The sequence below is a fragment of the Shimia haliotis genome, assembly GCF_900114415.1.
Lineage (GTDB): Bacteria > Pseudomonadota > Alphaproteobacteria > Rhodobacterales > Rhodobacteraceae > Shimia > Shimia haliotis.
The window spans coordinates 54,695-112,365 of the sequence record NZ_FOSZ01000008.1; the positions used below are offsets into that span (position 1 = coordinate 54,695).

45 protein-coding genes (2 of these 45 running past the window's edge) are annotated in these 57,671 nt (G+C 57.8%); 25 read left to right on the forward strand and 20 right to left on the reverse strand.

From position 1 onward, the window contains the following. The 3 genes in view from BM069_RS16500 to BM069_RS16510 are tightly spaced (each overlapping or abutting the next) and all read right to left on the reverse strand, a layout consistent with a single transcriptional unit that may run on beyond the window. Positions 1-2,369: the 5' portion of a DUF4159 domain-containing protein gene (locus tag BM069_RS16500; RefSeq protein ID WP_093325326.1), read on the reverse strand. Its footprint begins 373 nt before the window's first position; only the first 2,369 of its 2,742 coding nucleotides appear in the window; its start codon is at positions 2,367-2,369; its stop codon lies beyond the left edge, outside the window. Then, positions 2,366-3,238, reverse strand: coding sequence for a DUF58 domain-containing protein (locus BM069_RS16505; protein ID WP_093325327.1), 873 nt, complete (start codon positions 3,236-3,238; stop codon positions 2,366-2,368). The genes BM069_RS16500 and BM069_RS16505 overlap by 4 nt, the downstream gene beginning before the upstream one ends. Beyond that, positions 3,235-4,242, reverse strand: a complete 1,008-nt coding sequence (locus BM069_RS16510) for an AAA family ATPase (protein ID WP_093325329.1) — start codon at positions 4,240-4,242, stop codon at positions 3,235-3,237. The genes BM069_RS16505 and BM069_RS16510 overlap by 4 nt, the downstream gene beginning before the upstream one ends. Positions 4,243-4,310: 68 nt before the next feature. Between BM069_RS16510 and BM069_RS16515 the strand changes: the two genes are divergently transcribed. After that, the gene (locus BM069_RS16515) at positions 4,311-4,895 is read left to right on the forward strand and encodes a DUF1285 domain-containing protein (protein ID WP_244503647.1); all 585 of its coding nucleotides are present in this window, start codon (positions 4,311-4,313) and stop codon (positions 4,893-4,895) included. Between the two features lie 145 nt (positions 4,896-5,040). Next, positions 5,041-5,805, forward strand: a complete 765-nt coding sequence (locus BM069_RS16520) for a hydroxypyruvate isomerase family protein (RefSeq protein ID WP_093325332.1) — start codon at positions 5,041-5,043, stop codon at positions 5,803-5,805. A gap of 26 nt (positions 5,806-5,831) precedes the next feature. Here the strand turns inward: BM069_RS16520 and polA are convergent, their stop codons facing one another. The 4 genes from polA to BM069_RS16535 form a co-directional block, all read right to left on the reverse strand. Then, positions 5,832-8,627: a DNA polymerase I gene (gene polA, locus BM069_RS16525; protein ID WP_093325333.1), complete on the reverse strand. Its 2,796-nt coding sequence runs from the start codon at positions 8,625-8,627 to the stop codon at positions 5,832-5,834. A gap of 94 nt (positions 8,628-8,721) precedes the next feature. After that, the gene (locus tag BM069_RS19690) at positions 8,722-8,931 is read right to left on the reverse strand and encodes a hypothetical protein (protein ID WP_139216229.1); all 210 of its coding nucleotides are present in this window, start codon (positions 8,929-8,931) and stop codon (positions 8,722-8,724) included. A 172-nt stretch (positions 8,932-9,103) separates the two neighbouring features. Then, the gene (locus BM069_RS16530) at positions 9,104-9,721 is read right to left on the reverse strand and encodes an enoyl-CoA hydratase/isomerase family protein (RefSeq protein WP_093325335.1); all 618 of its coding nucleotides are present in this window, start codon (positions 9,719-9,721) and stop codon (positions 9,104-9,106) included. Further along, positions 9,718-10,470, reverse strand: coding sequence for an SDR family oxidoreductase (locus tag BM069_RS16535; RefSeq protein ID WP_093325336.1), 753 nt, complete (start codon positions 10,468-10,470; stop codon positions 9,718-9,720). The genes BM069_RS16530 and BM069_RS16535 overlap by 4 nt, the downstream gene beginning before the upstream one ends. A gap of 128 nt (positions 10,471-10,598) precedes the next feature. On the opposite strand from BM069_RS16535, the gene BM069_RS16540 reads away from it, so the two are divergent. From BM069_RS16540 to lpxK, 6 genes are all read left to right on the forward strand, one after another. Continuing rightward, entirely contained in the window at positions 10,599-12,104 is a 1,506-nt protein-coding gene (locus BM069_RS16540) for a DUF2125 domain-containing protein (protein ID WP_170846769.1), read from the forward strand. A 110-nt stretch (positions 12,105-12,214) separates the two neighbouring features. Then, positions 12,215-13,561, forward strand: a complete 1,347-nt coding sequence (locus BM069_RS16545; RefSeq protein WP_093325339.1) for a TldD/PmbA family protein — start codon at positions 12,215-12,217, stop codon at positions 13,559-13,561. Beyond that, a complete protein-coding gene (locus BM069_RS16550) occupies positions 13,548-14,336 on the forward strand; it encodes a 3'(2'),5'-bisphosphate nucleotidase CysQ (RefSeq protein WP_093325341.1) in 789 nt (262 codons plus the stop codon). The genes BM069_RS16545 and BM069_RS16550 overlap by 14 nt, the downstream gene beginning before the upstream one ends. Positions 14,337-14,435: 99 nt before the next feature. Further along, a complete protein-coding gene (locus BM069_RS16555) occupies positions 14,436-14,678 on the forward strand; it encodes a DUF4170 domain-containing protein (RefSeq protein WP_093325342.1) in 243 nt (80 codons plus the stop codon). Positions 14,679-14,688: 10 nt separating this feature from the next. After that, positions 14,689-15,909, forward strand: coding sequence for a 3-deoxy-D-manno-octulosonic acid transferase (locus BM069_RS16560; protein WP_093325344.1), 1,221 nt, complete (start codon positions 14,689-14,691; stop codon positions 15,907-15,909). Continuing rightward, positions 15,906-16,910: a tetraacyldisaccharide 4'-kinase gene (gene lpxK / locus BM069_RS16565; protein ID WP_093325346.1), complete on the forward strand. Its 1,005-nt coding sequence runs from the start codon at positions 15,906-15,908 to the stop codon at positions 16,908-16,910. Before BM069_RS16560 ends, lpxK begins: the two co-directional genes overlap by 4 nt. Positions 16,911-16,927: 17 nt before the next feature. Here lpxK and BM069_RS16570 read toward each other — a convergent pair whose 3' ends face one another. Together BM069_RS16570 and BM069_RS16575 are read right to left on the reverse strand one after the other, a co-directional pair. After that, complete coding sequence (locus tag BM069_RS16570) at positions 16,928-17,599, reverse strand: DsbA family protein (RefSeq protein ID WP_093325348.1); 672 nt, start codon at positions 17,597-17,599, stop codon at positions 16,928-16,930. Continuing rightward, positions 17,600-18,115, reverse strand: a complete 516-nt coding sequence (locus BM069_RS16575) for a DUF721 domain-containing protein (RefSeq protein WP_093325349.1) — start codon at positions 18,113-18,115, stop codon at positions 17,600-17,602. Positions 18,116-18,202: 87 nt separating this feature from the next. Between BM069_RS16575 and mutY the strand changes: the two genes are divergently transcribed. Next, complete coding sequence (mutY, locus tag BM069_RS16580) at positions 18,203-19,255, forward strand: A/G-specific adenine glycosylase (RefSeq protein WP_093325351.1); 1,053 nt, start codon at positions 18,203-18,205, stop codon at positions 19,253-19,255. Positions 19,256-19,314: 59 nt separating this feature from the next. Beyond that, positions 19,315-20,448 carry an alkane 1-monooxygenase gene (locus BM069_RS16585; RefSeq protein ID WP_093325433.1) on the forward strand — a complete coding sequence of 378 codons (1,134 nt, stop codon included), beginning with the start codon at positions 19,315-19,317 and terminating at the stop codon, positions 20,446-20,448. Here the strand turns inward: BM069_RS16585 and BM069_RS16590 are convergent. The 4 genes from BM069_RS16590 to BM069_RS16605 all read right to left on the reverse strand — a co-directional run bounded on the left by BM069_RS16590 (position 20,445) and on the right by BM069_RS16605 (position 24,408). After that, positions 20,445-21,851: an adenylate/guanylate cyclase domain-containing protein gene (locus BM069_RS16590; RefSeq protein ID WP_093325352.1), complete on the reverse strand. Its 1,407-nt coding sequence runs from the start codon at positions 21,849-21,851 to the stop codon at positions 20,445-20,447. The genes BM069_RS16585 and BM069_RS16590 overlap by 4 nt on opposite strands. Positions 21,852-22,005: 154 nt before the next feature. Next, the gene (locus BM069_RS16595; RefSeq protein ID WP_093325354.1) at positions 22,006-23,121 is read right to left on the reverse strand and encodes a site-specific DNA-methyltransferase; all 1,116 of its coding nucleotides are present in this window, start codon (positions 23,119-23,121) and stop codon (positions 22,006-22,008) included. A gap of 106 nt (positions 23,122-23,227) precedes the next feature. Continuing rightward, complete coding sequence (locus tag BM069_RS16600) at positions 23,228-23,845, reverse strand: ribonuclease HII (RefSeq protein ID WP_093325355.1); 618 nt, start codon at positions 23,843-23,845, stop codon at positions 23,228-23,230. 107 nt (positions 23,846-23,952) lie between these two features. After that, positions 23,953-24,408 carry a hypothetical protein gene (locus tag BM069_RS16605; RefSeq protein ID WP_093325357.1) on the reverse strand — a complete coding sequence of 152 codons (456 nt, stop codon included), beginning with the start codon at positions 24,406-24,408 and terminating at the stop codon, positions 23,953-23,955. A gap of 176 nt (positions 24,409-24,584) precedes the next feature. Between BM069_RS16605 and BM069_RS16610 the strand changes: the two genes are divergently transcribed. From BM069_RS16610 to BM069_RS16625, 4 genes are all read left to right on the forward strand, one after another. Next, positions 24,585-24,887 (forward strand): hypothetical protein, encoded by a 303-nt coding sequence (locus BM069_RS16610; protein ID WP_093325358.1) that lies wholly within the window; start codon positions 24,585-24,587, stop codon positions 24,885-24,887. Position 24,888: 1 nt separating this feature from the next. Next, positions 24,889-25,563 carry a winged helix-turn-helix domain-containing protein gene (locus BM069_RS16615; protein WP_425288690.1) on the forward strand — a complete coding sequence of 225 codons (675 nt, stop codon included), beginning with the start codon at positions 24,889-24,891 and terminating at the stop codon, positions 25,561-25,563. Between the two features lie 106 nt (positions 25,564-25,669). Further along, entirely contained in the window at positions 25,670-27,229 is a 1,560-nt protein-coding gene (locus tag BM069_RS16620; RefSeq protein WP_093325362.1) for a DUF427 domain-containing protein, read from the forward strand. Between the two features lie 87 nt (positions 27,230-27,316). After that, complete coding sequence (locus BM069_RS16625) at positions 27,317-28,333, forward strand: LacI family DNA-binding transcriptional regulator (RefSeq protein ID WP_093325363.1); 1,017 nt, start codon at positions 27,317-27,319, stop codon at positions 28,331-28,333. Here BM069_RS16625 and BM069_RS16630 read toward each other — a convergent pair whose 3' ends face one another. The 5 genes from BM069_RS16630 to BM069_RS16650 all read right to left on the reverse strand — a co-directional run bounded on the left by BM069_RS16630 (position 28,334) and on the right by BM069_RS16650 (position 34,511). After that, entirely contained in the window at positions 28,334-29,254 is a 921-nt protein-coding gene (locus BM069_RS16630) for a hypothetical protein (protein ID WP_093325365.1), read from the reverse strand. It abuts the gene before it with no gap. Beyond that, positions 29,254-30,015, reverse strand: a complete 762-nt coding sequence (locus tag BM069_RS16635) for a sulfotransferase family 2 domain-containing protein (protein ID WP_093325366.1) — start codon at positions 30,013-30,015, stop codon at positions 29,254-29,256. Before BM069_RS16635 ends, BM069_RS16630 begins: the two co-directional genes overlap by 1 nt. Positions 30,016-30,018: 3 nt before the next feature. Beyond that, positions 30,019-31,026: a hypothetical protein gene (locus BM069_RS16640; RefSeq protein ID WP_093325368.1), complete on the reverse strand. Its 1,008-nt coding sequence runs from the start codon at positions 31,024-31,026 to the stop codon at positions 30,019-30,021. A gap of 77 nt (positions 31,027-31,103) precedes the next feature. Continuing rightward, on the reverse strand, positions 31,104-33,362 hold the full coding sequence (locus tag BM069_RS16645; protein WP_093325369.1) for a glycosyltransferase family 2 protein: 2,259 nt from the start codon (positions 33,360-33,362) through the stop codon (positions 31,104-31,106). A gap of 33 nt (positions 33,363-33,395) precedes the next feature. Further along, positions 33,396-34,511: a glycosyltransferase family 2 protein gene (locus tag BM069_RS16650; RefSeq protein WP_170846770.1), complete on the reverse strand. Its 1,116-nt coding sequence runs from the start codon at positions 34,509-34,511 to the stop codon at positions 33,396-33,398. Between the two features lie 743 nt (positions 34,512-35,254). Here BM069_RS16650 and BM069_RS16655 point away from each other — a divergent pair. Both BM069_RS16655 and BM069_RS16660 read left to right on the forward strand, forming a co-directional pair. Next, positions 35,255-36,916, forward strand: a complete 1,662-nt coding sequence (locus BM069_RS16655) for an ABC transporter substrate-binding protein (protein WP_093325372.1) — start codon at positions 35,255-35,257, stop codon at positions 36,914-36,916. 69 nt (positions 36,917-36,985) lie between these two features. Then, positions 36,986-37,468: a DUF2165 family protein gene (locus tag BM069_RS16660; protein WP_093325374.1), complete on the forward strand. Its 483-nt coding sequence runs from the start codon at positions 36,986-36,988 to the stop codon at positions 37,466-37,468. 15 nt (positions 37,469-37,483) lie between these two features. Here BM069_RS16660 and BM069_RS16665 read toward each other — a convergent pair whose 3' ends face one another. Further along, positions 37,484-38,500, reverse strand: coding sequence for a zinc ABC transporter substrate-binding protein (locus tag BM069_RS16665; protein ID WP_093325375.1), 1,017 nt, complete (start codon positions 38,498-38,500; stop codon positions 37,484-37,486). An 88-nt stretch (positions 38,501-38,588) separates the two neighbouring features. On the opposite strand from BM069_RS16665, the gene BM069_RS16670 reads away from it, so the two are divergent. Genes BM069_RS16670 through BM069_RS16680 form a run of 3 tightly spaced genes read left to right on the forward strand, consistent with a single transcriptional unit; the run spans position 38,589 to position 40,613 of the window. Then, positions 38,589-39,065, forward strand: a complete 477-nt coding sequence (locus BM069_RS16670; RefSeq protein WP_093325377.1) for a transcriptional repressor — start codon at positions 38,589-38,591, stop codon at positions 39,063-39,065. Then, positions 39,062-39,817: a metal ABC transporter ATP-binding protein gene (locus BM069_RS16675; RefSeq protein WP_093325435.1), complete on the forward strand. Its 756-nt coding sequence runs from the start codon at positions 39,062-39,064 to the stop codon at positions 39,815-39,817. The genes BM069_RS16670 and BM069_RS16675 overlap by 4 nt, the downstream gene beginning before the upstream one ends. 1 nt (position 39,818) lies before the next feature. Continuing rightward, entirely contained in the window at positions 39,819-40,613 is a 795-nt protein-coding gene (locus BM069_RS16680) for a metal ABC transporter permease (RefSeq protein ID WP_093325378.1), read from the forward strand. Positions 40,614-40,710: 97 nt separating this feature from the next. Here BM069_RS16680 and BM069_RS16685 read toward each other — a convergent pair whose 3' ends face one another. Next, positions 40,711-41,955 (reverse strand): serine hydrolase domain-containing protein, encoded by a 1,245-nt coding sequence (locus tag BM069_RS16685; protein ID WP_244503648.1) that lies wholly within the window; start codon positions 41,953-41,955, stop codon positions 40,711-40,713. A 170-nt stretch (positions 41,956-42,125) separates the two neighbouring features. Between BM069_RS16685 and BM069_RS16690 the strand changes: the two genes are divergently transcribed. The 6 genes from BM069_RS16690 to BM069_RS16715 all read left to right on the forward strand — a co-directional run. Further along, on the forward strand, positions 42,126-45,089 hold the full coding sequence (locus tag BM069_RS16690; protein ID WP_093325380.1) for a calcium-binding protein: 2,964 nt from the start codon (positions 42,126-42,128) through the stop codon (positions 45,087-45,089). A gap of 119 nt (positions 45,090-45,208) precedes the next feature. Beyond that, a complete protein-coding gene (locus BM069_RS16695; protein WP_093325438.1) occupies positions 45,209-46,033 on the forward strand; it encodes a glycosyltransferase in 825 nt (274 codons plus the stop codon). Further along, entirely contained in the window at positions 46,030-47,397 is a 1,368-nt protein-coding gene (locus BM069_RS16700; RefSeq protein ID WP_093325381.1) for an oligosaccharide flippase family protein, read from the forward strand. The genes BM069_RS16695 and BM069_RS16700 overlap by 4 nt, the downstream gene beginning before the upstream one ends. 113 nt (positions 47,398-47,510) lie before the next feature. Next, entirely contained in the window at positions 47,511-53,942 is a 6,432-nt protein-coding gene (locus tag BM069_RS16705) for a type I polyketide synthase (protein WP_280137041.1), read from the forward strand. After that, a complete protein-coding gene (locus tag BM069_RS16710) occupies positions 53,939-54,943 on the forward strand; it encodes a glycosyltransferase (protein ID WP_093325383.1) in 1,005 nt (334 codons plus the stop codon). The genes BM069_RS16705 and BM069_RS16710 overlap by 4 nt, the downstream gene beginning before the upstream one ends. After that, a protein-coding gene (locus tag BM069_RS16715) for a MupA/Atu3671 family FMN-dependent luciferase-like monooxygenase (RefSeq protein ID WP_093325384.1) crosses the window boundary here: on the forward strand, positions 54,940-57,671 show its 5' portion. It continues 1,930 nt past the right edge of the window; the window shows 2,732 of its 4,662 coding nt (coding positions 1-2,732); the start codon lies at positions 54,940-54,942; the stop codon falls past the right edge of the window. The genes BM069_RS16710 and BM069_RS16715 overlap by 4 nt, the downstream gene beginning before the upstream one ends.

The window sequence follows — 57,671 nt, forward strand, 5'->3', positions numbered from 1 at the left end:
AGAGGCGGAATATCCAGCCCCGTCGCCAAGCTTTGCAGTTTGCGTCCGTTCGGACTGCTGGTGCCAAAGCCCGCGACGTCGCCGTCGCGCGTGTCAAACAGGATCATCCCGCCAGACCGCAAATAGGTGTTGAGCTTGGCATAGGCCTCGCGGCTCGGCGTGGGCTGATCCGGTGTTATCGGCCAATAAAGCAAGGGGAAAAACGCCAACTCATCGGATTCCAAATCCACAGAGACAGGGGCTGCCGGCTCCACTGACGTTCTGAAATTCAGCACCATACCAAGGCCGCGCAATCCGGCCAAAGCCGTGTCATCTACCCCGCGATTGCCGGTCACGATATGGCCCAAGACAACTTCCTGCGCGTGATCGGCGAACACCTCCTGCGCCAGTATCTCCTGCGGGAGGGCAAGCCCTGCCAACACCACGGCCGCCACCCGCGCACCCCAAAGCCGCCCGCTGACGGCCAGCGACGCCAGCACGTCCACCGCCAGCAAAATCAGAGCCGCCGCAAGGAAATAGCCCGACAAATCCGTCGTCACCGCCCCGCGCAGCCCCTCAACCGGCACATCCGCAGGCCAGCGCACCGGCTGCAAATCGTCCTCGGCCCGCAACACATTCAGCGCCAACAACCGATCGCCATCCCGATACAATCCCGGTCGCAGATCCATGCTCAGTGGCGCCTCAAGCATCGCCTCCCCCGTCACGCCAGCCAATGTCTGCCCATCTTCCAGACGGCCAAATCCGTCCAAGACTTTCACCGGTTGCCACGTCGTTCCGGCCATCCGCTCCTCAGCATCAGCCCCTGTGGCGCTCAGAACCGCGAGCCGGTCCAGCATCTGCACAAACAGGCCCGACAACGGCAGGGCCGACCACTGCGCATTGGCGGTCACATGCACCAGCACAACCTGCCCCTGCCCGACAGCCTTACGTGTCACCAACGGCGTGCCATCTGACAACTCTGCAATCACCCGATCCGCCAAAGTGGGATCCGGCTGCGCCACAACTTGCGCTGTAACCGTGACCTCATCCGGCACCGACAAGCCATAAAACGGGCTGTCCACATCAAACGGCGCCAGCGATTTGGGCTCACCCCAACTCATCGCCCCACCCACAGACCGGCCACCTGCCCGCAAGCGTACCGGCAACAACGGGTCTTCCTCTGTCCGGCTGACCTCGCTTGCCGCCAATCGCGGCCCCGCAAAGCGCAAAAGCAGCCCCCCCTGATCGAGCCACTCCAGCATCGCCGCAGTCTCGCCCTCTGACAGCACCGCAACATCTGCCAACACAATCACATCCGGGTTTGCTGGCAACACATCCGTCAACGCCCCTTCCAGCACATCAGCTGTTTCAACCAGCGCCTGCCGCAAATAATGCAGCGGCGACAAAAGTTGCAGTCCCTCGCGATCCTCGCGCCCCGCTATCAACGCCACCTCACGCCGGCGCAGGCTGTCATCCGAAAGGCTCACCGCGCCCGCAGACCGCACGCCGGCAATCTCGAACCGTGTGACCCGCGCCCGCAATTCGCTTGGCAAACTCAGGGCGGTCTCCGCCTGCGCAGATCCGGCTTCAAAGGTGATCGGCAACGCCGCCAGAACCCGCTCCGTACCGGCCGGATCAAGCCCGATCGCCTGCACCGTGATCTCCCGCTCCAACGCCGCCTGTGTGCGTTTCGCTGTCAACAGAACCTTGCCATCCTCATAAGTCGGCGGTGCCAAAGCCAGCGCCCCGCGCCCTGTTTGAACCACCCGCACATCGCCGCGGGCTTGCAACGCCGACAGCACAGCCTCACGCCCGCCGCGCTCCAACCCGTCTGACAGCCAGATCGTGTCAAACGCCTGTTCTCCCAAACCCGCGACAAACGTCTCGTGCGTCGCCGCATCCGCCTCCCAGGCCATTGGCAAAACGCCCGCCATGCGGGACGTCCACACATCCGCCTGCGCAAATCGCAACTCTTCGGGCGCGCTCAATCGCTGTACCGCCACCACGCGCCCGTCCCGCGCCGCTTCCTCCAGCAGTGCTTCAACCATCGCCCGCCGCGCATCCCAATCACTCGCCGACGCCCAACTCGCATCCAGCAAAACAAGCAAAGGCCCCTGCCCGTCTTCCCGCTCCTGCGGGTTCAGCAGCGGCCCTGCCAAACCAATGATCACCGCCGCCACCGCCAGCATCCGCAGAACAAGCAACCACCACGGAGTACGGTCCGTAACCGTGTCGTCATCCGTCAACCCAAGCAAAAGCACGACACCGGGAAATAGCCGCTTCACCGGTGCAGGCGGGATCGCCCGCAGGATCAGCCACAGCACCGGCAAAATCACCAAAGCCGCCAACAACCATGGCGTTACAAACCCTATGGCCAAACCACCAATCATCCACGGTTCTCCAACGCCCGATGCAACCACAACAGGGCCGCTTGTGCGCTGTCTCCGGTGTGATGCGTGCCATACCGCCAGCCTGTCACACGACACAGGTCGCGCAACCGCTCCCGACGCTCCGCCAATTTTTCAACATAGCGCTGTCTCAGGTCATCAGCCTTCTTGGTTTCGTGGCTGAGCGTGCCGCCCATGCTCTCAAACACCGCCCGCCCACGATACGGAAAATCTTCTTCCGCAGGGTCCAGCACCTGATAGCAGACGCCTCTGACACCGCGATCCGCCGCCTTGGTCAAAGCCTGCGAGAACGCCTCAAAGTCGCCCATGAAGTCCGACACAAAAAGCGCCCGCGCATGGGGCAACATCGCCTTGGTCTCCGGCGTGCCGTAATCCCCGCCGTCTTCCTGCAAAAACATCTCGGTCAGGCGCAATATCTGCCCCTCACCGCGCCGTGGCGGCAACAGCGTGCCGGTCAATCCGACCCGCTCTCCGCTGCGGATCAGTAAGATCGCCACCGCCAGCGCCAAAAGGCGCGCGCGCTCCCCTTTCCTGACGCCATCCTTGCCACTCGCAAACTGCATCGACGGTGCAGCATCCACCCACAGCATCACCGACTGCGCCACCTGCCATTCCCGTTGACGCACGAACTGGGCATCCGACTTGGCCGACCGCCGCCAATCAATCATCCGCAGACTGTCACCGGGTTGCACTGGTCGGTACTGCCAGAAATCATCACCCATGCCTGCGCGCCGTCGTCCGTGTTCGCCCAACAACACAGTGCCCGCCAAATGCTCCGCCTGCGCCAACAAGGGCGGCAGACGTGCGGCTTCCGCCTCAGCACGCGCACGAAGATGGGCGACTGAACTCACGCAGCCGCTCCGACGCCGTCAAAGCGACGCACAGTCTCGCCTATCAGGCCCGCCAGCGACTCACCGCGCGCCCTTGCGGCAAAGGTCAACGCCATGCGGTGACTTAGAACCGGCCCCGCCATGTCGATCACATCCTGCGCATTCGGCGCCAATCGCCCATGCAGCAACGCCTGCGCCCTGACCGTCATCATCAACGCCTGCGCCGCCCGCGGCCCAGGCCCCCAGCTAACGTGCTCGCGCACCGCCTCGCTCGCACTTGGGTCATCCGGCCGGCAGGCCCGAACCAGATCGAGGATCATCTCCATCACGCTCTCGCCCACCGGCATCCGCCGCAACAAGGTCTGCGCCGCGATCAACTCATCAGCGGCAAACACTTGATGCGCCTCACCCTCTTCGACACCCGTCGTGGCCAGCAAAATTTCACGTTCCGTGTCACGATCCGGATACGGCACATCAATCTGCACAAGGAAACGGTCCAACTGGGCTTCGGGCAAGGGATAGGTGCCTTCCTGCTCGATCGGGTTCTGCGTTGCCAACACATGAAACGGCGCATCCAGTGGCCGGTCCGCGCCCGCCACCGTCACCTGTTTCTCCTGCATCGCCTGCAAAAGCGCCGATTGCGTCCGCGGGCTGGCGCGGTTGATCTCATCCGCCATCAAAAGCTGGCAAAAGATCGGCCCTGGCACGAATCGGAATTCCCGTGTGCCGCCTTTGCCTTTCTCCAGAACCTCAGACCCAAGAATATCCGCCGGCATCAGGTCTGGCGTGAATTGCACGCGGTTGCCATTCAGCCCCATCACGGTCGACAGGGTGTCCACCAATCGCGTCTTGCCCAGCCCCGGAAGCCCAATAAGCAAAGCGTGTCCGCCACAAAGCAGCGCGCCAAGGGTCAGGTCCACGACCCGCTCCTGCCCGACAAACCGTGTCGTGATCGCCTCCTTGGCCGCGGCCAATTTTATGCCCAGCGCTTCGATTTCGGCGACCAGATCGGCGTCTTCGCTCATGACATTTCTCCTGATGGGTCTATATGCTTACGAGAACCTTATCCCGCACGGATGAAATGGCAAAAGCAATGAGCGCACAAATTCCCGTGAAACCGACGATAAATGACCTGACCGCAACCGCAACCGCCGCGGTCAAGGAACGCGGCCCCGCGCCCGTGCATCTCTGGAATCCGCCTTTTTGCGGCGACATCGACATGCGTATCGCCCGCGACGGCACGTGGTTTCACGAAGGCGGCCCGATCACCCGCCCCGCAATGGTCAAACTCTTTAGCTCCATCCTGCGCAAAGACGGCGATGCCTATTTTCTGGTCACACCGGTCGAAAAGGTCGGCATCACGGTCGAGGACGCCCCATTCGTGGCCCAAGACATGGAGGTCACAGGCCAAGGCGACGATCAGCACCTGACCTTCACCACTAACATCGGGGAAACGGCCACCGCCGGCCCCGACAATCCGATCCGCGTCGACACCACGGGGGATGCCCCTGCGCCCTATGTCACCATCCGCGCCAACCTTGAGGCCAAGATTGACCGCAAGACATTCTACCGCATGGTTGATTTGGGTGAGGAACAACAGATCAACGGTACAGCTTGGTTCGGCGTCCGCTCCTCAGGAGTCTTTTTCCCGATGATCCCGACGGCCGATTTGGCTTGAAACTCCAGAGCATTCCGCGGCTTGTGCCCGCGCCGGAAACCAAGAGGATTTTCACCAGCGGCCTTGACAACTATCACGAAATTAACCTGTTGGTAGAAAACCGCTGAGGGCCTGCTTGCCGGCCTCCGCACCAAGGGAGACCGCCGTGCCCAAATTTGCCGCCAACCTGACAATGCTGTTCAAGGAACTGCCGGAACTCGACCGGTTTGACGCCGCCGCAGAGGCCGGATTTGACGCGGTGGAAGTGCTGTTCCCTTACGACATGCAAGCCAACGAAATCCTGTCGGCCTTGGGGCGCAACAACCTGTCGCTAGAGCTGATCAACTGCCCGCCGCCGAACTACACCGGCGGCGCCCGAGGCTTTGCCGCCGTTCCCGAAAGCCGCGACCGCTTCCGTCATGACTTCAAACGCACATTGCGCTACGCCGAGGCGCTCGGGGCGCGTCTGGTGCATATCATGGCCGGACCCGCACGCGGTCCTGAAGCCCGTGAAACCTTCGTCGATAATCTCCGCTGGGCCAGCGATTTCGCGCAAAAGCAAAAGCTCACAATTGAGCCGATCAACGACATCGACATGCCGGGCTATTTTTTGAACGATTTTGACCTCGCCGCCGAAATTCTGGACGAGGTCGCCGCGCCGAACTTGGCGCTTCAGTTTGACACCTATCACGCCCATCGCATCCACGGAGACATCATGGCCTGCTGGGACAAACACGCCCACCAAGTCGGCCATATCCAAGTCGGCGGCATCCCCGACCGCCACGAACCCGCAGGTGGGGACTTCGACTATCCGGCTTTCTTCAAAATGCTGGACGACACTGGCTATGCCGGAGTGGTCAGCGCCGAATACTTCCCGTCCGGCAAAACCACCGAAAGCGGTCTTGGCTGGCTGGGTTTAAGATCGGTCTGACCCTCGACCCGCCAGTCATCATGCCCTCAATGCGCTTCGGCCCAGTTCGCCCCGCGTCCCGCATCCACAATCAATGGCACATCAAGCTTGATCGCAGGCTCGGTTGCCCGCTGCATCACGTCGCGCGCCACCTCGATCGTTTCCTCAACCGCGCTGTCCTCGACCTCAAAGATCAATTCGTCATGCACCTGCAACAGCATCTTGGCGGGCAGGTCCTTGATCGCGTCGGGCATGCGGATCATGGCACGGCGAATGATATCCGCCGCCGTGCCTTGGATCGGCGCATTGATCGCCGCGCGATAGGCAAAACTCGCCCGCGGCCCTTTGGCGTTGATCTCCGGCGTGTGGATTTTCCGGCCAAATAGCGTCTGCACATAGCCATGCTCTTTGGCAAAGGCTTTGGTGTCATCCATGTAGGTCCGGATACCGGGGAAGCGTTCGAAATAGCGGTTGATAAAGTCCTGCGCCTCGCCGCGCGGAATCCGCAAGTTGCGCGCCAGACCGAAACCGGAAATTCCGTAGATCACACCAAAGTTGATCGCCTTGGCGCGGCTCCGCACCTCTGACGTCATCTCCTCCATCGGCACGCCAAAAACCTCGGACGCCGTCATCGCGTGAATGTCATGACCGTCACGGAACGCGGCCTTCAGCGCGTCGATACCGGCCACATGGGCCAGAATACGCAATTCAACCTGAGAATAGTCGAGCGAGATCAGCGTCTTGCCTTCCTCAGCCACAAAGGCTTCGCGAATGCGGCGCCCTTCCTCGGATCGCACCGGAATGTTCTGCAGGTTCGGATCGGTGGACGCCAGACGCCCCGTGTTCGCGCCGGTCTGCACATAGGACGTGTGTACGCGGCCTGTGTCGGCGTTGATGTGCGTCTGCAACGCGTCGGTATAGGTCGACTTCAGTTTGCTCAACTGCCGCCAGTCAAGCACCAACCCCGGCAAAGCGTGCTCGGTCGCCAGATCCTCAAGAATATCAACACCAGTCGCATAGGCCCCGGTTTTGCCCTTCTTGCCGCCGGGCAATTCCAGCTTATCAAACAGGATCTCGCCCAACTGCTTGGGGGAGCCCACGTTAAACGATTGCCCCGCCGCCTCGTGGATTTCTGCTTCCAAACTGGCCATCTTCTGCGCAAAGGCATTGGACATGCGCGAAAGCGTATCGCGGTCCACCTTGACCCCGTGCCGCTCCATCTGTGCCAAAACCGGCACCAAGGGGCGCTCCAGTGTTTCATAAACCGTCGTCACCTGCTTCTGATGCAGCTTCGGCTTGAACATCTTCCACAGGCGCAGCGTGACATCCGCATCCTCGGCGGCGTATTTCACCGCATCCGCAATCGGTACCTTATCAAAGGTGATCGCGCTTTTGCCAGTGCCCAAGAGCGTCTTGATCGGGATCGGCTGATGCCCGAGATACCGCTCGGAAAGCGCGTCCATGCCGTGATTGTGTTCGCCAGCGTGCAGCGCGTAAGACAGCAACATCGTGTCATCAATCGGTGCCACGTTGATGTTGTAGTTGGCAAAAACCTTGCAGTCATATTTCGCGTTCTGGAAAATCTTCAGAACCGAAGGATCCTCCAGCATCGGTTGAAGCGCATCGAGCACCTCCCGCAGCGGCATCTGCCCCTCTTGCGGCTCATCCCCGCCGAACAAGTCGTCGCTCGCGCCCTTCTTGTGGCCGACCGGAATATAACACGCCTCACCCGGCTCCACCGACAAACAAATCCCCGCCAGTTCCGCCACCATTTCATTGAGCGAATTGGTCTCGGTGTCCACCGCCACGTAGCCGCGTTTCATGATCGCCGCGATCCAGCGATCGAGCGCCGCGCGATCTGTCACGCACTCGTATTTCTCGGGATCAATCGGAACAGTTTCTTCTTCAACCACCGCGCTCGCCTGCGCGACAGGTTCGGCAATCACCGGCGCCTCAACACCCAATTTATCCGCAGCCCGTTTCGCAGCCGTGCGCAATTCCATCTCGGCCAGGAAGCCCAACAACGTGTCCGCATCGGGGTCCTGAACTTCAAGATCGTCGATTGTGAAATCCAACTCCATCTTATCGTCCAGCTGCACCAGCCGCTTGGACAACTCGATCTGATCCCGCTTCTCAATCAGAGTCTGACGGCGCTTGGGCTGTTTGATCTCTTCCGCACGATCCAGCAGGCTTTCCAGATCACCATATTCATTGATCAACAACGCCGCCGTCTTGATCCCGATCCCCGGCGCGCCGGGCACGTTGTCCACGCTGTCACCCGCCAGCGCCTGCACATCCACAACCCGCTCCGGCCCAACGCCGAATTTCTCGATCACCCCGTCGCGGTCAATGCGTTTGTTCTTCATCGCATCCAGCATCTCGACGCCCCCGCCGACAAGCTGCATCAGGTCCTTGTCCGAACTGATGATCGTACACCGGCCACCGGCCTCGCGCGCCTGAACGGCCAACGTGGCGATGATGTCATCGGCCTCAAAACCCTCAACCTCTTTGCAGGCGATGTTAAAGGCCTCGGTCGCAGTCCGCGTCAGCGGAAACTGCGGCACCAGATCTTCGGGCGCAGGCGGCCGGTTGGCCTTGTATTCCGAATACATCTCGTTGCGGAATGACTTGCCGGAGTAGTCGAAAATCACCGCCACATGGGTCGGGGCATCTGGGCCGGCATTGTCCTCGATATAGCGCTGCAACATGTTGCAGAACCCCGCCACAGCCCCAATCGGCAGGCCATCAGACTTGCGCGTCAACGGTGGCAACGCGTGATAAGCGCGAAAGATAAAGGCCGATCCGTCGATCAGATGCAGGTGACATCCCTTGCCGAAACTCATGGCGCGCTCCTGTTTTGTTCTGTTGTGCTCCGTTGTGCCATGCCCCAATTCTCACCGCCACCCAGAAAGTGCGGAACAAACTCGCTACGGCCGTTCACACAAGCTTTCCGCCAGCCAGTTGTGGAACGCACAGCCCCGCCAGCCAGCCGTCGTTTTGGTCAAAATAGTCGGCTCCCAGCACCGCTGTAACAGAGACGGTTTTTTGCCATTCCTTCGCCGCTGGAACTTTAGAAATCTCCTGCCGACAAGAGATCGGACTATGAGATTTCGGCGGGCAGTCGTTGTGATGCGATGTCCTGCTCATTCATCAAGCTCTGTGCAAGCGCGCGATGGCACACAGGAATGGAAACCGGCCGATGTGTTCACAAATTGCCGAGCCTGAAAACACACCGACGCGATACCGACATAATACCGACGTTATGCAGCCTGCCAATTCAGCGCGCGATTCCCGATGTTAACAGGCGCTGAAAAACCGGTCATTCAGGACAACACAATGCCTTGATACCCGTTGCGATCTCGGGTTTCGCAGCAAGAGTGTCCGCTGCGATTGTCCGTGCTTCATCCAGCAGATCGTCGCGGTCCACCAACCGGTCAACCAGCCCAAAAGCCAACGCATCCGGAGCGACAACTTTTTGCCCGCCCATCAGGATCAACTTGGCCCGGGCAGGACCAATCAGCGCAGACATGCGTTTGGGATCAGAGGGTTGCGGCAGAAAACCCAGCTTCATCACCGGATAGAAAAACTTGGCTTCCGGCACCGAAATACGGATGTCACACGCCAGCGCCATCCCCATTGCCCCCCCCGCGAGCGTTCCGTTCAAGGCTGCAATGGTCAGGCCCGGAAGCGCGGCAATGGCCCCCGAAAGGCGTTCCCAAACGTCGCTGGTCGCAAGCCCGGCGCGGGCTTCTTCCAGATCAGCTCCTGCGGAGAAAACCTTGCCTGTTCCGGTGATTACCAAGACCCGCGCTTCCTGCGCGGACTCGGCAATTTCGGCCAGTTCGGTCAACATCGCATGGGTCAAAGAATTGGCCTTGTCCGGACGGTTGATGGTAACAACCCACAGCCCTGAAGGTTCCTTGATAAGTTCGATCATATCAAGCCGACCTTGCGGCGGATGTCTTCGTCACGCAGGGAAATCTCGTCGCCAAGCCAGTCATCTGCTTCAGAAGAACACATCCACAAAAGACATTTGGCTGGCCACTCCGGCGGGATATGGTCGGACCATTCCAGCTTCGATACAGGATTGATACCGCTGGCCTTGATTTCACGCTGCATCTGCGTCGCCACAGTGCCAGGGCTCAGACCGATAGCACGGATGCCCTTCTCGCCAGCTTCCTTGTGCACACAGCGCGTCAGCATGTTCGCCGCAGCTTTGGACGCACAGTAGTGGCTCCACGCTTCAACGGGTCCATGCGCTGCACCGGAACTTATGGTCAAAATCGAGCCACCGCCCGCCTTTTCCATCAAGGGCATCACCGCGCGCATGCCGTGATAAACCCCTTTGAGATTGATATCGATTACCTGCCCCCAATCGGCTGGAATAGATTGGTCTATATGGGAAATCGGCTCCACCACACCGGCATTGTTGATCAGGATATCAACTCCGCCAAAGGCCTTCACAGCTGCATTCACAGCCGCCTCAACCTGCGCGTAGTCCGCAACATCGCATGTCACCGCCAATGCCGCATCGCCGATGTCTGCCGCGATCGCCTCGATCGCTGCTGCCCCTCGCGCGGTCAACACAACGTTGGCACCAGCCGCAGCGAACTCTCGCGCCGCGCTTTCACCAATTCCTCGGCTCGCGCCGGTGATCATCACTGTTTTTCCGGAAACATCAGACATTTTGTTCTCCCGCCTTGTACTGACACACAGCTACTTTGCCTGTCGGGAATGGTCCAGCCTTTCGACTTGACGCCGCCACCGGTTCTACGGAGTCTATGGCCAACGTGTTGTTACAAGGATCATCCACAATGTCTTTTCCGCTTTCTCGCAAATTGCTTGCAACCACAGCGAGCCTCGCTCTTTTGTCCGGCCCGGCCTTCGCCGATGTCTCGGCTCAGGACGTTTGGGACAACTGGCGCGCGGCGTTGCAGGAGTACGGCTACGCCCTGACAGCCACAGAGGAAGCTTCCGGCAGCGCTCTGGTGATCAAAGACCTAGTTATGAGCATGGACATTCCAGAGGACGAAGCATCTGTGTCTGTCTCGATGGAAGAACTGACTTTCACGGAAAACGGTGACGGCACGGTGAACATCGCCGTGCCCCAAAACATGCCGCTCAATTTTTCGGTCAGTGACGGCGGCGAGGATGTCGAAGCGAAAGTCACGGTTTCCCATGATGGCATGTCCACCGTTGCCTCTGGCACCAAAGATGAGATGACCTACACTTACGGCGCGTCCTCCATCACCGCGTCGCTGGACACACTCGTTGTCAACGGAGAGACCATCTCCGATATCGACGCATCGGGCGCAATCGGCGGCCTGTCCGGCACCCAAACGCTTGCTATGGGGGACACAATTTCCGGCATGCAACAGATGTCTGCCGACAGTATGTCCCTTATGGTGAAGGGCAATGATCCGGAATCCGGCGACTTGATCGACATGTCGGTTTCCTTTGCCGACATTCAGGCGTCCAGCGACAGCGCATGGCCCAAAGGGGCAATCGCCAGCAGCGACCCCAGCGCGATGTTTGTCGAGGGCATGAAAGTTGTGGGGTCCGTCACAATGCAAAGCATGGCTCTCGCGGCAGCGTTCGAGGATGAGGAAGGTCCCGGCCAGATCAACATGACCACCGGCGCAGGTGGACTCGATCTGGATTTCACGGATGCGATGATTGCCTATGGCGGCAAGATCACAGAGGTCGCGGCGTCGGTGATGGCTCCTGATGTGCCCCTCCCGATTGATGTAACGTTTGGCGAGCTGGGATACGACATGGCTATTCCGCTCAAGGCGTCTGAGGCGGAACAAGACTTCAAACTCGGCCTGAATTTCACTGACATTGGCCTGTCAGACTTCATCTGGAACTTGTTTGACGCCAATTCTGTCCTGCCACGTGATGCCGCGACTCTGGTTCTTGGCCTGTCGGGCAAAGCCACCGTTTTCCAAGATCTCGTGACGTTGGATGAGGACATGGACGAAGCCCCCGGTGAAGTGAATGCCGTGTCTCTCGACGTTCTGGAGCTCAAGGCCGCCGGCGCGGACATCTCTGGCACTGGCAGCTTTACGTTCGACAACTCGGATTTGGCTTCCTTTGACGGCTTCCCCCGCCCCGAAGGGGCAATCGACGTGAAACTGAATGGCATCAATGGCCTGATGGACAAGTTGATCCAGATGGGCCTTCTGCCTGAAGAACAGGCCATGCCCGCGCGCATGATGATGGGCATGTTTACGGTTCCAGTTGGCGACGATCAGCTGACATCACGTATCGAGGTCAATGACCAAGGTCACGTACTCGCGAATGGTCAACGTCTTAAGTAATCGAACGAAACACCACTCAAGAGGCCGCGCCTTCGCGGCCTCTTTTTTGTTGCCGCTTGCACGGATGCGCCGCGCGGTCTAACTCAAATGAAACACCGAACGAGGACAGCATGGCACATTCCCCCGAAGCTCTGACCCAGCATCTCCTTGACGCGGCGCGCGCCGCCGGGGCCGACGCCAGTGACGCGATCGTGGTTTCCGGCACATCCCTTTCAATAGAAGTACGGGATGCAAAGCTCGAACAGGCCGAGCGCTCTGAAGGGCTGGATCTTGGCCTGCGTGTACTGGTGGGACAACGGCAGGCGAATGTTTCCATCTCCGATGCCCGCCCCGCCGCTATCCAGGAAATGGCCGAGCGTGCTGTGGCAATGGCCAAAGAGGCGCCCGAAGATCCCTATGTGGGCCTTGCCACATCAGACCAACTGGCCCGCGATCGGGATGCTCGCAATTTGGAGCTCGCGGACACCGCTTCTGAACCTGATCCTTCCACTCTCCAAACGGACGCCCTGCAAACCGAGGCGGCGGCGCTAGAAGTCGCGGGTATCAGCCAAGTGCAATCCGCCGTCTCAGGTTATTCTGCCACCGACGTGTGGATTGCCGCCTCTAACGGATTTTCCGGCGGGTATCGCCGCACAAGCCGCGGCACCTATTGCACCGCGATCGCTGGCAAAGGCGACAGCATGGAGCGAGACTATGACGGCGACAGCCGCGTCTTCGCAACAGATATGCGCGATCCGGCCGACATTGGCCGCTCTGCCGCCGAACGGGCGGTTGAGCGCCTGAATGCTCGCCAGCCACAAACTGGCGCATATCCGGTCCTCTTTGACGAGCGCATCTCAAGTTCTCTTTTGGGCCACCTTCTTGCGGCGGCCAACGGCGCAACGGTTGCGCGCGGGTCCGGTTGGCTACGGGAGAAACTGGGCGACCAGATCCTGCCCAAAGGGCTTTCCTTAGTGGAAGATCCTCATCGCCCACGAGTCACAGGCTCGCGCTTGTTTGACGCCGAAGGTCTTCCAACGAAACGCCGCGCCATTGTGGACAACGGCGTTCTTACTGGCTGGACACTCGATCTCGGCAATGCCCGCAAACTGGGCCTCACCAGCACCGCCAATGCCGCCCGCGGTGTCTCCGGCCCGCCGTCACCTTCCAACTGGAATGTGGCACTCACACAAGGCGACAAGTCTCGCGACGAATTGTTGAAAGAGATGGGAACCGGCCTTCTTGTTACTTCGCTAATCGGCTCCACGATCAACCCAAACACCGGCGATTATTCTCGCGGCGCGTCGGGGTTCTGGATCGAAAATGGCGAAATCACCCATGCGATCAATGAATGCACCATTGCGGGTAATCTGCTTGATATGATGCGCGGCCTGATACCAGCTAACGACGCCCGTTTGCATCTGTCGCGCCCCGTTCCATCATTGCTTGTCGAAGGGCTCACCCTTGCCGGATCGTGATCTGCAACTTCTGCTGGACGCAGCCAATGAGGCTGGCCGCATCGCCACCAGCTACACAGGAGCAAGTGCGGTTTCGTGGGACAAACCCGACGGTGCTGGCCCCGTGACGGAGGCGGATCTGGCGGTCAACAAAATGCTAGAGGCTACTCTTCTGGGTGAACGACCCGACTACGGCTGGCTGAGCGAAGAAAGCCAAGACAACCCTGATCGCCTTGGGGCAGAGCGCAGCTTCATCATTGATCCCATCGACGGCACCCGAAGCTTTATCGACGGGTCAGACACCTGGGCACATTCTCTCGCGATTGCTGACCGAGGCGAGGTGGTGGCAGCGGTGGTGTTTCTGCCTAAGCGGGAGCGGCTCTATGCCGCCGCCAAGGGACAAGGCGCGACTCTGAATGGCGCACCGATCAAGGCCAGCGCCCAACCGTTGCTCACCGAGGCCAAAGTTCTCGCGGCCCGTCCGGTCATGCACTCTGATCTGTGGCGCGACAAGGCACCGGAGTTTCAACTCGGCTATCGCCCTTCGCTGGCTTATCGCCTCGCATTGGTCGCGCAAGGCCGGTTCGACGCAATGCTGACTTTGCGTCCGACATGGGAATGGGACATCGCTGCCGGTGATTTGATCCTGAGAGAAGCTGGCGCAGTGGTTTCTGACCGCATGTCCGAACCCCTTGTGTTCAACAAAGCAGATCCGCGTCTGAATGGCGTTGTGGCAGGGGGCGCCCCCTTGCAACGCCAGATTTGTGATGCGCTTGCGCCAGTAAGCCCCCTTTGATTTTTGCATCACTGCAAGTGTAAAAACAGGTCTGCCCTTGAGGCCCTGTGCCATCACCTTTAGTTTGCGCCCAACACAGCATCTCAAAGGAGAGCATACATGGCACAGCGCCTGCACCTCGTATTCGGTGGTGAACTGATCGACCCGACCAAGACAGCCTTCAAAGATGTCGACGATATCCACATCGTGGGTATTTTCCCCGACTATCAATCGGCTTATGACGCTTGGAAAGCCGAAGCACAGCGCACGGTGGACAACGCGCACATGCGTTACTTCATTGCGCATTTGCACCGTTTGCGTGACGAGGAAGCCGCTGCTTCTTCGACCGAAGAACTAGGCTGAGGCGATCTGAATGCCGCGCTCGCTCGGACTGGCAGCATATCTGGCCTTTGCCCGCCGCCAACCGCGCAAGCCGGCTTCATTCGACATCCCCCGCCCGAACGGAGAGTTGATCTGGCTTCATTGCTCAGACCCCGCGCGGGCGCGCAGCCTCGCGCAACTGGGCTTGCGTCTATCGCATTTACGCGACGACACCCAAAAGGTGCTGATCACAACATCCGGCGACCAGCCTCCAACGCAAGATTTGCCGGATGGTGCCATCTGGCAGGCTTGCCCGTCGGAAAACCCCGCCGATGCAGAGGCTTTTCTGGATCATTGGCGTCCTGATCTGCTGATTTGGTTGGGGAGCCTTTTACGCCCGGCCCTGACCGTTGCAAGTTTCAACCGTATGCCCTGTATGTTGTTGGAACCTGATGCGCCCGCTTTGGAAAACAAACGTTGGCGCGTCGGGCCGGAGCCGATCCGAGCCACCCTCGCCCATTTTAACGTCATCCTTGCCGACACGCCGGCTATTGCCAGCCGCTTCCGATCAATGCTGCCGGACGATGTCGAAGTGCACGAAGGCGGTCTGCTCACGGAAGAAGCTCCGGCACTGGCCTGTGTGGATTCCGATTTGAACGAATTGCGCCAGGCCCTTGCCGGACGGCCGGTCTGGTTGGCGTCGCACGTACAATCTGATGAGATGCCTGCCATTTTGTCAGCATATCGTGCGGCTTTGCGTCTCTCCCATCGACTGCTTTTGGTGGTGGTGCCCGACACCCACGACGACGCGGACAAGGTTCATGCGCAAGTCACCGCACAGGATTGGCGAGCCGCCTTTTGGGAGGACGGCGAGTTTCCGGAACGCGAAACACAAGTGCTTTTGACTGAAACGCCGTCCGAATTGGGCCTTTGGTACCGCGTCGCACCGGTCAGTTTCATCGGCTCTTCTCTGGTCCCCGGTCATGGGGGGCGCGACCCATTGGAAGCTGCCGCGCTCGGATCAGCCGTGGTTTACGGACCCTCCGTTCGCAACCATCTGGACAGCTATACCCGACTTGCAAACGCAGGCGCGGCCCGCATTGTGCGTGACGCTGACAGCTTGGCCACCGCCCTCATACAACTTGCCGCCCCCGATCAGCTTGCGTCTATGGCGCACGCAGGGTGGCAAGTGATATCCGAGACGGCGGAAGTCACGGACGCTATTATCGCGCATGCACAACGCCTACTGGACGGAGAGGACGTTCCCACATGAAGCCCCCCCTCTTCTGGACCAACCCTCCTACCTCGCCGGGTTGGCGATCGACGCTACTGGCCCCTCTGGGGGGGCTTTATGCTTTTGCCACCAAACGGCGCCTGTCAAACGACGCACACGCCTACCGCGCACCCGTGCCGGTGATTTGTATCGGCAACCTGAACGCAGGCGGAACTGGGAAAACCCCGACTGCAATTGCTCTTGTTCAACACCTGCAAGCGCGGGGCGTGTCGCCTCATGTCGTGTCTCGTGGCTACGGCGGCAGCCTTGAGGGGCCGGTCGAGGTGCATGAACGGACCCACACAGCGGATCAAACCGGAGACGAACCTCTCCTGCTCGCGGCGTTTGCTCCGACATGGGTTGCCAAGGACCGCGCCGCTGGCGTCAAGGCGGCCGCCGAGGCCGGCGCCAAAGTGATTCTGCTGGACGACGGGTTTCAAAACCCCAGTGTACACAAGGACGCCTCAATCGTTGTGGTTGATGCGCAGCGCGGCTTTGGAAATGGCCGCTGTATTCCAGCCGGCCCCTTACGAGAGCCGGTGAAACCCGGTTTAGCGCGAGCAGATATCCTGCTGTCTATTGGAAATACAAAGTCGCAAGACGCATTCTCCAAAACCTGGAGCGACTGCATCTCGATGCCTCAGATCTCTGGTGAACTCAAACCGCTGCCCACGGGCATGGACTGGACGCGCACTCCATTTCTGGCTTTTGCAGGCATTGGTCATCCGGAAAAGTTCTTTGCCACCCTGCGTGATCTAGGCGCAACCATCCTGCATGCCGAAGCTCTGGATGACCACCAACCCCTGTCACCGCAACTTCTGACCCGATTGTCGATGGATGCGCAACGTCTTGGCGCGCAGCTCGTCACCACGGAGAAAGACGCCGTGCGTTTGCCGCAGGATATGCGCCGCGAGGTGTTAACCGTGCCTGTCAGATTGGAACTTGAGGATTGGTCGGAAGTGGATGCGATGCTGGATCGCGTATTGCCCGAGCAGGCGTAACCCGCTCGGGCAAAGGGTCAATTTGCCAGCTTGCCGTCAAGAAGTGCCTTGAGGTCTTTGTAGCTCATGTTGGAGTGCATCTCGCCGTCAATGATCAGCGACGGAGTGGAGCTGATGTTGTCGGCTGCGGCGTTTTTCTGGAACCAACCCACCAGAGCTTTGGCCTTGTCTTCGTCTTCCAGACAGGCTTGCAGCGTTTCATCGTCCAGACCTGCAAGACGACCGGTCTTGCGCAGAGCGCCAGCGATGGCGACCGGGTCGCCCGCGCGGCTCCACTCGGATTGGGTTTCCATAAGAATGTCGGTGATACCAAAGAATTTCTCGGTGCCGCCACAACGAGCGACCATGCTCGCCCACAGGCCAAAGCGATCAAAATACACGTCACGGAATATAAACTTCACTTTTCCTGTGTCCACATAGTCTGCCTTCAGCGGCTTGAGAACTTCACTATGAAAGGTTGCGCAGTGAGGACACGTGAACGAGGCATATTCGACAATCGTGATAGGCGCATCTTCGGCCCCCATCACCATTTCTACGATACCCGATGTATCAACATCCGCACCATCGGAAGACACCGGTTCAATGTTGGTCACACCAGCCACAGGGCTGGTTTGTTGCGCGTTCATCCAATAGGCGCCGCCGGCAATCGCAAGAGCGGCCACTGCCACAATGGGAAAGAGTCGTTTCATTTAGAAACCTTTCTTCGAGTGTTTGTTTTTTCCGAGAACATTTTCGGCGAGACGCGCAAGCGCGTGCCGCAATTCTGTGTCACCAACCGGCGCGGCCACCTCAGCGGCTTCCCGAACCACGTTCGGGTCTTTGGGCGCATCCGCAGGTGTCTTGCGGTGAGAAAACTGTGCTTGCCCATCAGCAAAACCGGTCGCGGCGGTCTGCGTGATCCGCAGGTGCGTTATGGCATTGTATCCATAGGCGGCATTCACGCGGCTGCGCAGTTTTTCTTTTTGCATTTCCAACATAGGGGCCTGCGCGCCGGTCGTTAAAACTGTCAGTGTCGCTCCAAATCCTGTCCGCCCGTATTTCACGTCTACGGGGCGACAGATGCCCGCCATATCTTGCCCGACAATCTCGGCCCAATGCGTCAGCACTCGAGTCACCGCAAAACCACGGCTTTCGCCCGCGCTGCGGATGCGGTCCCGCAGCAACGTCGAAGTGCGCTTAAAGCCTTTGGTCGTGGCGCGTCGCATGGTCGGCCTTGCATCCTTGGATCGGTGGCTATCTTAGTAGCACCGCGCCCGTGTGCCAGCGAAACCGTTCAATTGGAGGGATAAAACTTGCGTGATTTGCCTGACAGCGCCGATTTGCTGGAGTGGTACGACCGTCATGCCCGTGTCTTGCCCTGGCGGATAGCACCAGCACAACGCGAGGCAGGGGTGCAGCCTGACCCCTATCGTGTTTGGCTTTCTGAGATCATGTTGCAACAAACCACTGTGGCAGCGGTCAAAGACTACTATTTGCGGTTCACAACCCGATGGCCCACCGTGCGCGATCTGGCCGACGCTGCGGATGAAGATGTGATGGCTGAATGGGCGGGGCTTGGATACTATGCCCGCGCACGGAACCTGCTGAAGTGCGCGCGTGTCGTGGCGCATGAGTTGGAAGGCCAATTCCCGTCCAACTATGACGATCTGCTGGCCCTCCCTGGAATCGGCCCCTACACCGCAGGCGCAGTGTCAGCAATTGCATTTAACCAACCCTCCACGGTTGTGGATGGCAATGTTGAACGGGTCATGGCGCGTCTGTTTGATGTGCACACACCACTTCCCGCTGCAAAACCTGAACTGACCGAGAGGGCGACGACCCTGACGCCGACCCAACGCCCGGGGGACTATGCACAGGCTGTGATGGACCTTGGCGCGACACTCTGTTCACCACGCAATCCGGCCTGCGGCATCTGCCCCTGGCGCGCACCTTGCAAGGCGCGAGACAAAGGCACTGCGGCAGAACTGCCCAAAAAGACTCCCAAAAAACCCAAACCGACCCGATACGGCACCGTCTACATCGCCAAACGCGTTGACGGCGCGTATTTGCTGGAGCGGCGCCCTGACTCTGGCCTTTTGGGTGGCATGCTCGGTTGGCCTGGGTCTGAGTGGCGAGAAGGCGCCGCCCCTGATAGCGAGTCGCCTATCCGCGCGGAATGGAGAACCCTAAACGGCGAGGCGCGTCATACCTTCACCCATTTCCACCTGCGTCTAACGGTGAAAACCGCATTGGTACCGATGGACCGCAATGTGCAGTCGGGCTTCTTTGTCGAAGCTGAAGACTTCTCGCCGACCGACCTGCCAACGGCCATGCGAAAAGCATTTGCACTTACCACCGCCTCCTAGACCCGTTGCAGCGCCCGTAGCTTATACGCATACTCCGGTCAAACCCGATGGAGTCGCCGATGATCCCTGCCGAGCAAGTCGCAAAATTGTCCAACGCTTTGCCGTTCTGGCTGTCGATGCTTTTGATCCCGATAATCTGGATCACTGCAGGTCTGGGTGGTTGGTGGGTGGCTCTTGTCCCGCTTACCACATGGTATCTGTTTGCCGGTTTGGACAGCCTCTTTGGCCTCAATCTCGAGAATGCTGATCCTGAAACCTCTGACGAGCAGCTGCAGTTTTACAGCATGCTCACCAAAGTTTGGCCGATTGCGCAATTCTTCACACTTTTTGGCCTGATCTGGTTTGCCACCCATACCGATCACCTGTCAGTTGCCGCAACGATCGGTCTTTTTTTCGGCATGGGCGTGATCTCCGGCACCATTGGGATCAATTATTCCCACGAGCTGATGCACCAAAAGAACAACACAGAGCGTTGGATGGCAGATATTCTTCTGGCGATGGTGCTGTATTCTCATTTCCGTTCCGAACATCTGCTGGTGCATCATCGCTACGTCGGCACCCCGCGCGATCCGGTGACTGCGCGGTACAACGAAGGCTTCCACCGCTTTTTCCCGCGCGTCCTGATCGGCTGTTTCAAAAGCGCCTTCCGCGCGGAAAAAGCCATGCTGGAACGCAAGAACTTGCCATGGACGGATCTGTCCAACCCATTCTTCCGCTATTGGGCGCTACAGGGCGCCATGTTGCTCCTGGCGCTGATTGTTGGCGGGTGGATCGGACTTCTTTTGTTCATCTGGCAGGCCTACATCGCCATTTGGCAACTGGAACTGGTGAACTATGTCGAACACTACGGCCTCACCCGTAAACACTTGGGCGACGGCAAATATGAACACGTCAAACCGCACCACAGCTGGAATGCTGCACACAAGGCTTCCAACTGGCTGCTGATCAACCTGCAACGCCACTCGGACCATCACTACAAGCCAGACCGCCGGTTCCCACTTTTGCAAAACTACACCGATGCCGAGGCACCCCAGTTGCCCTATGGCTATCCCGTGATGACAATTGCGGCGATGATCCCGCCGTTATGGAAAAAGGTGATGAACCCGCGCGTTCGCAAATGGCGCGGGATGTATTATCCCGAAATCACCAACTGGCACGCATACAACAAGGCAAAAAACCCTATGCCACGTTAGGAAAAATGGCTGTCCGGACGATCAAATGCCCAGACGGTCAATTTTTCTGCTACGCCTCGGACATCCTGATCAGTGAACTTCTGCAATCCGTCTAGGCAAGCGTCCCCACCTTCGCGGATTACCTCAGTTCTCATGCCGTCGCTGATGACCAGTCGCGCGTTCAGGCCACGGGTCATACTTTCCAGTCTTGAGGCCACGTTGACCGTGTTGCCCACCACCGCAAACTCCAGCCGGTTTGCGCCGATATCGGCAAGAACGGCAGGGCCATAGTGGGCACCGAACCCAACGCGCAATGGTTGCTGACCGCTTGCAATTCTGGCGTTGTTCCATTCATCCACGTCCGCCATCATTTGCCGCACACAGCGCAGGGCGTTCTGCGCGTCGTGTTCGGAGGGGCTGGGCGTGCCGAAAGTCGCCATCAAACCATCGCCAAGATATTTGTCCAGCGTTCCGTTGTGCGCGAAGACCGCCGTTTCCATAAGCCCGTGAAAGTCACGCAAGGTGGCGATCACCTCTTCCGGAGTGCGCTCTGCCGCAAACTCTGTAAAACCCACAATGTCCACAAAGAGCACTGCAATATTGTGACTGCGGATCTGTTTGAGTGGTTCATCGTTCTGACTGAGTTCTTCCACGACATTGGGCGAGAAATAGCGCGACAGATTGGTCCGCTCGCGCTCCAACGCGGCGTTTGAACGCAGCAATCGATTGAAGCGGCGCACCGAAAGTCCCAACGTGATCGACACCAGCAGAAAAACTACGATTTCCTGTATCCGCAGCCTGACGTTGAACGCGTTCGGTTCAATTAGACTGGCGAGATCAGGCCACCCGGGCAAGGATTCCATCACCGCATTCGTCATGCCAGGCACCGGATCGGAAAGCCAGATCGACAGACCCAAAGCAACGGCCCACATCAAGGACGTCCATGTTCCGATTGCGATGACCGTCCGCCACGAATACGCGAGAGTGCCCACCGCTAGGATCAGGAACAGATAATTGAAATTGCCAAACCGATACTGCATCGCTTGAGGCCAGTCATCCAATCCAATCGGATTTGGACCGATCATCCCGACCACCATCAAAAGCAGGTCGACAAAAATCAAAACCAGCTCTGTGCGGGATTTTCCTACGCGGCCGACCTTTCGGATCCACCAACCGTTGATGCACAGAAGCAGCAGGATGAATTCATAGTACAGCACCTCCGGCCACGGGGCGACAAACAACAACAGAACCCCGATCACCGACATCGCGATCCAACGGGCTTGAACCGCCATCTCTAGGCCCTGGCGTTTATGGAGTTCCAGAGCGGCCTCGGTATAGCTGTCGTCGCGAAACCCCTCGGTCTCAAAACGGTCAAGCACAACTGCTTCATTTTCGGAAATGTTGTCCGCGGTCTCTCGGGCCATTTGTCGGCTCCTCCCTGCTCCTCGCTCCAGATAGGTGCAACTCTCTCCTAACACACCCCCCAGACACCAAAAAACCCCGCCGATTTACGGCGGGGCAAGTCATAGCGCCAATCCTTCCTAAGGTCGGATCGCGCTGGCGGTATCACTTGAGTGATTAGTTTGGACGCGCGGCCATCTCTGACCGGATCTGCTGACGCAGCAGGTCAATCGGTACCTTCTTGCCGTCCTTTTTGAACGACCAGTAGGTCCAGCCATTGCAGCTTGGCGCACCTTCAAGATGCGCGCCGACTTGGTGGATCGACCCTTTTATGTCGTCCCCGATCAGCGTGCCATCAGCACGGACCTTCGCCTTGTGACGGCCGTTAAGAGAGTAGAGTTCTTCCCCTGGACGCAGCATTCCACGTTCGACCAATTGGCCAAACGGCACCCGCGGCTCAGCGCGTTTCGACGCTGTGACCTGCAATGCTTCGCGGTCAAATTTGCGCACAGATTTGATGCGCTTCTCGGCCACCTTGCGGTAGGCCTCTTCGCGTTCAATACCGATGAATTCACGACCCAGCATCTTGGCTACCGCACCCGTGGTGCCGGTGCCAAAGAAAGGATCGAGAATTACGTCACCCGGATTGGTCGATCCGACCAGAACGCGGTGCAACAGGCTTTCCGGCTTTTGCGTCGGATGGGCTTTGTCACCGTTTTCGTCTTTCAGACGTTCGTGCCCTGTGCAGATCGGCAGGACCCAATCGGATCGCATCTGCACGCCTTCGTTCAGCGCCTTTAGAGCTTCATAGTTGAAGGTGTATTTCGCGCCTTCGGATTTGGACGCCCAGATCATTGTTTCATGGGCATTGGTGAACCGCTTTCCACGGAAATTCGGCATCGGATTGGACTTGCGCCACACCACGTCGTTCAGAATCCAGAAGCCTTGGTTCTGCAATTCCGCACCCATGCGGAAGACATTGTGATAACTGCCGATCACCCAGATCGCGCCGTTCGGTTTCAGGATACGACGTGCGGCCTTGAGCCATGCGCGGGTAAACTTGTCATAAGCCGCAAAGCTGGAAAACTGGTCCCAGTCATCGTCGACCGCGTCCACCTTGGAATTGTCCGGACGGTGCAAATCACCCTTCAACTGCAAGTTATAGGGCGGATCCGCAAAGATCAGGTCGATGGAATTCTCGGGCAGACCGTTCATCACCTCGATGCAGTCGCCAGACAAAATACTATTGATCGGGAGCGCGGGCGCGCTCTTCGCTTTGGTTGTTGTTTTCATTTTCTGCCTCATACACGGCGCAGTTTTTTCGCGCTCGTTGATTGCCTCTAGGATGAGTCAAAGCTGATTCGGCGTCAAATTCTTTTTTGAAACAACAACTTACATTTTACTCTTGATACAAGATATTGTGTACGGGCTTGAAGGACCGTCTATGATGTGGGGTAACACCAAGATTTTGCAGCGCTTCTTTGTGGCTTTTTGACGGATATCCGGCATTCGTTTCCCACCCATAGCCGGGGAACTGTTGCGCCAAATCCATCATGATCGCATCGCGTTCGATTTTTGCCACGATGGATGCGGCCGCAATAGACACAGAACGTCCATCCCCTTTGACCACTGCCTCTGACGTCAGCGTCAAGCCGCGCGGGATCAAGTTCCCGTCGATCAAAAGGTAATCCGGCGCGGGAACAAGAGCCGCAACGGCACGCTCCATCGCGATGTGACTCGCCCGCAAGATATTGTGCTCATCAATCTCCTCCACGCTGGCATGGGCCACGGAAACTTGTGCCACGGTTCGAATTTCCGCGGCCAAAGCAATGCGCCGTTTCGCGCTGAGCTTTTTGGAGTCATTCAAACCAGCGGGAATTCGCGCAGGATCAAGGATGACGGCCGCGGCTGTGACAGGGCCAGCCAGAGGCCCGCGGCCTACTTCATCCACTCCGGCAACGCGCGATGCACCCCCTGCCAGAGCTAGGGCTTCAAGAGAAAAATCAGGACTGTTCATGTCAATTTCCAAACACGACACAGGCCGGTGCGCAATACAAAAAGCCGGAGCCCCACCGTCAGCACTCCGGCTTTCCCTGCCGATCTACGCCGGCTCTGCCTGATGGTTTAGCGCCATGTCACATCGTAGCCACGCTTGCGCAGGCATTGGGTTTTGTATCCCGTCACCGTGCGGCCGTGTTGGTTGACCCCTCTAAAGTGGCACTGTTGCGGCAGGCGGTGCGCGCGAATTCTGGACTGCGACAAACACCCTGACCCGTAGGCCTGAACAATGCGCCCGTTGCGCATGATAAAGTTTCGCGAGCACCGTGGCGGCAGATAGGTCCAAGAAACCGGGCGATCTGGACGCACATCACGCGGGCGTGGGTCACGGGGGCGCGCAACCGGAACGGGCTTGTCGTCATTGTCGTTGCTCACGGCGCTGCCGATAATGACCAAAGCTGTGGCGCCAAAAAGGATCTTGGCGAGGTCATCGTCACTGAGGGCTTTTGCCGGCAGCGCCGAGATTCCCGTTACGGTCATGGCAAGCCCAAGAACGGTTGCGATAAAGTGTTTGGAGGTCATGGTGTGTCCTTCCTGTCAGGTTTGTGCTCGATTGGTGACGCGAAGTGCGTCGGTGATGAGTTCACAGTCCCTAAAAAACAAAAAATCACTCAATATCAGTCGCTTGATATCCTATAGCCGCTCCAATTTTGGCACTGGTTATTGAATATCACACCGTTTCAGAGCACTCTCGCCTCATGTTCAAACAATATTCATACCCCCTGCGCTTGGTCGCCATTGCGGTCACACTCGCGCTGGCATCACCTGTTGCCGCGGCGGAGTGTTATGCCGACTACAAAGCAAAAAAAGACAACCCATTGCGTCTGCACTACGGGGTCGTGGCTTTGGATAACGGGTGCAGCATGGACTCAGCGCGTACAGAAATCTCCGCCCGTATCGCCAAGGATGGCTGGAAGCTGCTAAACGTGCTTTCGGTCTTTGACGAAACCCAACTCTCGGGAAAGGAAGCCAGTGCAGGCCAATTCTACCTCCGCTACTGATGTGCGTCGCAACGGCGGCAGACTGGTTGGCATTGGCATCAGTGCCATTGTTGTCATTCTTCTGATCGCTGGCATCGTCCTGATTGCCACGTTGCCGGACGCGAACGCCTTCAACGCACGCGTTGAACAGTTGTTTTTCGAAAACGACATGCTGACAGGACAGGCAGAAATCAAACTGCTGGAAATCCTGGCACAGTCCGGAACTGCTTTTGCTGACACCTTGGCCAGCTATCGCATGGTGATCCTCGTCTTGCTGGTGTTCGCCACCGCAATGATGATCGCGGCATTGGTGTTTCTTGTGGCTCTGGTAACGATGAACCGGCGTATGGCCCAGATTGAACGCTCAGGCATTCAGGTGAATTCTCTGATTGTGAGCCGCGATGAAAAAACGGTTTACCTCAACAACATGGGTTTCACGTTGACTGAGGCGGCGATGGAAACGCTTTCGGTTCTGGCCGAGGCGCGCCTTGATGACGACGTTATTTCCGGCATCGAAATTGAGGCTATAATTTCCGGCAAGCCGGCAACGGACTGTGACGAAGCGGCAGGTGCCACGCGCATCAAACGTCTGCGCGACAGTCTTGGCAATCAAATGGTCAGTGAACTTTTGGTCAAGAATATTGCGCGCAAAGGCTACATGCTTGCGATCGACAAGGACGTGATCCGCGTGCTGTGATCCACCTTCGGGCCACCGCGTTCCATTTATCTGACACCCGTGCGGGGTTGGATTTTCACCTCTCAGGCCTCACATTGTGAACCAACAGGAGAGGGAGGATCGCCCAATGGAAGGGTCCCGTTTCAACGCTGCGTCCGGCTATGGCATCGATATCGAGTCCATTGACGGCCGTGTCCGTATTTTGCGGGACGGTAAGGTCCTTGCTGACAGCACTCGTGCCAAAGTGATGTATGAAACCCGTCTTCAGCCTCAAATTTACCTACCACTTGACGATATCCTTGTTCCGGTTTCCGCCCAGACCGACCTCAAGACGTTTTGCCCGTTTAAAGGCACCGCGCGATACCGCGATCTGTTGCTGGACGGCGAGACCATTCCCAATGCAATTTGGTCCTATGATGACGCGCTGCCAGAAAGTCGGGAAATAGGCGGGCATATTGCATTTTTGGCGTCGTCCTATTCGGAAGTTGATCTCGGCGACGTGACACTTGACCCAGGTACAGATGGCAATATCAGCGGCCCTTTGGTCGACTGGTTGATGCGCGGAGCGGCATTTGAAACCACACCTGAGGATTTCATGCGCGCGCTCGGCAAAAAGATGGTCCAGAGCGGCATAGCCGTCTCCCGCATGTCTGCCATGATCTGGTCTCTGCATCCGATGATCGCGGGCAAAAACTATATCTGGAAACGCGGAGAGGAAGAGATCGCTACCTTCGCACCCTCCTATGAGCTTTATGATCACCCGAGCTTTGTTAACTCGCCTTTGAGCCATGTATCAAAAGGCCTTGGTGGCGTCCGCCAGAAATTGGATGTCGACGACGAGGACATGCACTTTCCGGTAATGAAAGATCTCAAGAATGAAGGCGCAACCGATTACGTTGCCATGCCTCTTTTCTTTTCCAACGGTCAGGTCAATGTGCTGACGATCACCAGCGACCATCCCAATGGGTTCACAACGGCGAACCTTGGGCTAATTTTTGAGGTTTCAACCGTGATCAGCCGGTTTTTCGAAGTTTTCACGCAAAAGGAAAATGCGCAATCCCTTCTGGAAACCTATGTCGGACGCAGATCTGGGGCGCGGGTTCTTGGCGGCGAAATCCGGCGGGGCGATGGCGATGAGATCGACGCTGCGATCATGTTCTGCGACTTGCGCGGCTCTACCCGACTTGAGGAAGAGTTGGGGCGAACCGTCTATATCGACTTGCTCAACAGCTTTTTTGAAACTGTTTCTGGTGTGGTGCACGAAAATGGCGGCGAAGTGCTGAAGTTCATCGGCGACGCTGTGCTCGCGGTTTTCCCTGACAACGACAGCGGCATAGAAGGCAGTTTGAACGCCATTGCCGCCTGCAAATCCATCATCGCCAAACTTGAGGCCCGCGCCGAGGAAGGCGAGCACCATTGCGATGTGTCCATCGGCGTCAGCCATGGCAGCGTAACATACGGGAACGTGGGCTCTCAGGAACGCCTTGATTTCACGGTCATTGGGCAGCCGGCAAATGTTGCAGCTCGCCTTGGGGATTACGGCAAAACGGTTGGCCACCGAATCGTTGTGTCCCAAGACCTCGCGGATCAATGCGACGATTGCATTCCTCTGGGTCCGGTGTCCTTGCACAATGTCTCGGAGCCCGTCGAAAGTTACGCAATCAGCGCTTCGCCACTCAAACTCTAGAGGCGACGCCTAAACTCTGCCCTAACCGCTTGATCCCTCTAAGATGTTCACGCTAGCATCTCAGGAAGTTCAGCGGGAAAATAATCAATGACACAAAGCAACCGTTCCTTGACCCTTCGTGATGTTTCTGAAGCCTCTGGCGTTTCCGAAATGACCGTCAGCCGAGTCCTGCGCAACCGCGGGGACGTCTCCGCGGCGACCCGTGAAAAAGTTCTGACTGCGGCCAAGGAACTGGGATATGTGCCCAACAAGATCGCCGGCGCGCTGGCCAGTCAACGCGTAAACCTTGTCGCTGTGATCATTCCGTCGCTGTCAAACATGGTTTTTCCCGAAGTCCTCGCCGGCGTAAGTCAGGTGCTGGAAGACACCGAGTTGCAACCGGTTGTCGGCGTAACCGACTATCTTCCTGAAAAAGAAGAAAAAGTTCTTTATGAGATGCTATCTTGGCGCCCATCCGGTGTGATCATTGCAGGGCTTGAACACACAGAAGCCGCCCGAGCCATGATGAATGCCAGCGGTATCCCTGTCGTAGAGATCATGGATGCCGATGGAGAGGCCGTGGATGCAATGGTCGGCATTTCCCACCGCCGCGCAGGCCGCGTAATGGCCGCATCCATCCTTGAGGCCGGCTACAAGAAAATCGCGTTCCTCGGGACAAAAATGCCGCTCGACCACCGCGCGCGTAAACGCTTCGAGGGGTTCACGGAAACGCTTGCGAAATCCGGCGTGGAAGTGACCGAACGGGAATTCTATTCGGGCGGCTCGGCGCTGGCCAAGGGGCGTGAGATGACCAAAGCTGTGCTCGATCGCTCGCCAGACATCGATTTCATCTATTATTCCAACGATATGATTGGCGCCGGTGGACTGCTTTATTTGATGGAGAAAGGCATTGATGTGCCCGGACAGATCGGACTTGCGGGCTTTAACGGTGTCGAACTGCTGCAAGGGCTTCCGCGTCAACTTGCAACCATGGATGCCTGCCGTCGGGAGATAGGTGTGAAGGCAGCTGAAATTATCGCGTCCCGCGTGCAAGGTGAGGATACAGATAACTCAGTAACACTGACCCCCAAAATCAGCTTTGGCGACACACTGCGGCGGCAGTAGTCAGCTTTTGAACTTGGCGATGCGAGCGTCTGCCGCGCGCAAGGCCTTGCGAAAAACCGGTGCCCCCCGCCGCGCAAGCACCGCTGTGCAATAGCGACGGATCAATTTGGGTCTGTCAGCCTTCTCCAGCGCAGCCAGCATTTCTTTTTGATAACGGGCAACCTCCCGCCGCCTGCGCAGCAGGGTATAGAACTCCGGTTGTGTCATTGTTCCGGCGACGCAGCCTTCGATGACAGGTTTAAGTACCCCCATCAAAAGCCAAAGAGAGGCGATCCGATGCCCCATAAACCGGCAGCGGTACTTTATTACGTTTTCCCCCTGGAAAAGCGCGGCGTGCATGGCATCCAGCGCGGCACGAGGATCATAAAAAACATGCACCGCTGCGGCGCTCTGGACCATCTCGGGGCCGTAAGCATAGCGACTGTGAAAATCTCTTCGCCAAGCTTTGCGATATCGGGTTTCCCAGCTTGCGATCTCTCGGTCCAGCGTAGCCTGCGGTGAAATACAAATTACCGTCGCACCTGGTGCTGCCGCCGAAAACACAGAGGCCGCATAAGCCCCCATTGACGCCCCATAGAAAATCACATTGTCGAAACGCTCAAAGAAGCCGTCATCGCGCAACCGATCAAAGAAATCATGCACCGCATCATCCCGATACCAGGTCCAGTCATGTGCCATCAGACCCAGCATGGACCAGCCGCGTGAGGAGACAAAATCATACCCCCATGGCATCCTGTCCTCGCCGCGTTCATAAACGTGATCGAGGTTCTCAAACGTAACGATCAACGTCTTGCCGCGTTCGACAAACAGCGCGGTATGCTCATCACCCAAGGCTTCATAGAAGCCTTCGGCAGCACCCACCTTTTCGAGATTTTTCCGCCATTCAAGTTGCGTTGGTTCTGACACTGTGCCGTCTGCCATTATGCGGCTAGCGCGAGCCGCTGGCGCACGTCCTCATACATCTCGAAGTCTTCACCAAAAGCGATTTCGATGTTGCGCCGGTCGGCTGCGGTCATCGCCGCAATCATGTCCGCACTTGCAGATCTGTGACCAAGAGATTTGCGCGTGTCCTGAAGTTCAGGGGTATCCACATCAAAAAGGGTTTTGACCACATGGCTCATCGCACCGTTCAAATCCGCCATGTCTCCCACGAAATCATAATCAATGAACTCGTATGACACTTCTTTGCGCTGACTTCGCCAGTGACGATCGACTTCCCGCGCGCCCTCATCATTTGCCATGATATCAAGAAATTCCGACAGGGAAATATCGCTGTCGACTGGGCGTTTTAGATGCCGCATAAGTTTCGCCTTCTGCTTCTCCCCTTTGATGATCTTGTCGGAGAAGGCCGACACCGTCCGCGCCACCGGCTCTCTGACGATTGTAAATTTAAAGACCCGCCGATCCGCCAAATCTTCCATCACGCGCGGCATATTCAACCCGCGCGGCCCTGTCAGCAAAAGAGATTTGGGCGGGGTGTGGACGCTCGCCATGTCGATGGTCTCGGCTCCGTCCCCACGAAGTTTGATGAGGTTGTCCATCAGGGTCGCCAAGACCGTGGTACAGGCAGCTTTGTGATTTTTCATGTAAAGGAACGGTTTGCCAAACACAGGCACATTCACCAATTGCAAAAAGTGCTTGGTATGAAGGTAGTTATCAAGAATGCGTGGCTGGTAGTCCATCGCTTAACCCTCTTGAAACAGACGCGGTGCCGCTTCGATCAGTTTTGCACGGCAGTCTTTGATAAACTGCTTATCAACAAGGAAGTCTCGCGAAATCTTCTCGACCGAGGCCTCTCCCTTGAGGGATTCAATCGCAATTTTGGCGCGGAATTCCGGATCGTCCACAGGGGCCTTATGCGTGACTCGTTTGGCTGGGATCGGCGCTGCATCCGGGTCGATGCCGTGCTTTTTCATCACCTCATCCATAAACGACCCGCGACGGGGGCGGTTGTTCTCTGCTTCCTGCAATCGCGGCTTCATCCGGCGCGCCCAAAAATGCACTGCCTTAGTATCTTCGGTCAGCCAGTCTTTTTCGATGTCAAACTTGCTTTGGAACATCTTGTTCCTGTCTTTGAACGACACCGGATAGAACGCTTCAACAGGCTCCGCGTATTTGATTTCGCCTGACTGCGTAAGAAACCACGTCACTGCGGCCGGTCCGGTAAAACCCCAATTCTGCGCGGTCATATGCACGGGCTTGCCCGCATCTTTTTCGGCTTGCAGTTCTTTTTGCTGCCACGGTTTGAGCCACGGCCCAATCGCATATTCGTCCTCAAAAAACTCGAGCATCCCCTTCAGAGCACGTGATGTTTTGGGCAAACCCAGCACCGCGTTGCAGACCAGCCCGTCTTTCTCCCAACCGAAAACTGTCTTGCGGGTGAAATTGAACGGGCGATAGCAATAGATATCCGCATCCACCCAAATCTTGTCGGTTTTCGCCAACATATTGAGCCGCCACAAATCCGCATGGATCGCGGGGCTTCCGGTGCGCACATGCCTGTGCATCGGCTCTCCCGGGAAAATCTCAGAAGCATCCGCTGCGTGGACACCCTCGGGAATATTGGGGATTTCCTCATAACTATATAGAGTCGTGTGATGTCCCATATCCGCAAAGGATTTCAGACAAAGTTGTTCCAACCACGACAGTCGCCCGCCAATCCACAAGGATGCAATTTCTGGAAGCCCGGACATCTCGCCTCACCTTTGTTCATTATTTGAGAACAGATTAGCCAATCAAAGCGGCACTGTCTCCGAATTTCAAACAGCTGTTAGTGTGCTGTTTCCTGTTTTTCGACCGTAAAGAAGAAATCTTCCGGCAGGTCTTTTCGCTCCCACACCCAATCAGGGATAACCTCGGGTCCGGCAAGGAAAACATTGGCCCCAAAATAGGGGTGCATGCGGGCCAGCCGCTCCTGCCGTGCACTCGTTAGATCTTCATAAAACTGTGCGTAATTTGAAGTTTGCTTAAGTGCGTCGATTTTTGCGCGGTGCTTATCAACGGAATAGGCGTGTGCTTCGGCTATTTCAGGATCGGCCAAAAGGGCGTCCATCTCTGCCTGCATTGCAGGAATCATCCGCTGGATAGATGTGTCCTCATCCACGTTGTTGTTCATGCGAAACCAGTAGGCCATGCCTTGATCCCGATCGACATGGTTTACACGCCCGCGATCCCGTTTCACCAAAAAGCTCTCCGCTGATCGCACGGCATAGTGGTTCAATTGCACCATATCATAGCCGATGGTTGACGTCGTCGAACGCCAAGCATTGCGATACATGTCTCGCGGCAGCGGCTTGCCGGACCCGTTGACCCAATTGATATGTGACCAGAGCTGAGGGTTCAGCCCTTTGGGCCTGTGAACGCCGAGCTTTTTAAACAGACCGATGTTGCGATAGAGCGTTTTGAAACCCCAAGCCTGATGGGGCTTGCGTGTCATTTCCAACGCGCAACGGGTGAACTGCTCGATCAATGGCGTGTCCGAGTATTCATGCACGTCAGAATTGCCAAACAGACGCCAAGTGCACGAAATCAGGTTGGCATCCGGCACCGCATCAAAAAGCGCCTTTAGGGTACCATCTCCGGTCTTGACGTTGATGAACTCGTCCACATCCATCGAGATCACCCAATCCGCATCCTTGATGATCTCTTCTTTCTCGCCCGCCTGCAACGCTGCGTGCTGCGGCTTCAGTCCTGTCCCCTTGAAAGGGTTGTCACGGTGCTGAAGCAGACCCTTGTCCTGCAACAGGTCGAGAAACGTATCCGTCCCGTCGTTGCAGTCGTTGGTATAAACAATAAACCGGTTCACCCCGATGGCGCGGTGATAGGCCAGCCATTCAAGAATAAACGGCCCTTCATTCTTCATACATGTGATGATGGCGACTTCGTTGTTTGAAAGGTCCGCCTTCGGCGCGTCCAGTTCAGGCATCCGAAGGGCCTTGTGACCGAACAGCTTACGCGACATTTTTCGCAATTCATCGTCTTCAATCAGCGAAGTCTTGGGCACAATTTTCGACACTGAGTCCCCGGGATGTCGCAGCCCCATAAACCGGTAAAACTTGACCCACTCATCATTTGCAGGCCGCGTGCCAACTACGCGGATCAGGCGCCAGACAGCATCCGGCTTGGCCTTGGCAGGTGCCACGCACCAACGCCGCCGCGCCTGAGTGGCGTCAAACTGAACACAAATGTGGTCGCCAAAGCTAACATCGTCGTTGTTGCGCACACGCCAAGGGTAGCAATGCAGCCCGACCAAATTGATCGACCCAGTCAGTGATTTTTCGGCTTTGTCAAAAACCGTTTTGCCTTTAACCGCTTTGCCTTTGTCGCCACTCAGCACATCGGAAATATCCAAAAGTGCAACAGCACGCGCCTTTGCAAGGAACCAATAGCGCATCAATTCAAAGAGTTGCAGCTCTCCCAAGGGCGACGACCAAGGCTCCGCAGCAGGCACATCCATCCGATCTTTCCCCGGAGCATCCGGCGCGTTGAACGGATGCTGTTCGGGAGGCAAATCCAATTGACCCAGTGCCACGTCGGCCCGTAAAACCAAAACAGTCTTCAGGCCTTTGATATTGGAAATTCCAGCCTCAAGCGCCTCCAGGTAAGCTTCGTCTTGACCGGGCTTGGCCCGATCAATGATCAAGGCAGCCTGCAAATTCTGGGTCTCGGCGTGCACTCTGAGCCATGTCAATGTGCTCTCGACAGTTTCGCCATTCCGCACAGCAAGAAAACAATTCAGCCCCTCAAAGAGGGACAATTCCGGCGCGGTTAGTGGCAAGTCATACGCCTGCCCGTCCACCGCCAATGCAGGTTGGTTCGCGAACCCTTCGAGATGGGCAATTGCACCATTGCCAACACTGCGCATCATCGCAAGTCGGCCGGTTTCGGCCTTTGCAAATCGATCGGTTGCCACCCCTGTCTTGAAAAACGCCATCGCCTGATCAGGCGCGACTTCTAAACAGGCCAACAACTTGGCCTCTCCAAGGGCGACATGCGACATCTGGCGCGTATAAAACGCGGGTTTGCTCATACTTTCGACCTGCTCGGCCCCTGTTGGACCTTATCAATTCTCTTTGTTGGCAGATTGATACCACCGAACCAGCATTTTCTGCAATTGCGGCGTAGGCACGTCCGAACCTCCGGCGCAGAGGATTTGCGTCATAAGTTCCTGATATTCCGGATGCTTGATCAAATATTCAAAACGCGCGCGATGCCAGTTTAAAGCTCCGGCATAGTGCGCCTCCACATCCGGTAGCCGCCGCAATTCTTTCAACTCAGCCTGTGTCGCCTTCGCCATCTTCGAGATACTGCGATCTTCTACTGTATTGAAATTTCGTTCCACCCAATAAGCAAGATCGATCTGTTTTGTTGCCCGATTGGGCAACCCTCGATCTCGCTTGACGATAAAAGCAGCGGCGGAACGCACAGCATAGTGATTGAGTTCCACCAGATCGCGGGCCACTCCAAGTTGCCACAACGACAATCGCTGCGGATTCTCGGCCAAAAATGAATGCATCAGCTTGCCCGACCCGTCGTAGATCTTTGGCGGCGCGGCTCTGTTTTTGGGCTTTTGTTTGGGGCGGTGCACTCCAAATTGATTAAACGGACCTTTGGCCCGGAACAGGGTTTTGAACAAACTTGCCGCAATCGGATACTGCGCCTCAGGCGGAATAGCCCGAGTGAATTGTTCCGTGACGGGCAAAGCGTCAATCCCTACTACCTCACTGTTCCCGAACAAACGCCAAGGCAAAACGATAGCGTCCGCATCGTCCGGCAGTGCATTGATCAGGTCGGGTATCGTATGCCCCGATGCGTGAATGTTGATGAACTCGTCCACGTCGCTGACCAGCACCCAATCCGCACCTTTGCGCAATGGATGTTTCCATGCCGCTCGCAGGGCTTGCCACTGAATTGACTTGTCCGTAGCGGGCTCATGCGGAACGTGGACCACCACGCCGGCTGCGTGCAAAACCTGCAACAACTCGTGGGTGCCATCATCGCAATCGTTGGAATAGACCAGAAAATCGCTGACGCCCGCAGCCCGATGATGCGCAATCCATTCCAGCAAATAAGGCCCTTCATTTCGAACCGATGTGACGCTGAGAATGCGCAAGTGCCTCGACCTCTTGATACTTTTTTGAACTGATACCACAGAGCGCGACGGCGTTGCACCAAACATTGGAATCAGACCCCATTTTGATGCCAGGCGCCGCCTTGCGCGGGCCCAAAGCGTTTCAATTGGCCGCAAGTGTCGAATATGCGACAGGACGGGTCGGTTACGGACCAGAGGACCCTGCACCATCTAAACCTAAACTCGGGCATGCTACGGCACCCAAATAGCTCGCCCACGCCAGCCCAGGCTTTGACCAACGCTCCTGTCGGTCACGTTTTGACGTGGGCCAGTGATGCGACGATGCAGACATGTTCTGGTCAGATAGGGCGGCAGTCTTATATGAAATCGGACAGCAATTGCGCCGGCAATAGCCCACAGTCGGAGGCCTGGAATAGCGAAGCCAGCAACCAAAAAAATGGAATGCGGGCTTGACGAATCCACTTAACCACACGGAAAGTTTATTTATTGCGTCCCACGCTTGCGCTGCGGAAGGCTATGATGAGGAGGAAAGCCGGACGCCATTGGGGGAAACATTTGAGTTTGGGACACAGGATCTCTTCGAAAACATTCACAGATGTCGCGAAGATATCTTGCGCCGTGACCGGCGCGCTGCACCATACTGCAGGTCGCAGACACGCGGCGAATGCCCCGCAAACGGAGCGCAGCAATCTACTGACAAAGGCGTAGCGTCGCTCTGAGAGAGGCGCCCGACAAGAAATAAGAACCGGCGGGTCACCACTGCCCGCCACAACAAAACGCAGCAAAGACTGCACACCGGGGATACCCCGAACACAACAGAGAGGAAGCAAATGACCTTTAAGACACGTACCGGCAAGCCGATGCCCAAGGTGATCACCGACCAAGCCGGCAAAGTTGGCAATGATGAGGTGAACCGCCGCGAGTTCCTCGCGCTTGCGAGCGCCTTTGGCGCGACTACAGCCACCGCATACGGGATGCTTGGCATGGCCGCCCCTGCCTATGCCGACGGTCACGCCAAGGCTGGCGGCACCGTGCGCATCCAGCAGGAAGTGCGCGCCCTCAAAGACCCGCGGACTTATGACTGGTCGCAAATCGCCAACGTTTCACGCGGCTGGTTGGAATACCTCGTTGACTATGGCCGTGAAGGCACATTCGGACCGAACCTTCTGGAAAGTTGGGAAATTTCCGAAGACGCGACCACATATACCCTGAACGTCCGCAAAGGCGTGAAGTGGAACAACGGCGACGACTTCACCGCAGAAGACGTGGCACGCAACATCGAAGGCTGGTGCGATAAGGACGTCGAAGGCAACTCGATGGCGGGCCGTTTCGCAACCCTGATCGACCCCGAAACCAACAAAGCGGTTGCCGGTGGCATCGAGGTGGTAGACAGCCACACCGTCAAATTGAACCTGCCAAAACCAGATATCTCTCTGATCCCGGGCATGGCGGACTATCCGGCGGCGATTGTGCACAGCTCGTTCAACCCGGACGACATGTTGACCAACCCGATCGGCACCGGTCCTTATCTGCCTGAAAGCATCGAAGTCGGTGTCAAAGCCGTTCTGGTGCGTAACGAGAACCACACCTGGTGGAACGAAGGCAACGGCGCTTGGATGGACCGCGTTGAATATATCGACTACGGCACCGATCCAGCTGCATGGGTTGCTGCGGCTGAAGCCGAAGAAATCGATATGCTCTACGACGTGGATGGCGAATTCATCGATCTGATCACCTCGCTCGACGGCTGGGTTGAGCATGAAATCGTGACTGCAGCGACCATCGTTGTTCGCCCGAACCAGCTTGCCGAAGTTGACGGCATGAAGCCTTATGCCGATGCACGCGTCCGCAAGGCGATTGCGATGGCGGTGGACAACAATGTGCTTCTGGAACTGGGCTACGACGGTCGTGGTCAGGTTGCGGAAAACCACCATGTTGGCCCGATGCATCCGGAATATGCCGAACTGCCCGCGATGAAGCACGATCCGGCTGGCGCCAAGGCGCTTCTGGACGAAGCTGGCATGAGTGATTTCGAGATGGAGATCACCTCGATTGACGACGCATGGCGTAAGAACACCACCGACGCCGTCGCAGCACAGCTGCGTGACGCCGGATTCAACGTCAAGCGGACCATCCTGCCAGGCTCCACCTTCTGGAACGACTGGGCGAAGTATCCGTTCAGCTCCACCAACTGGAACCACCGTCCGCTGGGCGTTCAGGTTTGGGCACTTGCTTATCGCTCGGGCGAAGCCTGGAACGAATTCGGTTACTCGAATGCCGAATTTGATGCCATTCTCGAAAAAGCGCTGGCGACAGCCGACATCGAGAAACGCCGTGCGCTGATGGCCAAAGGTCAGGCGATGCTGCAGGAAGATGCCGTTACCATCCAGCCTTACTGGCGTTCGCTCTATAACCACACGGTCGAAGGGCTCGAGGGCGGTGCACACCACATCTCATTCGAGATCCACCCAGCCAAGCTGCACTGGACCTAAATCAGGTTGTAAAAACAATGGCGGGCCGCTCCTTTTGGGCGGCCCGCTTTTTATGAGGGGGGTTTCGCAATGGATATTTTGCTTTTTGCGCAGACGTTTTCACTCTTACTTCCAACGCTTTGGCTCACCACCGGCGTGCGCGACAATATCCTCCATCCTCCTGTGAACGAGGTTTTCACCGCTCAGGTTCTGACGATGGAACGGATGAAAGAGGATTTCCCCGAAGAGTACGAACGCGTCGCCCATCGCGCCATCCACTCACGCGGATGGCAAAAAGGCCTGTTTCGCTTGATAGTGGCAGCCGAGATCACGACCGCCGTTGTCTTGTGGGTTGGAGTTTTGGCCATGGCACTTGCGGCGCTTGGTATCGCCCTGCCCTCAATGGCGCGCGGCGTGGCCCTGATCGGCGCTCTGATGTTCACTGGATTGTGGTCAATGTTCACCGTGGTCGGCAATCATTTCAGCTATTGGTTTTGTCACGAGGGCGCCCAGAACACGCACTTTCAGCTACTGCTCTGGGGCCTTGGTAACATGATTTTTCTAAACCTCTGATAGGTCGGATTTTTGCTAGTGATCGTGGCTTAGGCAGTCGACAAAGGTGTCCGCCAGATTGGTGATCACTGCTTTATAGAGCGCAGGACCAGTATCCTGCTCGGCGCCAAGCGGATCGACTTCCGCGGTGTGAATGTCCAGTCCTTCTGACACCGACGCGACAAGCGAATCCGGGAACTGTGGCTCGCTAAAGATACATTGGATATGATGCTCTTTTAGTGTTTCGCGGGCCTCGCGCAAGCGCGCAGCGCTGGGTGAAGATGCGTCACCCACCCGAATGGCGCCGGCGGTTTTCAACCCAAAACGTTGCTCAAAATACTGATACGCGTCGTGGAAGACCATGTAGTTTGCGCCCCGCAAAGGTTCCAGTTTCCGTGAAATCTCGACCTTCATCTCTTCAAGCTCCGCCTGTGCCGCTTCGGCGTTTACCCGATAGGTTCCTGCGTTTTCCGGATCGATTTCCGAAAGCTCTGCTGCAATGAGGCCGAGCCAGATACTCGCATTCTCCGGATCCAGCCAGGCGTGGCTGTCTAGACCCGAGTGGTCATGGCCTTCATGCCCGTCGTGGTCATCGTGGCCTTCATGCTCGTCGTGGTCGTCGTGGTCGCTATGATCGTCGTGGTTTTCGTGATCATCGTGGCCGTGATCATCGTGGTCATCTTTCGCCGTAACCTCGAAATCATCTGGTCCGCGATAGTCAAACTTTATTGTGGGCTCTTGAGACAACAACGTTATTACATGCGCATCGCCTGCCAGAGACTCGATTGATTTCTCAATCTGCGGCGCAAGCTGAGGGCCAACCCAGATCACCAGACCGGCATTCTGCAATGCCCGCGCCTCTGAGGGACGCAAGGCGTAGCCATGCGGCGAAACACCCGGTTTCATCAACAAAGTGGCAGTGCCCACGCCTTCCATAACCTGCTCCACAAGGCTATGAACTGGCGCAATATCAGCCACAACACGCGGCGTTTCAGCATTCACACTGAGGGTCGCGGCCATCAGAGCAAAAAGACTGGCAGAAATAGTTTTCATCGGGGCACCCTTGTAAATTATGTAACGCGGTGACTGGCACTAAAGAAAATGTTATACTATATCAAGTGAAAATCTTGAGGAGCGTCGAATGGAAAGCATCGGGTTTAGCCAACACGATCACACGGCCTGCGTTAATGGCGGCCTGAAGGCCGTTGAAAACACGTGCGCTGACAAAGGTTTGCGTCTGACGAAAGGGCGTCGCCGGGTGTTGGAAATCCTGTTGCAAGAACATCGGGCCATGGGCGCCTATGACATTCTTGGCCTTCTCAGCGATGAGGGCTTTGCCTCTCAACCACCAGTGGTTTATCGCGCTTTGGATTTCCTCACAGAGCACGGCTTTGTGCACAAAGTGGAAAAGCTTAATGCCTATGTCGCCTGCACCCACCCAACGGATCAGCACACCCCGGTTTTTCTGATTTGTCGTGGTTGCGATACCGTGGCCGAAACAGGAATGCCGACGCGCTCCGGCCTTAAGGACGCGGCCAGCGACATGGGTTTTGAGATCGAGAAAACAGTGGTTGAAGCGGAAGGCCTATGCCCGTCCTGTCAGGGGCAAGCAACGTGAGACTTGTGACGGTCAAAGACGTTTCGGTGAAACTCGGCGGCCATCAGGCCCTGAACAACGTCAGCATGTCGATCGACAAGGGCGAAATCGTCACCATCGTCGGCCCCAATGGATCTGGAAAATCAACGCTCTTGCGCTGTGTGATCGGCGCGGTGAAGCCGGAAATTGGCACTGTTCTGAAGGCTGCGAACCTCAAAATAGGTTATGTTCCTCAAAGCCTTGCGATTGATCCGACACTGCCGCTGACCGCCGGGCGGTTTTTGTCTTTGCCTCATCGTCGGCCTTCAAAAGCCGTCGCCGACGCCCTGCGCCAAGCTGGCGCAGAGGACATTGCGGATCGTCCCATGTCGGGGCTTTCTGGGGGGCAATTCCAACGGGTTCTGCTGGCGAGAGCCCTAATGGACAAGCCCGATCTCCTGATACTGGATGAGCCGACTACCGGACTTGACCAACCCGGGTCAGCCGATTTTTACACGCAAATCGAACAAGTTAGGCGAGAAACCGGCGCAGCGGTTCTTATGGTCAGCCACGAGCTGCACGTGGTCATGAGTGCAAGTGATCGGGTGGTCTGTCTGAACGGGCATGTGTGCTGCCACGGCTCGCCAGAGATTGTCGCCTCTGCTCCCGAATACCGCGCGCTCTTTGGAACCGGAACCCACGGCGCGCTGGCGCTCTATCGTCATGAGCACGACCATCACCACCACGATGGCGACGCCTGTGACCACGACCATTCACACCTCGAAAGCCACTGATATGTTTGATGATTTTCTGGTGCGCGCCATTTTGGCAGGGATTGGTGTTTCGCTCGCCGCGGCGCCTTTGGGCTGTTTCGTCGTTTGGCGCCGGATGGCCTACTTTGGGGATGCTACGGCCCATGCGGCGATCCTCGGCGTGGCCTTTTCTTTGGCCTTCGGCATATCCATCTTTGTGGGCACGCTGGCGGTTGCTTTGGCGATGGCAATCACTGTGACCACACTCGCCGGGCGCGGCTATGCGATGGATACGCTTTTGGGCGTTCTGGCGCACAGCGCCCTGGCCTTTGGTCTGGTGGCCGTTTCCCTCCAGCATGGCATCCGGATTGACCCGATGTCCTACCTTTTCGGGGATATTCTCGCAGTCTCAAAAAGTGATCTCGTTGTGATCTGGATTGGCGTGATCGGCGTTATTTTACTAGTGATCTGGCGCTGGCAAGGGCTGCTGACATCGACCCTCAATCCGGACCTTGCCTATGCCAGCGGCATTGACCCCAAGCGGGAACAGCTTGTCCTGACCATCGGATTGGCCGTGGTCGTCGCAGTGGCCATCAAGGTCGTGGGCGCGTTGCTGATCGGCGCATTGTTGGTGATCCCTGCGGCCTCGGCTCGCGCGGTCACAAAATCACCTGAAGCCATGGCCGTAGGTGCCGCCATTATTGGGGCCGCCTCGGCTTGTGGCGGGCTCTGGATGAGCTACACGATGGACACACCTGCGGGGCCATCGATTGTCTGTGTTGCCGCGGTTTTCTTTGCCGCAAGCAACCTAGTGGCCAGGATCGCCTTAACACGCTGACTTTCGGCCAAATTTCACGTCGGCAAAGCGTCGGTATTACATCGGTATTGCGTCGGTGGGCTTTCCCGCTGGCGAGCCCGCCCTGCCAAGGTCGGCTTCAACCAGTGAGCGCCGCGTGCACCAACGCCTTGAGCTGCGGACGCGTCGGGTAGGAGCTTGAGGGCGAAAGCTGCGTAAAGAACACGACCGAGAGATTTTCCACCGGATCAATCCAGAAAAACGTCGACGCCATTCCCCCCCAGCTAAAGTCGCCCACGCTGCCCGGCACCCTCGCGCGACCGGCGTCTAGAACAACAGCCCCGCCAAGGCCAAACCCCATACCTTCCATCGGTTGCTCGGCAAAGCTTTCCGGTCCCATGGAAGCGATGTCGCCGCGCAGGTGATTGGACATCATGAAGGCCGTTGTGCGGGGCGAAAGCAATCTGGCATCGCCCAGCGCGCCCCCGCGACGGAGCATTTCGGCAAATCTCAGGTAGTCGTCCATCGTTCCAACCAAACCGCCGCCGCCGGAAAAGGTCGTGGCGTTGAGAAAAACCGATCGGTGGTTTGCATCCACGCGACGCAGAGATTCGGCACCCTTTTCAGCGTCGTTCAATCCCATCGCGTCTCCCGCAAGCGGCGTGTAGAGCGAGGCAAAGCGGCCGGTTTGATCCTGACGCACAGAGAAACCAGTTTCTGTCATGCCAAGCGGGCCAAAAATTTCGTCTTCAAAAAACGCGGCCAATGATTTCCCCGAGACTACTTCGACCACGCGGCCCAAGACATCAATTCCCACGGAATATTCCCACCGTGTTCCCGGCCGGAAGGCCAAGGGCAACGCAGCAAGACGGCGAACCTCGTCGGCCAAAGGAGCCTGATCAGCGCGAAAGATCACGTCTTGCACATCCATCTCAGCAGCCAGAACTCCGGGATTGAAAGGATAGCTGAGGCCGGATGTGTGGGTCGCAAGCTGGTGCAGGGTCGGCGTCGCACATTTTTCGGTTTGGTCGATAGCCGTCGCGCCGTCGATCAATGCGTGACAATCCGAGAATTCAGGAAGGAACTCGGACACCGGAGCGTCCAGATGAAATAGTCCCTTCTCGGCCAGCATCATTAGCGCAACCGTCGTGACCGGCTTGGTCATCGAATATATCCGCGCCACTGTGTCCCGCTCGAAAGCCGTACCGTCTTCCACACTGCGCAGCCCGGAAAAATGGTTAAACACCAAATCCCCGTCGCGCGCGATCAAAAGACCATTGCCCGCATGTTTGCGCTCATCCACCAGACGCTGCATCCACCCGCGAATGGCATCCAGCCTTTCGACATCAAATCCACGGGACATAGGGTCAGTCGTACCAATCATGCGCGGCGCCTTCCACTGCGGTAAAAAAGTGCGCTCAGATTGGCTTTGCGACGCGCCCGGTACAAGCCTGTAAAATCACATAGCGCGCCTAAGATTGTCGCTGCCCCCTTTTAAGCCACACCGGAATCAACACATACTTGTTCAAGGTGTGATTTCTGGAGGGAAGCCGAATGCGCATTGTCAGAGCATTGGCCTTGGGGCTGTGTACTCTCTTTGGATCCGGTGCGTCGGCGCAGGAAACGGAGGCGTTGAACCTCTATGTCTTTGGTAACAGCCTTGTTCATCACCTGAGCGACACGGATGAAACCACCGTGCCGCATTGGTTGGCCCGCTTCGCCGAAGCTGACGGCCGCAACATCGGAATAGATGGGCAATGGGGGTTTCTGCGCAAGTTTGCAGAAGGCGAGACACCTATTGCCAACTGGCGGTTTTCTCAGGTGGATCGCGCATGGGGGCGGCAATTCCGAAATTTCGAAGACGTTGGATGGGATGTGGTGATGATCAATCCCGCGAACTTTATCCAGTACAAAGACGCAGACCAGCCCTATGACGGCGAAAATCCTGACGGGAGTTCTCCAGTGTCGGCCACAGTGACGGTGATTGACAAAATGGCCGCCGCTGCGCCGGACCGGTTCGTAATCTATGAAGGCTGGGCGGATATGGCGGGGATTTCCAGCTTTCCGCCTTCAAAGCGCAAGTTCCGCAAGTATCTGCGGTTCAACGCGGGTGACTATGACCTCTGGTATCAGGACTATGTCGCGCAACTGCGGGCCGCACGGCCTGACGTGCGCATTGATTTGATCCCCGTGGCGCGTGTTATTTCCGAGCTGGTCGATGGCGGCGTGTTGTTTGATATGACGCCGGAGGATTTGTACATCGATGACGCGCCACATGGCACACCCACCCTGTATCTGCTGGCAGGCGCGATAACTTATGTGGGGCTGTTTGAATCCGAGTTGCCCGAGGTGGTGGAACTTCCGGACACGATACACCCGGACGTACGCACCTATTGGGATGCCGTGCGGGAAGAAATTCACCGGCTGGTTCTGGACCCTATTCAAAATGCGGCACAAGCGAGTCCAACCGAGCGCGGCGCCAAGATAAAAAAGGCTGATGCTGGGCCGGAGCAGCCGTTTAAAACTCCGGCAACTGCACTTGTAAGCGGAGGTGCGAACGGGTTGGGGTTAGAAAATCCCGCCTTGTCCATGGGTTTGGCGGAGGTGTCCGATTGGGGCACACAACTGGCGTTCATTGATCTGATGAAAACCGCCCGTCCGTGGATCGGGCATTTGCCCAACCGGTGGGGCGGCGTCACCACAGAGGCGATGCAAGACTTTGGCCTGTTTGATGAGGCGGGATGGATCTGGGGCATCCCTGATCAGATTTCCTCGATCGAAGCCATCATGCTGACCGATCAGCCCACCGAGGCCAAGGCAATGTCGGGGCGCTATCGCGTGACGTGGCAGGGTAGCGGGACGGTGGAAATGACCGGACGCGCACGTGTTACAAGCGTTGAAGATCAAGAAATATGGTTTGAATACACGCCGGGAGAGGGGCACGTCGGGGTGCGCATCCGCAACACCGATCCCACGCGCACCGGCGACTATGTGCACGACATCTCCGTGGTGGCCGAGAAACACATTCCATTGTTCGAAGCGGGTGCAGTGTTCAATCCCGACTGGATTCGGGTGGTAAACGATTTGCGGATGGTGCGCTTTATGGATTGGATGCAGACCAACAATTCCCTCCAATCCGACTGGAGCGACAGACCGTTGGTCAGTGATTTCTCTTATGCGTGGCGCGGCGTGCCAGTTGAAGTGATGATCCAGCTTGCCAACGAAATCGGAGCCGACCCTTGGTTTAACATGCCCCATCTGGCCAATGAGACCTATATGCGCCGGTTTGCGGAAACCGTGCGCGACGGGTTGGATCCGGCGCTTGTGGCCTATGTCGAATATTCCAACGAAGTCTGGAACTGGGGGTTCCAACAGGCGCAGTGGGCCTTGCAAGAAAGCGAGGCCCGTTGGGGCAAGGTGGAGCACGGCCACATGCAGGTGGCCGGTGAACGCGCAGGCGCAATGGGCCGGATCTGGCTGGAGGTCTTTGGCGAGGAGGCCGAAACCCGTTTGGTGCGCGTAGCGGCAACGCACACAAGTTGGCCTGGACTGGAAGAAGCGTTGTTGCAGGCGCCGGAAGCACAAAAGGACGGCGCACCGCCGCCGGTGGCGAGTTTTGATGCCTACGCAGTGAGCGGCTATTTCGGCGTGCAGCTTGGAATGGACGACGGCGCAGAAGTGGTGCTTGGACGGCTTGAAGACGCGCGGACAAGGGCAGAAGCGGCCGGAAAGGCGGAGGGCTTGCAACGGGCCGCGCTGACGGATTTTGTCGAAAAGCAGAAATTCAACGGCATGCATCGGGCCACCGTCGAAGCGCTTGAAAACGGGGCGCTCAAGGGGCTGGTTGGCGAAAGGTGGCCCTATCAAGCCAAAGTGGCGCGGGACAACGGGCTGGCCTTGGTGATGTATGAGGGCGGCAGCCATGTGACCGGCGTGGGCAAATGGGCAAACGACGACTTGCTCACGGCGTATTTCGGTGCCTTCTCCACCAGCGAGGAGTTGGGCGCGCTCTATGTAGATTTCCTATCCCAGTGGCGTGACATCGGAGGGCGCGGATTTAATGCGTTCTACGACGTGGGCACGTCGAGCAAATGGGGCAGTTGGGGGCATTTGCGTCACTTGTGGGACGAAACACCACGCCACAAAGCGTTGACCGAATACAACGACGCCGGCGCGCATTGGGACGAGACCCGCGCCAAGGGGGCGTTCCTGCATGGTGGGGTTTTTGAGGGTACGGACGGAGCAAATCGGATATCCGGCACCACAAAAATCGACACGTTGCTGGGTGGTGGCGGCAATGATATTTTGATTGCAGATGGCCCGGCGGACCGGCTGCATGGCGGGGACGGCATGGATCAGGCGATCCTGCCCGGAGCGCAAAGCGACTATGAATTCTTCCGAGAAGGCACGCGGGTACGCGCTGTCGCCAAAGCGCGCTCTTATCTTTTGACCGACATCGAAGCCATCGGGTTTTCTGCCTCCCCCGCTCTGGTTATCCCGATGTCAGGCTTGTTGTGAGTGGGCGTCAAGTCACAGAACATACGTGATTTTTCGCGCCGCACTGGCACGGTTCCCTTGTCTTCTGGTAGGGTCATGGAAAGCCCGTGATCAAGGGCAGGCAACGAGGCGAACCGCAGGTGTTGAGCATCATCATCCCCGCGCACAACGAGGCAGGGCATATCGATGCCTGCCTGCATTCTGTTTTGGCCTCAACGGAGCCAGACACCGCGCAGGTGATTGTCGCCGCCAATGGCTGTAAGGACGACACCGTTTTGCGCGCTCAGGCGTTTGAACGCGTCGCACAAGCACGTGGGTGGCAACTGGAGGTGTTGGACCTGCCGGCAATCGGCAAGGTCGGCGCGCTTAATCAAGCGGACCAAATCGCCGCGCACGATATGCGCGTCTATCTGGACGCCGATGTGACAATGGATCCTGATCTGCTGGGGCAGATCAAACTGGCATTGAACACAGCCCAACCCCGATTTGTCAGCGGAAAAATGCGGCTGGCGCCAGCCAAAAGTTGGGCGACGCGGGCCTATGCCCGTATCTACGACAAGGTGCCGTTCATGACCCAAGGCGTTCCGGGGGCCGGACTTTTTGCCGTGAACGCGGCAGGACGCAGCAAATGGGACCAATTCCCGACACTCATCGCCGACGATACCTTTGTGCGCCTGACCTTTTCGCCGGACCAGAGAGATGCGATGAAAGCCGGATATGACTGGCCATTGGTAGAGGGCTTCTTCGCACTTGTTAAGGTGCGGCGGCGGCAGAATGCAGGGGTCGCGGAAGTGGGCCGAAAGTTCCCGCATCTGTTGGAGAATGACGACAAACTGCACCTCAGTTTCGGGCAAAAACTGCGGATGGGAGTCCGCGATCCACTGGGCATGCTGGTTTATGGGGCGGTCGCGGTGATCGTGAAACTGACACCGCAAAGGGACACCAGCTGGGAGCGCGGAAGATGAGCCGGCTTGCAGGTTTCACATCCGGCCAATCTCTGGCGGCGCGGGCCTTTCGTTCCGGCGGGTTGACCATTTTGGGATATGGCGGATCCCAAGCGCTTCGTCTGGCGTCGAACCTGATTTTGACGCGCTTGCTGTTCCCCGAAGCCTTTGGCGTTATGAGCCTTGTTTGGGTGTTTCTTCAGGGGCTGAGCAACCTGAGCGACATGGGCGTAACCCAATCGATTCTTCAATCAAAGCGCGGGGAAGATCGCGCCTTTCTGGACACCGCATGGACGATCCAAGTGCTGCGCGGGGTTCTGTTGTTGGTGGTCACATGGGTTCTGGCCGCACCTGTCGCCGCCTTCTACGATGCGCCCGAACTCGCGAATATCCTGCCGGTTGTTGGGGTCACGTTGTTGGTGATGGGGCTGTTTCCGACCAAAGTTGACAGCGCCAACCGGAACCTTGTTTTGGGCCGAATTACCGCAATTGACCTGATTGCACAGGTCATCGGATTGATCGTTGGGGTGATCGTCGCGTGGGCAACAGGGTCGGTTTGGGCCTTGGTGGCAAACGCCATGACAGCCGTGATCATGCAGCTGGTTCTTTATCAGCTGTTTCTGCCCGGAGAGAGTAACAAGCCGCGATGGGAACCCTCCGCAGCACGCGAGTTGATCAAGTTTGGCAAGTGGATCTTTCTATCAACAGCTGCCGGTTTTCTATTGTCACAGGGTGATAAAATTGTGCTGGGCAAAGTTCTGAACCTCGGGTCTTTGGGGGTCTACAACATCGGATATTTTCTGGCGTCTTTTCCACTGTTGCTGGGCGGGATGGTAACGCGCCGGATCCTAATTCCGATCTATCGGGAAAAACCGCCAAGCGAGAGCTCGGAAAACCGCGCCAAATTGCACAAAATGCGCTTGCTGATCAGCGGTGGCTTGATGGCGCTGGTTGCGTCTTTCGCCCTGATGGGCGTCTGGCTGGTCAGTGTTCTTTACGATCCACGCTACGCGCTTGCGGGCGGCGTGGTTGTTTTGTTGGCTGTGATGCAAATTCCGCAGATCATCACGCTGACCTACGATCAGGCCGCCCTCGCCGCAGGGGATTCACGCGGATTCTTTGTGCTTGCGGCGACCCGCGCCACTCTGATGATGACTGGCTTGATCTTTGGCGCGGCACAAGCCGGATTGACCGGAGCGCTTCTTGGGCAAGGCCTTGCAATGGTTTTGGCCTATCCAGTTGTGATCTGGCTGGCACGCCGGCATGGCGCGTGGGACAAGCGCCACGACGTTATTTTTGGGTGTGTGGGCGCACTCGTGGCAATGACGGCATTTGGCGTGCATCAGACATCCATTTACGGTTTGTCTGCCCTCAATTTGCCCTGATTTGACCTTTGTAAGGCTCCTGAGGGAGAATAAGTTTGGTACAAATCAAAGAGTCCTTGGACGTGATGCGCGCAACATAGGGCCGGAATGCATTGAAAAAAGCAGGTTCAAACGTGACCGATCAAGCGGACGCTCGTGTGAGCGAAACCGATATTGCCATTGTGGGCATGGCCGCCCACTTGCCCGGCGCGACCGGCATTGATCAGTATTGGCAGAACCTGCGTGACGGCATCCGGTCAATTTCCAAACTGTCCGAAGACGAATTGCTCGCCAACGGGGAAAACCGTGCGCGTTTGAAACATCGCAATTACGTGCCCGCAGCGGCGATGTTGGACGGGTTTGCCGAATTTGACGCAGAGTTCTTCGGGTTGTCCCCGAAAGAAGCGGCGATCATGGATCCACAGCACCGGCAATTCCTTGAGGTGAGCTGGGAAGCCTTGGAAAATGCCGGTCACATGCCCGAGAATTTCGACGGTCCGATCGGTGTTTTTGCCGGCTGTGGCATGGGTAGTTATTTCTATTTCAACATCTGCTCAAATCGGGAACTGGTGGACAGCACCGGCATGTTCCTTTTGCGTCACACAGGCAATGACAAAGACTTCCTCGCCTCTCGCTTGAGTCATTTTCTTGATCTCAAGGGGCCGTCGCTGGGTTTGCAAACGGCCTGCTCCACCTCCCTGGTGGCGGTACACTACGCCGCACAGTCCATCCTGAACGGCGAATGCGACATGGCGCTGGCAGGTGGCGTAACCATAGAGCTGCCGCATGGGCAGGGTTATGTGTTTGAAGAAGGTGAAATCCTGTCGCCGGACGGGGAATGCCACGCCTTTGACCACCGCGCACAAGGCACGGTTTTCGGGTCTGGCGCGGGCGTTGTTGTGTTGCGGCGGCTGGAGGATGCGATTGCCGACGGTGACCACATCTGGGCGGTGATCAAGGGATCGGCCGTGAACAACGACGGATCGGATAAAGCCGGATACCTCGCACCCTCTGTCACAGGTCAGGCCTCGGCGATTGCCGACGCGATGGCGATTGCGGATGTGTCCGCCGACACCGTGGACTACGTGGAATGTCATGGCACCGGCACCTATCTGGGCGATCCGATCGAAGTTGCCGCACTCACCGAAGCCTTCCGCGAAACAACCGAGGAAACGGCATATTGCCGGATTGGATCGGTCAAAACCAACATCGGACATCTGGATACGGCAGCGGGCGCTGCGAGCCTGATCAAGACGTCGCTGGCGCTGCACAACAAGCAGATGCCTCCCTCGCTCGGGTTTGAAAAACCGAACCCCGCGATTGATTTCGCCAGCAGCCCGTTTGCGGTGAATGCCGCGCTCACCGATTGGACCCTGCGAAAAGGGCCGCGACGGGCGGGTGTAAACAGCCTTGGCGTGGGCGGCACAAATGCGCATGTGATCGTGGACGAAGCTCCGGAACGCGCGCCAAGCGAAGAGAGCGATTGGCCCTTTCAACTGATCGCCATTTCCGGCCGCACCAATAAGGCGCTTGAGGCCAATGCCGCCAATCTGGCCGCGCATCTGCGCGCCAATCCGGACCAACCTTTGGCCGATGTGGCGCACACGTTGCTGAACGGGCGGCGCAAGTTCGAAAAGCGCAGGGTTGTTGTGGCGGAGAGCCATGAAGAAGCCGCCAATTTGTTGGAATCGGGCAACCTTCTGCGCGTTTTTAATCATTCTGCGGAGGCGGAAGCGCCTGAAGTTGTGTTCATGTTCCCTGGTGGCGGGGCGCAATATGTCGGCATGGGGCGAGATTTGTACGAGACCGAACCGGTCTTTGCCGAATGGATGGACCGCGGCTTTGAGGTGTTGGCTGACAAGGGCGGCGACAGGCTGCGCGCCTTGTGGCTGGCACAAGGCGACACGAGCGAGGCCGAAGAGGCTCTGAAAACCCCGAGCTTGCAACTGCCGCTGATCATGATGGTGGAATATGCCTTGGCGCAGCTGTGGATCAGCTGGGGCATTCGGCCCGCGGCCCTGATTGGCCACTCGATGGGCGAAAACACCGCGGCCTGTCTGGCAGGGGTGATGTCGTTTGAAGATTGCCTCGAGCTTGTGCAGCTGCGCGGGCAGCTTTTTGATACGGTGCCCGCCGGCGGAATGCTGTCGGTGCCTCTGCCATTGGGTGAGGTCAAGGCGCGTCTTGGCGGTGATCTGGATATTGCTTCGGTGAACGCACCAGCGTTGACAGTGGTTTCAGGGCCGGATGCCGCCTTGGACCAACTGGCAACTGAGCTGGCGGCCGAGGAAATCGACACCCAACGTGTCCCGATCAACATTGCCGCGCATTCTCGCATGTTGGAGCCTATCTTGGCGCGGTTCGGCGACTATCTACGGTCGATCCAGTTGCACGCGCCGAAATTGCCAATCATCTCTAACCGGACCGGTGCCGCCTTGTTGGAAAGCGAAGCCACCGATCCTGAGTATTGGGTCGCCCATCTGCGCAACACTGTTCTTTTTGCGGATGGCGTGACGGCGCTGTCGCAAGTGGCGAACCGCGTTTACTTGGAGGTCGGCCCCGGCAAGGCGTTGTCCTCACTTGTCAAAATGCACGGGCAGGTCAAAGCAGACAAAGTGCTTTCTGCACTCCGGCACGTGGACGACGAAATCGCCGACGATGCCTATTTCCTTGCCACGCTGGGTCGACTTTGGGCCTGCGGTGTTGCTGTGGATTTTGACCAGTATTGGGGTGGTGTGCCGCGTCAGCGTGTGGTGCTGCCAACCTATGCTTTCCAACGCAGCCGGTATTTCATCGAACCCGGAACAGATCAAATCGACACAGCCGATCACCTATTGATCCGCTTGGAAGACACGGCAGACTGGACATACGCCCCCGTATGGAGGCCAAAGCTTGCGGAGTGCGAATTTGATGTCGCAACAGAATTGGCCGACGCCCCCAAGCACGCTTGGCTGATTTTCACGGACGCGGGCGGCACGGGTGCGGCACTTGCAGGTCAATTGCGCGGCGCGGGGCACGATGTAGTCACGGTGCGCACAGGCGACGCCTTTGCGGCAGATGGGCCAGATGGATATGTGCTTGCACCAGAGCGCGGGCGTGAAGGGTATGATGCCTTGATCGCAGACCTGATGGCACGAGGACGGGTGCCGGACCGCGTGGTGCACTTGTGGCTGCTGACCGAGAACGAAAGCCATCGCCCAGGGTCGAGCTTCTTCCATCGCAATCAGGAACAGGGCTTTATGAGCCTCTTTTTCCTTGCTCAAGCGATCACGGATGAAAACCTGCCTCGACCGCTGCATGTGACGGCAATTAGTTCCGGCGCGGTACGGGTACGAAACGAGATTCTGCCTTATCCGGAGAAATCCACAGTTTTGGGGGCTGTGCAGGTCATTCCGCGCGAATTGCCCGGCATGACGACCGCGCTGATCGATGTCACCCCGCCGGCGCGCAAGGGACATCTGTCCTTGGCGCTGCGGCTTCTGGAAGATCTGATGGCCGAACCGCGCAATGCAATTGCCGCGTGGCGCGCAGAGAAACGGTTTGAAAGAGGCTATCGCAAAACCGACTTGAAACCCGATGACATGCCAGTCTGGCGTGACGGCGGCACCTATGTCTTTACGGGTGGCTTCGGCGGCATCGGATTGACCTTGGCGGAACAGGCCATCCGCAAAGCCGGCGCCAATGTGGTGTTGCTGTCGCGGGACGGGTTGCCCGCCCGAGAGGCATGGCCAAACCACTTGCGAGGACACGCGCCGCAGGACCGGATTTCCAAGCGCATTCGCGCGGTTGAACGTCTGGAAAGCCTGGGAGGACAGGTTCTTTGTCTGGCCGCAGATGTCTGCAACATTGACGAAATGGGGCGTGCAATGGACGCCGCACGTGCCGAATTTGGCCCCGTCACCGGAGTGGTTCATGCGGCAGGCGTGATTGATGACGCGCCGTTGCTTGCCAAAACCTTGGCGCAAATCGACGATGTTCTGGCGCCGAAACTGCATGGCACGCAGGTGTTGGAACATCTCTTTCCGGACGGAGACTTGGAATGGCTGGCCGTCTTTAGCTCATCGTCAACTGCCACGGCTCCGGTCGGCCAGATCGACTATGTCGCGGCCAACGCTTACTTGAATGCCTATGCGCAATCCCGCGCGGGTGGCAAAACCCGCGTTCGGGCGATCAATTGGGGCATCTGGTCTGATGTTGGCATGGCCGCAGAGGCCATCTCGGCGCGTCAGGGCACGCACGAGAGCACACCAAAAGAAGCGATTTCCGAGCCGCTCCTTGATGTTGGTGGCTTTGACGACAAGGGCCATCGCGTCTTTGAAGCCTCCTATGACACATCCCGCTGGATTTTGAATGAGCACCGCACCAAGGACGGGACCGCGATCCTGCCGGGCACCGGATACATTGAGCTGGCAGCAGAGTCGATGCGGGCGCACGGAGAAGAGGGCGCTTTTGCCCTGCGCGATCTTCTGTTCTTGCGGCCACTGCAAATTGGCGAGGCCGAAACCAAAACCATACGAGTGCGTATGGAGCGTTCGAACGAAGGCTATCGTTTGGAAATTCAAAGCGCCTGTGTGTTTGAAAACCGTGACGGATGGCAGACCCATGCAGAAGCACGGATCATTCCGACAACGCCAATGGCGAAGGCCCTTGATCTGTCCGACCTGTCTGCGCGCATAGGGTCGCCTGTTCCTGCGGAGGGAGCAGCGCTCAGCTCCGCACAGGAAGCGCATCTGGCATTTGGTCCGCGCTGGAAAGTGCTGCGCGGGGTGTCTTTGGGCGATGGCGAGGGCCTTGCAGACCTGCGTCTTGAGCCGCAATTTGTGCAAGACGGCTGCCTGTTGCCGCCAGGATTGCTGGACATTGGCACGGGCTGGGCGATGGAGTTGATCCCCCGCTATACTCAGGCACACCTTTGGGTTCCGGTCAGCTATGACGTGCTGACAGTTCATGCGCCGTTGCCTGCGGAGATCGTCAGCCATGCCCGCCTTGTGTCGGGCAGCAGCAACGATGGTGTGGCACGCTTTGATATTGCTTTGGCTGCGCCGGACGGGACCGTTTGTGTTGAGGTTAAAGGCCTGTCTATCCGTCAGATCGTCGACGGATCATTTACCGCGCCGCCAGCGCTCACGGCAGCGGAAGTTTCATTCGATACCAACAGCCAGACAATACAGCCTCTTTCGGCGCAGGAAGAGCGGCTGGTTCACAACCTGAGTCAGGGCATCACGCCACTCGAGGGGGCCGAAATGTTTGAGGCCGCCCTGCGCAGCCCGCTGTCTCAGGTTGTTATTTCCTCACTGGAACTGCCCGCGCTGATCGCACAAGCGGACGCGCTGCCAACCGACACGGCAGGCAGCGGGCAGACATTTGAGCGCCCCGAACTGGATACGGATTTTGTCGCCCCAAGCACAGACATCGAGCGCAGTTTGGCGGGGTTCTGGCAGGATCTTCTCGGGGTTGAAAAGGTTGGCGTTCGAGACAGCTTCTTTGATCTGGGCGGGCACAGCCTGATTGCGGTCCGGCTTTTTGCGATGGTCAAGAAGGCTTATCGAATCGAATTCCCGATTTCGGTATTGTTTGAAGCGCCCACCATTGAAACCTGCGCGGCGATGATTGCTGACCGGCTGGGCGGCGACCTGCCAGCCGAAGGCGGTTCCACCGGAGCAAACGAGGACGGGTCTGGACCCGAAGCGGGACCAGGCCCTGCGAGCCGGTTCACCCATCTTGTGTCGATGCACAGCGGCGAAGGCGGTCCGAGGCGTCCGTTTTTCCTTGTCGCAGGTATGTTTGGCAACGTGTTGAACCTACGCCATCTGGCGCATCTGATCGGTGCAGACCGCCCCTTTTATGGGCTTCAGGCCCGTGGCTTGCTGGGCGATGCGGCACCGCATGATGATCTGGTCGAGGCGGCACGGGACTATATTGCCGAGATGCGACAGGTGCAGCCACACGGGCCTTATCTGTTGGGTGGCTTCTCCGGCGGAGGCATCACAGCTTATGAAATCCGGCGACAGCTGGAGGCCGAGGGCGAAGAGGTCGCGTTGGTTGCGATGCTCGACACCCCGTTGCCACAACGCCGTCCGCTTTCGCGGGCGGACCGGATGAAAATCCAGATGCAGGAATTTAAGGCCAAGGGCGTGTCCTATCCGTTGGTCTGGGCAAAAAACCGGATTGCGTGGGAGCTTTCCAAGCGCCGGACGCCGCAGGTTTCTGATCAGGCCGCACAGGGTCAACAATTCCACGACGCCGAGATTGAAGCTGCGTTTTTGCGGGCGGTGGCGTCTTATGAGGTGGCCCCATGGAGCGGAAACCTCGTGCTGTTCCGCCCTCCGCTTTCGGGCAAATGGGACATGGGCGAGGGACGGCTGGTGGATCACGAGCGCGCTTACGTGTTCCATGACAACGATTGGGGCCAGCACGTGCCGCATGTGCAGGTTTTTGAAGTTCCAGGCGATCATGACAGCATGGTTCTGGATCCCAACGTGCGTGTGCTTGCGACCCGCATGAAAAAAGTGATTGCCGAGGCAGAAGTTGCCATTGCACGGCAACGCAAGGAGGCCGCGGAATGAGTGTGACACCGCGCGTCCTGACCGTGATCCTGAACTGGCGGACGCCGGAGATGACCCTGCGCGCGGCTGAAGCGGCGGCACGGGAGATGCAAGGAATCGATGGCCGCATCGTGATTGTCGACAACGACAGCGGCGATGGCAGTTTCGAGAAAATGCAGGCAAAGATCGCGACCGAAGACTGGCCGGAGGACCGTGTCGAGGTCATTCGGTCTGGCCACAATGGCGGCTTTGGGGCGGGGAACAACGCCGGCATCCGCCACGGTGCTTCCGATGGCTTTGACTATGTCTATATTCTTAACTCCGACGCCTTCCCCGATCCTGACAGTATCCGGCATTTGCTTGAGCATCTGAAAGCCTCCCCCGACGTTGGCATCGCCGGAAGCTATATTCACGGCGAAGATGGCGACCCACATGTCACCGCTTTCCGGTTCCCGAGCGTCTGGGGCGAACTTGAAGGGGCGGCGCGTCTAGGCGTGATTTCCCGCCTGTTGAACGTTCATGTCGTGCCGCTGCCGATCCCCGATGAAACCACCCGTGTCGATTGGCTTGCGGGGGCGTCGATGATGATCCGCCGCGAGGTTTTGGAAGAGATCGGTCTTTTTGACGAGACCTTCTTTCTTTATTTTGAGGAAACCGACCTCTGCCTGCGTGCCAGCCGTGCCGGATGGCCAACCGACTATGTGCGGGCCAGCGAGGTCACCCACATCGGGTCTGTCTCCACGGGCATGAAAACCTGGTCACGCATGCCGACCTATTGGTTTGACAGCCGCCTGCACTATTTCCGCAAAACCCGCGGAAGCGCATTTGCCCCCACTTTGGCGCACGTCACCGGATGCCTGATCTGGAAACTGCGCCGATTTGTCGGGCGCAAACCGCAACGAGATCCTGACTGGTTCCTGTGGGATCTGATCCGCCACTATTGCCGAAACATCTCCAATCGGACACCGCGCGAACGGTCCGCAACCCCAACGCTAAGCCCGCGCAAGGAGGCCAATCCATGAGCCTTGATACACAGTCGCGCCCCCGCATGAGCGCGGTGATGATCGGCAACGAAAGCCTGCTTGTGCAATGCGCCACGATCTGGCGGGACGCGGGTCATTCGGTGTCCGCCGTGGTCACACGTTCTCAAGATATACGGGTCTGGGCCGAAAGCGTAGGGCTGCGGGTTGTGTCGTCTGATGCGGAGATCGCGACAGAATTGTTGGGCGAAAAATTCGATTGGCTCCTGTCGATTGCCAATCTGGACATGCTGCCACAAGCGGTGCTGGACCTGCCCGCGAAGGGGGCGATCAACTTCCACGACGGGCCACTGCCCCGTTACGCCGGACTGAACGCACCGGTCTGGGCGCGCATGGCGCAAGAGGCGCGCCATGGCATCACGTGGCATATGATTGAAGCCAAGGCCGACACCGGCAAGATCGTCGCACAGCGCATGTTTGACATTGCTCAGACGGACACGGCTTTGACGCTCAATACGAAATGCTATGCCGCCGCAATCGAGAGCTTTCCCGAAGTGGTCGCGGCTCTGGCCGATGACCTGCCAAACGCGCGCGCCCAAGACATGAGCCAGCGAAGCTATTTCGGTCGCGGCAAGCTTCCTTTGGCGGCCGGACGCATAGATTTCCGCCGTGACGCGCAAGAAGTTGTGGCGCTGGTGCGGTCGCTGGATCACGGGGATTATTTCAATCCGATGTGTTCCCCCAAGATTGTCGCCTCGGGTCGTGTGCTTCTGGTCGGAGCCGCAGAGATTGCCGAAAGTGCTGGTCATGGCGAACCAGGCGCGGTGCTGGCCGTGGGTGACAAGAGCGTCACCGTGGCCTGCGGGCGCGGTGCGGTGACGTTGTCTCGGCTGACCGCCTCCAACGGCGCAGCCGAAGTGCCGGCTCATGTCATCCGCACGGGGGAACGCCTTCCTATTTTGGATCGCGCGGCCGCCGAAGCTCTGTCAGAGACCGTTGCGCAAGTTGCCAAATCCGACGCTTTTTGGCGCAAGACGCTTGCGGAATTCCTGCCCGCCACATTGCCTTTGGTCGCCGCATCCGGCGACCTTCCAGATATGCGCAAACTTGACCTGAGTTTGCCCGAGTTGCCCTCCAAGCAAACCCTGACCGCCGTGACCCTTTGGGCATTGCGGTCAGGGATACCGGAGGCTTGTGACCTCGCCCTGCGCGTGCCAACCCTTCCGCGAGCGGCCGGTCTGTTGAACGATTGGGTGCCGCTGCGCATCTCCGCAGCGATGCTTCAAGACAGCGTTGACGCCGCAGTGGCGACCATTTCCGACGCTGTTGATAGGATCGCCAAACGCGGTACATGGATGCGCGATCTTGTGGCCCGCGATCCGAAGTTGTCCCCTCCGGCCATGCCTGACGTGGCCGTGACACTTGAAGACGAAGGCGCGTTGGAAGGCGCGGCCATCACCGTTGCGCTTGGCGCGACCCCTGCCCTGTATTTTGATGCGTCCCGAGTGCGTGAAGCTCATGCCGAACGGCTTGCTGCACGGCTCGAGCTCTTGGCAAACGCGATGAGCGAGACGGCCCAAGTCGCGGACCTGCCGTTCCTACCGGAAACAGAGCGTCGGGAGATTTTGACGGGTTGGAACGACACCGTCGTGGATTTTGATGCCAACGCGACTCTGGTATCCCAGTTTGAGGCACAAGTCGCCCAGACCCCCGATGCGCCCGCATTGGTGTTTGAACATGACCTGCTGAGCTATGCTGACTTAAACGCGCGGGCCAATCGCGCTGCGCATGTGCTTCGGGATATGGGCGTGACACGCGGGTCTTTGGTAGGGCTTTGCAGCCGTCGCGGGCCGGACCTTGTGGTAGGCGCATTGGCCATCCTGAAGGCGGGCGGGGCTTATGTACCGATGGATCCGACCTATCCGGCGGACCGGCTGGCGCATTTTATCTCCGACTCCGGATGCGGTGTGATCGTAACACAGGCGGAACTGGCGCAATCGCTGCCCTCCCACGAGGCTCAGGTCTTGGAAATGGACACTGATCCGCGCCTGTCCACAGACCGAACATCCAATCCTCCCCCCGTGGCAACCGGCGGCGACCTTGCCTATCTGATCTATACATCCGGATCCACCGGCACCCCCAAAGGAGTGATGGTGGAACATGGCAACGTCGCCAACTTCTTTGCCGGCATGGACGCACGTATCACCCACAAAGCGGGGGACACGTGGCTTGCGGTGACGTCGCTTTCGTTCGACATTTCCGTACTGGAACTTTTCTGGACCCTGTCTCGTGGTTTCAAGCTGGTGCTGTCGGGCGACGAGACCACAACCCAGATTTCCAATGGACGCCTGCCCACGGCCGCTGGCGGCATGGAAATGTCGATTTACTATTGGGGAAATGACGACGGACAGGGGTCTAAGAAATACGACCTGCTGTTAGAGGGGGCAAAGTTCGCCGATGCAAACGGATTTTGCGCGGTCTGGACGCCGGAGAGGCATTTCCACGCATTTGGTGGGCCGTATCCGAACCCGTCGGTGACAGGGGCCGCGGTGGCCGCAGTCACCAAGCAGATCGGCGTCCGCGCCGGATCATGCGTTGCGCCGCTTCATCACACAGCGCGGATCGCCGAAGAGTGGGCGGTGATCGACAACCTGACCAACGGGCGCGCCGGTCTGGCGATTGCCTCTGGGTGGCAGCCGGATGATTTTGTGCTGCGGCCTGAAAACACGCCGCCTGCCAACAAGCCCGCGATGTTTGAGCAGATGGCAGA

What these genes read in the sequence shown, in the direction of transcription:
- BM069_RS16510 (WP_093325329.1), bottom strand. Translation starts at nt 4,242, where the DNA reads ATGAGCGAAGACGCCGATCTGGTCGCCGAAATCGAAGCGCTGGGCATA.
- BM069_RS16515 (WP_244503647.1), top strand. Translation starts at nt 4,311, where the DNA reads ATGAGCGCACAAATTCCCGTGAAACCGACGATAAATGACCTGACCGCA.
- polA (WP_093325333.1), bottom strand. Translation starts at nt 8,627, where the DNA reads ATGAGTTTCGGCAAGGGATGTCACCTGCATCTGATCGACGGATCGGCC.
- BM069_RS19690 (WP_139216229.1), bottom strand. Translation starts at nt 8,931, where the DNA reads ATGAGCAGGACATCGCATCACAACGACTGCCCGCCGAAATCTCATAGT.
- BM069_RS16530 (WP_093325335.1), bottom strand. Translation starts at nt 9,721, where the DNA reads ATGATCGAACTTATCAAGGAACCTTCAGGGCTGTGGGTTGTTACCATC.
- BM069_RS16535 (WP_093325336.1), bottom strand. Translation starts at nt 10,470, where the DNA reads ATGTCTGATGTTTCCGGAAAAACAGTGATGATCACCGGCGCGAGCCGA.
- BM069_RS16540 (WP_170846769.1), top strand. Translation starts at nt 10,599, where the DNA reads ATGTCTTTTCCGCTTTCTCGCAAATTGCTTGCAACCACAGCGAGCCTC.
- BM069_RS16545 (WP_093325339.1), top strand. Translation starts at nt 12,215, where the DNA reads ATGGCACATTCCCCCGAAGCTCTGACCCAGCATCTCCTTGACGCGGCG.
- BM069_RS16555 (WP_093325342.1), top strand. Translation starts at nt 14,436, where the DNA reads ATGGCACAGCGCCTGCACCTCGTATTCGGTGGTGAACTGATCGACCCG.
- BM069_RS16560 (WP_093325344.1), top strand. Translation starts at nt 14,689, where the DNA reads ATGCCGCGCTCGCTCGGACTGGCAGCATATCTGGCCTTTGCCCGCCGC.
- lpxK (WP_093325346.1), top strand. Translation starts at nt 15,906, where the DNA reads ATGAAGCCCCCCCTCTTCTGGACCAACCCTCCTACCTCGCCGGGTTGG.
- BM069_RS16570 (WP_093325348.1), bottom strand. Translation starts at nt 17,599, where the DNA reads ATGAAACGACTCTTTCCCATTGTGGCAGTGGCCGCTCTTGCGATTGCC.
- BM069_RS16575 (WP_093325349.1), bottom strand. Translation starts at nt 18,115, where the DNA reads ATGCGACGCGCCACGACCAAAGGCTTTAAGCGCACTTCGACGTTGCTG.
- BM069_RS16585 (WP_093325433.1), top strand. Translation starts at nt 19,315, where the DNA reads ATGATCCCTGCCGAGCAAGTCGCAAAATTGTCCAACGCTTTGCCGTTC.
- BM069_RS16590 (WP_093325352.1), bottom strand. Translation starts at nt 21,851, where the DNA reads ATGGCCCGAGAGACCGCGGACAACATTTCCGAAAATGAAGCAGTTGTG.
- BM069_RS16595 (WP_093325354.1), bottom strand. Translation starts at nt 23,121, where the DNA reads ATGAAAACAACAACCAAAGCGAAGAGCGCGCCCGCGCTCCCGATCAAT.
- BM069_RS16600 (WP_093325355.1), bottom strand. Translation starts at nt 23,845, where the DNA reads ATGAACAGTCCTGATTTTTCTCTTGAAGCCCTAGCTCTGGCAGGGGGT.
- BM069_RS16605 (WP_093325357.1), bottom strand. Translation starts at nt 24,408, where the DNA reads ATGACCTCCAAACACTTTATCGCAACCGTTCTTGGGCTTGCCATGACC.
- BM069_RS16610 (WP_093325358.1), top strand. Translation starts at nt 24,585, where the DNA reads ATGTTCAAACAATATTCATACCCCCTGCGCTTGGTCGCCATTGCGGTC.
- BM069_RS16620 (WP_093325362.1), top strand. Translation starts at nt 25,670, where the DNA reads ATGGAAGGGTCCCGTTTCAACGCTGCGTCCGGCTATGGCATCGATATC.
- BM069_RS16625 (WP_093325363.1), top strand. Translation starts at nt 27,317, where the DNA reads ATGACACAAAGCAACCGTTCCTTGACCCTTCGTGATGTTTCTGAAGCC.
- BM069_RS16630 (WP_093325365.1), bottom strand. Translation starts at nt 29,254, where the DNA reads ATGGCAGACGGCACAGTGTCAGAACCAACGCAACTTGAATGGCGGAAA.
- BM069_RS16635 (WP_093325366.1), bottom strand. Translation starts at nt 30,015, where the DNA reads ATGGACTACCAGCCACGCATTCTTGATAACTACCTTCATACCAAGCAC.
- BM069_RS16640 (WP_093325368.1), bottom strand. Translation starts at nt 31,026, where the DNA reads ATGTCCGGGCTTCCAGAAATTGCATCCTTGTGGATTGGCGGGCGACTG.
- BM069_RS16645 (WP_093325369.1), bottom strand. Translation starts at nt 33,362, where the DNA reads ATGAGCAAACCCGCGTTTTATACGCGCCAGATGTCGCATGTCGCCCTT.
- BM069_RS16650 (WP_170846770.1), bottom strand. Translation starts at nt 34,511, where the DNA reads ATGTTTGGTGCAACGCCGTCGCGCTCTGTGGTATCAGTTCAAAAAAGT.
- BM069_RS16655 (WP_093325372.1), top strand. Translation starts at nt 35,255, where the DNA reads ATGACCTTTAAGACACGTACCGGCAAGCCGATGCCCAAGGTGATCACC.
- BM069_RS16660 (WP_093325374.1), top strand. Translation starts at nt 36,986, where the DNA reads ATGGATATTTTGCTTTTTGCGCAGACGTTTTCACTCTTACTTCCAACG.
- BM069_RS16665 (WP_093325375.1), bottom strand. Translation starts at nt 38,500, where the DNA reads ATGAAAACTATTTCTGCCAGTCTTTTTGCTCTGATGGCCGCGACCCTC.
- BM069_RS16670 (WP_093325377.1), top strand. Translation starts at nt 38,589, where the DNA reads ATGGAAAGCATCGGGTTTAGCCAACACGATCACACGGCCTGCGTTAAT.
- BM069_RS16680 (WP_093325378.1), top strand. Translation starts at nt 39,819, where the DNA reads ATGTTTGATGATTTTCTGGTGCGCGCCATTTTGGCAGGGATTGGTGTT.
- BM069_RS16685 (WP_244503648.1), bottom strand. Translation starts at nt 41,955, where the DNA reads ATGATTGGTACGACTGACCCTATGTCCCGTGGATTTGATGTCGAAAGG.
- BM069_RS16690 (WP_093325380.1), top strand. Translation starts at nt 42,126, where the DNA reads ATGCGCATTGTCAGAGCATTGGCCTTGGGGCTGTGTACTCTCTTTGGA.
- BM069_RS16700 (WP_093325381.1), top strand. Translation starts at nt 46,030, where the DNA reads ATGAGCCGGCTTGCAGGTTTCACATCCGGCCAATCTCTGGCGGCGCGG.
- BM069_RS16710 (WP_093325383.1), top strand. Translation starts at nt 53,939, where the DNA reads ATGAGTGTGACACCGCGCGTCCTGACCGTGATCCTGAACTGGCGGACG.